The organism is Pseudomonas sp. PAGU 2196, from assembly GCF_022179005.1.
GTDB lineage: Bacteria > Pseudomonadota > Gammaproteobacteria > Pseudomonadales > Pseudomonadaceae > Aquipseudomonas > Aquipseudomonas kermanshahensis.
The window spans coordinates 42,874-100,544 of sequence record NZ_BNTL01000008.1; the positions used below are offsets into that span (position 1 = coordinate 42,874).

General features: G+C 64.6%; 39 protein-coding genes (1 of these 39 running past the window's edge). 17 read left to right on the top strand and 22 right to left on the bottom strand.

All coding sequences use genetic code 11. From position 1 onward, the window contains the following. Positions 1–55 precede the first annotated feature (55 nt). Positions 56–1,480 carry a PLP-dependent aminotransferase family protein gene (locus MFF34_RS07680; protein WP_027593793.1) on the bottom strand — a complete coding sequence of 475 codons (1,425 nt, stop codon included), beginning with the start codon at positions 1,478–1,480 and terminating at the stop codon, positions 56–58. A 327-nt stretch (positions 1,481–1,807) separates the two neighbouring features. Between MFF34_RS07680 and MFF34_RS07685 the strand changes: the two genes are divergently transcribed. Next, positions 1,808–3,217: an amino acid permease gene (locus tag MFF34_RS07685; protein ID WP_027593792.1), complete on the top strand. Its 1,410-nt coding sequence runs from the start codon at positions 1,808–1,810 to the stop codon at positions 3,215–3,217. Between the two features lie 3 nt (positions 3,218–3,220). Here the strand turns inward: MFF34_RS07685 and MFF34_RS07690 are convergent, their stop codons facing one another. Beyond that, positions 3,221–3,400: a hypothetical protein gene (locus tag MFF34_RS07690; RefSeq protein ID WP_099429838.1), complete on the bottom strand. Its 180-nt coding sequence runs from the start codon at positions 3,398–3,400 to the stop codon at positions 3,221–3,223. Positions 3,401–3,507: 107 nt separating this feature from the next. Here MFF34_RS07690 and tam point away from each other — a divergent pair, with 107 nt between their 5' ends. Beyond that, complete coding sequence (gene tam / locus MFF34_RS07695; RefSeq protein WP_238211993.1) at positions 3,508–4,284, top strand: trans-aconitate 2-methyltransferase; 777 nt, start codon at positions 3,508–3,510, stop codon at positions 4,282–4,284. Here the strand turns inward: tam and MFF34_RS07700 are convergent. After that, entirely contained in the window at positions 4,274–4,645 is a 372-nt protein-coding gene (locus MFF34_RS07700; RefSeq protein WP_238211995.1) for a DUF2784 domain-containing protein, read from the bottom strand. The genes tam and MFF34_RS07700 overlap by 11 nt on opposite strands. A 160-nt stretch (positions 4,646–4,805) precedes the next feature. Then, positions 4,806–5,675, bottom strand: coding sequence for a LysR substrate-binding domain-containing protein (locus MFF34_RS07705; RefSeq protein WP_238211997.1), 870 nt, complete (start codon positions 5,673–5,675; stop codon positions 4,806–4,808). A gap of 244 nt (positions 5,676–5,919) precedes the next feature. On the opposite strand from MFF34_RS07705, the gene MFF34_RS07710 reads away from it, so the two are divergent. The 5 genes from MFF34_RS07710 to MFF34_RS07730 all read left to right on the top strand — a co-directional run bounded on the left by MFF34_RS07710 (position 5,920) and on the right by MFF34_RS07730 (position 12,024). Continuing rightward, on the top strand, positions 5,920–7,236 hold the full coding sequence (locus MFF34_RS07710; protein WP_238212008.1) for an MFS transporter: 1,317 nt from the start codon (positions 5,920–5,922) through the stop codon (positions 7,234–7,236). Positions 7,237–7,250: 14 nt separating this feature from the next. After that, a complete protein-coding gene (locus tag MFF34_RS07715; protein WP_238212010.1) occupies positions 7,251–8,642 on the top strand; it encodes an FAD-dependent oxidoreductase in 1,392 nt (463 codons plus the stop codon). A gap of 94 nt (positions 8,643–8,736) precedes the next feature. After that, positions 8,737–9,447 (top strand): YebC/PmpR family DNA-binding transcriptional regulator, encoded by a 711-nt coding sequence (locus MFF34_RS07720; RefSeq protein WP_238212013.1) that lies wholly within the window; start codon positions 8,737–8,739, stop codon positions 9,445–9,447. Between the two features lie 141 nt (positions 9,448–9,588). Then, complete coding sequence (locus MFF34_RS07725; protein ID WP_099453582.1) at positions 9,589–10,533, top strand: LysR family transcriptional regulator; 945 nt, start codon at positions 9,589–9,591, stop codon at positions 10,531–10,533. 78 nt (positions 10,534–10,611) lie between these two features. Then, positions 10,612–12,024, top strand: a complete 1,413-nt coding sequence (locus MFF34_RS07730; RefSeq protein ID WP_238212023.1) for a DOPA decarboxylase — start codon at positions 10,612–10,614, stop codon at positions 12,022–12,024. Between the two features lie 121 nt (positions 12,025–12,145). Here the strand turns inward: MFF34_RS07730 and MFF34_RS07735 are convergent, their stop codons facing one another. Then, positions 12,146–13,519 carry an MFS transporter gene (locus MFF34_RS07735; RefSeq protein ID WP_027593782.1) on the bottom strand — a complete coding sequence of 458 codons (1,374 nt, stop codon included), beginning with the start codon at positions 13,517–13,519 and terminating at the stop codon, positions 12,146–12,148. Positions 13,520–13,985: 466 nt separating this feature from the next. On the opposite strand from MFF34_RS07735, the gene quiC reads away from it, so the two are divergent. Continuing rightward, complete coding sequence (gene quiC / locus MFF34_RS07740; protein WP_238212025.1) at positions 13,986–15,893, top strand: 3-dehydroshikimate dehydratase QuiC; 1,908 nt, start codon at positions 13,986–13,988, stop codon at positions 15,891–15,893. Positions 15,894–16,055: 162 nt separating this feature from the next. On the opposite strand, the gene MFF34_RS07745 is transcribed toward quiC, so the two are convergent. Next, positions 16,056–16,724, bottom strand: a complete 669-nt coding sequence (locus MFF34_RS07745; RefSeq protein WP_238212027.1) for a bifunctional 2-polyprenyl-6-hydroxyphenol methylase/3-demethylubiquinol 3-O-methyltransferase UbiG — start codon at positions 16,722–16,724, stop codon at positions 16,056–16,058. A gap of 148 nt (positions 16,725–16,872) precedes the next feature. On the opposite strand from MFF34_RS07745, the gene MFF34_RS07750 reads away from it, so the two are divergent. The 3 genes from MFF34_RS07750 to MFF34_RS07760 all read left to right on the top strand — a co-directional run bounded on the left by MFF34_RS07750 (position 16,873) and on the right by MFF34_RS07760 (position 20,882). Continuing rightward, positions 16,873–17,385, top strand: coding sequence for a sigma-70 family RNA polymerase sigma factor (locus MFF34_RS07750; protein WP_238212029.1), 513 nt, complete (start codon positions 16,873–16,875; stop codon positions 17,383–17,385). Beyond that, positions 17,386–18,363 carry a FecR domain-containing protein gene (locus MFF34_RS07755; RefSeq protein ID WP_238212031.1) on the top strand — a complete coding sequence of 326 codons (978 nt, stop codon included), beginning with the start codon at positions 17,386–17,388 and terminating at the stop codon, positions 18,361–18,363. A gap of 101 nt (positions 18,364–18,464) precedes the next feature. After that, positions 18,465–20,882 (top strand): TonB-dependent receptor, encoded by a 2,418-nt coding sequence (locus tag MFF34_RS07760; RefSeq protein WP_238212033.1) that lies wholly within the window; start codon positions 18,465–18,467, stop codon positions 20,880–20,882. Between the two features lie 22 nt (positions 20,883–20,904). On the opposite strand, the gene MFF34_RS07765 is transcribed toward MFF34_RS07760, so the two are convergent. Further along, a complete protein-coding gene (locus MFF34_RS07765) occupies positions 20,905–21,717 on the bottom strand; it encodes a helix-turn-helix domain-containing protein (protein ID WP_238212036.1) in 813 nt (270 codons plus the stop codon). A gap of 109 nt (positions 21,718–21,826) precedes the next feature. On the opposite strand from MFF34_RS07765, the gene MFF34_RS07770 reads away from it, so the two are divergent. Together MFF34_RS07770 and MFF34_RS07775 are read left to right on the top strand one after the other, a co-directional pair. Continuing rightward, positions 21,827–22,159: a DUF2834 domain-containing protein gene (locus MFF34_RS07770; protein WP_238212039.1), complete on the top strand. Its 333-nt coding sequence runs from the start codon at positions 21,827–21,829 to the stop codon at positions 22,157–22,159. Continuing rightward, positions 22,159–22,584, top strand: coding sequence for an MAPEG family protein (locus MFF34_RS07775; protein WP_238212060.1), 426 nt, complete (start codon positions 22,159–22,161; stop codon positions 22,582–22,584). Before MFF34_RS07770 ends, MFF34_RS07775 begins: the two co-directional genes overlap by 1 nt. 67 nt (positions 22,585–22,651) lie before the next feature. On the opposite strand, the gene MFF34_RS07780 is transcribed toward MFF34_RS07775, so the two are convergent. Genes MFF34_RS07780 through MFF34_RS07790 form a run of 3 tightly spaced genes read right to left on the bottom strand, consistent with a single transcriptional unit; the run spans position 22,652 to position 27,065 of the window. Continuing rightward, the gene (locus MFF34_RS07780; RefSeq protein WP_027593774.1) at positions 22,652–23,980 is read right to left on the bottom strand and encodes a TolC family outer membrane protein; all 1,329 of its coding nucleotides are present in this window, start codon (positions 23,978–23,980) and stop codon (positions 22,652–22,654) included. A 1-nt stretch (position 23,981) separates the two neighbouring features. Continuing rightward, positions 23,982–25,322: an HlyD family type I secretion periplasmic adaptor subunit gene (locus MFF34_RS07785; RefSeq protein ID WP_238212062.1), complete on the bottom strand. Its 1,341-nt coding sequence runs from the start codon at positions 25,320–25,322 to the stop codon at positions 23,982–23,984. Positions 25,323–25,328: 6 nt separating this feature from the next. Beyond that, a complete protein-coding gene (locus MFF34_RS07790; RefSeq protein ID WP_238212064.1) occupies positions 25,329–27,065 on the bottom strand; it encodes a type I secretion system permease/ATPase in 1,737 nt (578 codons plus the stop codon). A 455-nt stretch (positions 27,066–27,520) separates the two neighbouring features. Between MFF34_RS07790 and MFF34_RS07795 the strand changes: the two genes are divergently transcribed. Further along, on the top strand, positions 27,521–38,347 hold the full coding sequence (locus MFF34_RS07795) for a peroxidase family protein (protein WP_238212067.1): 10,827 nt from the start codon (positions 27,521–27,523) through the stop codon (positions 38,345–38,347). A 171-nt stretch (positions 38,348–38,518) separates the two neighbouring features. Here MFF34_RS07795 and MFF34_RS07800 read toward each other — a convergent pair whose 3' ends face one another. The 12 genes from MFF34_RS07800 to MFF34_RS07855 form a co-directional block, all read right to left on the bottom strand. Continuing rightward, positions 38,519–38,815: a chorismate mutase gene (locus MFF34_RS07800; protein WP_027593770.1), complete on the bottom strand. Its 297-nt coding sequence runs from the start codon at positions 38,813–38,815 to the stop codon at positions 38,519–38,521. Positions 38,816–38,872: 57 nt separating this feature from the next. Then, positions 38,873–39,658, bottom strand: a complete 786-nt coding sequence (locus MFF34_RS07805; RefSeq protein WP_238212069.1) for an ABC transporter ATP-binding protein — start codon at positions 39,656–39,658, stop codon at positions 38,873–38,875. An 11-nt stretch (positions 39,659–39,669) separates the two neighbouring features. Then, positions 39,670–40,425, bottom strand: a complete 756-nt coding sequence (locus MFF34_RS07810) for an ABC transporter permease (RefSeq protein ID WP_238212071.1) — start codon at positions 40,423–40,425, stop codon at positions 39,670–39,672. A gap of 10 nt (positions 40,426–40,435) precedes the next feature. Next, entirely contained in the window at positions 40,436–41,188 is a 753-nt protein-coding gene (locus MFF34_RS07815) for an ABC transporter permease (RefSeq protein WP_238212074.1), read from the bottom strand. Positions 41,189–41,374: 186 nt separating this feature from the next. Continuing rightward, entirely contained in the window at positions 41,375–43,822 is a 2,448-nt protein-coding gene (locus MFF34_RS07820) for a TonB-dependent siderophore receptor (protein ID WP_238212076.1), read from the bottom strand. Positions 43,823–43,963: 141 nt separating this feature from the next. Then, complete coding sequence (locus tag MFF34_RS07825; RefSeq protein ID WP_238212078.1) at positions 43,964–46,207, bottom strand: TonB-dependent receptor; 2,244 nt, start codon at positions 46,205–46,207, stop codon at positions 43,964–43,966. 302 nt (positions 46,208–46,509) lie between these two features. Next, positions 46,510–47,568 (bottom strand): ABC transporter substrate-binding protein, encoded by a 1,059-nt coding sequence (locus MFF34_RS07830; RefSeq protein ID WP_027593764.1) that lies wholly within the window; start codon positions 47,566–47,568, stop codon positions 46,510–46,512. After that, positions 47,565–48,629, bottom strand: coding sequence for an ABC transporter substrate-binding protein (locus tag MFF34_RS07835; protein ID WP_238212080.1), 1,065 nt, complete (start codon positions 48,627–48,629; stop codon positions 47,565–47,567). Before MFF34_RS07835 ends, MFF34_RS07830 begins: the two co-directional genes overlap by 4 nt. 18 nt (positions 48,630–48,647) lie before the next feature. Beyond that, a complete protein-coding gene (locus tag MFF34_RS07840) occupies positions 48,648–49,799 on the bottom strand; it encodes an LLM class flavin-dependent oxidoreductase (RefSeq protein ID WP_238212082.1) in 1,152 nt (383 codons plus the stop codon). A 258-nt stretch (positions 49,800–50,057) separates the two neighbouring features. Further along, entirely contained in the window at positions 50,058–51,908 is a 1,851-nt protein-coding gene (locus MFF34_RS07845; protein WP_238212084.1) for an ABC transporter ATP-binding protein, read from the bottom strand. Next, a complete protein-coding gene (locus tag MFF34_RS07850) occupies positions 51,901–53,676 on the bottom strand; it encodes an ABC transporter ATP-binding protein (RefSeq protein WP_238212086.1) in 1,776 nt (591 codons plus the stop codon). The genes MFF34_RS07845 and MFF34_RS07850 overlap by 8 nt, the downstream gene beginning before the upstream one ends. A gap of 133 nt (positions 53,677–53,809) precedes the next feature. After that, positions 53,810–55,042, bottom strand: coding sequence for an acyl-CoA dehydrogenase family protein (locus MFF34_RS07855; RefSeq protein WP_186678643.1), 1,233 nt, complete (start codon positions 55,040–55,042; stop codon positions 53,810–53,812). Positions 55,043–55,420: 378 nt separating this feature from the next. On the opposite strand from MFF34_RS07855, the gene MFF34_RS07860 reads away from it, so the two are divergent. From MFF34_RS07860 to MFF34_RS07870, 3 genes are all read left to right on the top strand, one after another. After that, on the top strand, positions 55,421–56,476 hold the full coding sequence (locus MFF34_RS07860; protein WP_238212088.1) for an ABC transporter substrate-binding protein: 1,056 nt from the start codon (positions 55,421–55,423) through the stop codon (positions 56,474–56,476). Between the two features lie 27 nt (positions 56,477–56,503). Beyond that, the gene (locus MFF34_RS07865) at positions 56,504–57,235 is read left to right on the top strand and encodes a class II aldolase/adducin family protein (RefSeq protein WP_027593757.1); all 732 of its coding nucleotides are present in this window, start codon (positions 56,504–56,506) and stop codon (positions 57,233–57,235) included. A gap of 174 nt (positions 57,236–57,409) precedes the next feature. After that, a protein-coding gene (locus MFF34_RS07870) for an LLM class flavin-dependent oxidoreductase (RefSeq protein ID WP_238212090.1) crosses the window boundary here: on the top strand, positions 57,410–57,671 show its beginning. Its footprint extends 926 nt past the window's final position; only the first 262 of its 1,188 coding nucleotides appear in the window; its start codon is at positions 57,410–57,412; the stop codon falls past the right edge of the window.

The window sequence follows — 57,671 nt, forward strand, 5'->3', positions numbered from 1 at the left end:
TCGATCTCACAGGCGCAGAAGATGTCAAGGTGAACACCCCGCCACACCACCGTCCCTACACCCCACCCCGCCGCACATGCTTCACCAGCACCTTCTCCAACAACTCCCACATCGCCGGGTCCGTACTGAACGCCACATTGAAGCGCATCCACCCGGTCGGCTTGGCATCGACCATGAACAGCTGCCCAGGCCCAAGCATGATGCCTTTCTCCAACGCATCATCCAGCAGCTCCGCGCTGTCGGGGATGGCGGGGTGGCGGGTCCAGATGTACATGCCTTCATCCGACTCGGTGAACAACTCGAAGCCCAGCCGGTGCAGGTGCCGGCCCACTTCCTGGTGCGCCTCGGCCAGGCGCTGGCGCAGGCGTTTGAGGTGTTTGCGCCAGCGGCCGTCGATGATCGCGGCGTACACCACGCGCTCCATCACCTGCGAGGTGGTGAGGCCTGAGCGCATTTTCAGGTGCACCAGTTTCTGCATCAGCTCCGGGTTGGCCATCATGTAGCCAACCCGTACGTTGGGCGAGATGCTCTTCGAATAGCTGCCGACGTACACCACCTGCTGCAGGTGGTCGAGGCTGGCCAGGCACGGTTGCGGTTCGGCGACCATGTCGGCGTACAGGTTGTTCTCGACCAAGCGGAAGCCATGCTGGCTGGCCAGTTGCAACAGCCGATGCAACTGCGGCAGCGGGGTGCGCGAGCAGGTCGGGCTGTGCAGGTGCGGCTGGGTGAAGAACGCGGTCGGGCGGTGATGCGCCAGCAACTGCTCCAGCTGGTTCAGGTCGTAACCGGCAGGGGTGCGGGGTACGCCGACCAACGTCGCGCCCTGGGTGCGCAGGATGCTCATCAGGTTGGGGTAGCCGGGGTCGTCGACCAGCACCACGTCACCTGGGCGCACCAAGGTGCGCGCGGCCAGGTCCAGGGCCTGGCTGGCGCCATGGGTGAGCATCAGCTGCGCCGGGTTGGCGACGATCGACAGCTCCTGCTGCAGGTTTTGTGCGGTCAGCGTGCGCAGTTCGGCGAGGCCCATGGGGTCGCCGTAGCCGGACAGCTCCAGCGGGCTGCCAGCGACCTGACGCAAGCCGCGGCGTAGGCCTTCCTCGTACATCCAGTCATTGGGCAGCCAGCCGCAGCCGGGCTTGAAGGGCAGCTGGCGGATCTCGAAGATCTGCTGCAGGTACCACTCGGAGTTGAACGTTGGTCGACTGGTGTCGGCCTCGACATTGTGTTTGTCCAGCAACTCGCCAGCCGCGCGGTTGATGAAAAACCCGGCATTGCCGCGGCTGACCAGCAGGCCCTGGGCGACCAGGCGGTCGTAGGCCTCGACCACGGTGAAGGTACTCACCGAGTAGGTCGCGGCAAAGGCGCGGATAGACGGGACCTTGGCCCCAGGCTTGAGCGTCTGGTTGTCGATCAGCTCGCGCAAGCCGTCGATGATCTGGTTGACCAACGGGGTGGGGGCGTCTGGGTGTAATTCGAACATTCGAGGGCCTTTCAGGGTGCGTAGCGTCAGGTGCCTGCAGGGTGTACTGCATTGGCGACCTGTACAGTGCAGTGCGAGATTCATGCCACTGTGCATGGCTCTCTGCGTCGGACATTTTTACATTAGGTGTCGGATATCGCCACATAAAGCATGTTCAGTTCGCTCGAAGGGCAAACCTTCGGGCGCGTCAGCAGGCCGCCATGGATGGCCTGCGTGTGTTTGCTCACACCATCCTGCCCGCATTAGCACTGATGTACAGGTGAGGCCGCTAGCCATCGGGGTCTCACAGTTTTCCTTGGATAAAAAGAAGCACGGGGTACACAACTGATGGACGCAACATCCACAACCACCACCGCGAAAGGCGGGCACGAGAGCAAGCTCAGTGCCTCCCTCAAGTCGCGCCACCTGACGATGATGTCGATCGCCGGGGTTATCGGCGGCGCCTTGTTCGTCGGTTCCGGCAGCGTGATCCACAGCGCCGGCCCGGCCGCTGTCCTGGCCTACCTGGCAGGCGGCATCCTGGTGGTGCTGATCATGCGCATGCTCGGCGAAATGGCGACGTCCTCGCCTGACACCGGCTCGTTCTCCACCTACGCCGACCGCGCCATTGGCCGTTGGGCAGGTTTCACCATCGGCTGGCTGTACTGGTGGTACTGGGTCATCCTCATGGCGTGGGAAGCCTATGTGGCGGGCAAGATCCTGCATGGCTTCTTCCCTGACGTCAGTGTCAACGTGTTCGTGCTGGCCACGACCCTGCTGCTGATCACCGTCAACTTCTTCAACGTCAAGCATTACGGCGAGTTCGAGTTCTGGTTTGCCTTGATCAAGGTGATCGCCATCGTCTGCTTCCTGGTGGTGTGCACCGCAGCGGTGATGAACGTCTGGCAGTTCGGTGAAGTGCGTGGCATCAGCCACCTGACCGCAGAAGGCTTCATGCCCAACGGCATCACCACGGTGATTGGTGCGTTGCTCGGGGTGATGTTCGCCTTCCTCGGCGCAGAGATCGTGACCATCGCCGCGTCCGAAGCCAAAGACCCGGCCGCGCAGATCGTCAAGGCCACCAACTCGGTGGTGTGGCGTGTGTGCCTGTTCTACGTCGGCTCGATCTTCCTGATCGTCTGCCTGGTACCGTGGAACGACCCGCACCTGGGCGTCTCGGGCTATGGCGCCTACCGCCGTACCCTGGAGCTGCTGGGCGTGCCGTATGCCGAGTTGCTGATGAACTTCGTGGTCCTGACCTCGGTGAGCAGCTGCCTGATCTCCGGTCACTACACCGCTTCGCGCATGCTGTTCTCGCTGTCCCAGCGTGGCGACGCGCCGTCGTTCTTCAAGATCACCCGTGCCGGCACCGGCGTACCAGTTTACGCGATCATGGGTTCGTGCGCCGTGGCGGTGGTGTGTGCGCTGATCAACTTCAGCGAAACCCTGCGCCCGAAAGACGTGCTGGACACCCTGATGAACACCACCGGCATGATCGCGCTGCTGGTGTACCTGGTGATCGCCTTCTCGCAGTTGCGCATGCGCCGCAAGCTGATTGCCGAAGGCAAGGAAGTGCGCCTGAAGATGTGGCTGTTCCCGTGGCTGACCTACCTGGTAATCGCGTTCATCGTGGCTGCCCTGGTGACCATGGCGTTCATGCCTGACTACCAGATCCTGGTGATCTCCACCGGTATTGCTGCCGCAGTCGTGGTAGCCATGGGTGTGGTGCATCAGATCCGTAGCGCCAAACGCCACTAAGCTTCAGTTGTGGTTCGAGACGGCCGGCTCCCTTGGGGACCCGGCCGTTTCGCGTTGTTGGGCCGGATGTTTGTCCGGCGGCATGTGAAAACGCTGGTTCATCCATGGCGAGCCGAGGAGGGCGGCAGCGGCGATCAGGGCCAGTATGGCGAGGGCCAGGAATGTTTTCATGGGCAGGCGCATATAAGGACTGACTTCAAGGATAGACGCTCGGTTCCGGCCCGCAAATAGACCCTAAGTGCCACTACTTGGCTTATGCTGGGCACATTGCCCGCCCAAAGGAGCCGCACATGGCCTGGTCCGCCACCCAGTATTCCCTTTTCGAAAACGAGCGCACCCGCGCCGTACGCGACCTGCTGACCGCCGTGCCGCCGCGCCCGGTCCGCCATGCCACCGACCTGGGCTGCGGCCCGGGCAACTCGACCGAGGTGTTGCTGCAGCGCTACCCCGATGCCCAGGTGACGGCGCTGGACAGCGACCCGGACATGATCGAAAAGGCCCGGGAGCGCAAAAGGCTGTGTGTACCGCGCGTGCGCTGCGCCATTGCCGACATCGCCCAGTGGTCCGCGCCAGAGCCGCAAGACCTGATCCTGGCCAATGCCTCGCTGCAATGGGTGCCGGACCACGCTTCGCTGTATCCGCACCTGGTCAGCCAGCTGAGCGAGGGCGGCAGCCTGGCGGTGCAAACCCCTGACAACCTTGACGAGCCAGCGCACCGGCAACTGCGCGAAATCGCCAGCAAAGGCCCCTGGGCCACCAAATTCGCCGATTTCCAGCTACCGCCCAGGCACAACGCCGCGTTCTATTACGACCTGCTCAGCCCGCGGAGCGCGCGGGTGGATGTGTGGCGTACTACGTACCATCATCCGTTGGAGGGTGGCGCCGAAGCGGTGGTGGAGTGGTTCAAGGGCTCGGCTTTGCGGCCTTACCTGGCCAGGCTGGACGAACAAGAGCAAGCCGCCTTCCTGCAGATGTACCTGCAGGCGATGCAGCACGACTACCCACCGGCCACCGACGGCAAGGTGCTGTTGCCGTTCCCGCGCTTGTTCGTGATCGCTACGCGGTAGGGCGGCGCCAGCGCCCGAGCACGTAGCCATAGATGCCGAGGTTGACCAGCAGGACGATGGCGCCCAGCAGCCATTGGATCTGCGGCGTCAGCCCGGCCGGATAGATCAGCGGCCAGATGTAATGCTCGACGAAACCGCCGTGGTAGCCCGCGTCGCCGGCGGCGAAGCGCATGCGGTTTTCCCAGTCGGTCAGCGGGCATTCCAGGTGCAACCCTTCTACCGCCAGGCCCCAGGCCAGGGCGGGCAGGTGGACGAGCAGGGCGGGGCGCCACTTGAGTACCATCAGCCCACCGAACAGCACCCACAAGATGAAGGCCAGGTGCAACAGCACCAGAGCGTCGGCGGCAAATCGAAAGAGCATGGGGTGTGATCCTCGCGACGCCCGTGATCCTCGCGATCCTTGTAAGGAGCAGCCTTGTGCTGCGAAGAGGCCGGTACAGGCACCATACATCAATGCTGCCTGCACCGGCCTCTTCGCAGCACAAGGCTGCTCCTACCAAGCAAACATTGGGGATGCAGCTTTACAGCCCTTCCTCAACCATTTGCAAGAACGTCGCCACCACCCGCCGCGTACGCTGCTCGCTGAGGCACACCAACGTCTCGGTCAAATGCCGCTGACAGTCGACAATCGGCAACGCACACACCCGCGCGTCCGCGCCAAACTCCGCCGCCGACACAACCCCCACGCCAATCCCCACCACCACTGCTTCGCGCGCCGCCTCCCGGCCTTCTACCTGGATCGCAGGCCGAATCCGCAGCCCGGCGCGCTGCATTTCTTCTTCCAGCGTCTGCCGCGTCACCGACCCAGGCTCCCTCAGCACCAGCGGGGTGTCATCCAGGTCCGCCAGGCTGATCGAGCCCCGGCTGGCCCAAGGGTGTTGGTGGCTGACGAAGGCAACCATCGGGTCGCGGCGCAGCGGCAGGCAGTGCAGGCGCTCATCGTCGACGTCCCGTCCCAGCAGTGCCAGGTCCGCCTGGTAGCTGAACAGCCGGGCCAACGATTCATCGGTGTTGCCGGTCTCGATCTTCACCTGGATGCCCGGGTAGCGCTGGCAGAACCGCGCTATCTGCGGCAGCACGTGCACCGGCGCGTCCACCGCCAACACCAGGCTGCCGGTGTGCAGGGCGCGTGAGTCCTGCAGCAGCTCGTGGGCTTCGGCTTCGCAGGCGAACAGGCGTTGGCTGATGCCCAGCAGGCGCTCGCCCAGGTCGGTCAGTTGCACTGAACGCTTGTTGCGGTGGAACAGCAGCACGCCGAAGCGCTCTTCCAACTTTCGCACCTGGTCGGAGACAGCCGGCTGGGTCAGAAACAGTTTTTGCGCGGCACGGGTGAAGCTGCCGTGCACCGCCACCGCGTGGAAGGCCTTGAGTTGAGCGTGGGACACCGACATGACGACTCCAGTAACAAGCTGGGCTTATGAGTGAAATACGATAAATCGATTTTATTTATCAGTCACCAGCTGTTTCCATACCTCCTAGCCCCGCCGCAGCCACAAGCGCCGGTCGGGGCCATGGCGCTGATACAGCGCCATCTGACCCGATGACGGGCCCCCGCCATCGCTGTGCGTAACACAAGAACAAGACAGGCGTTTCTTCACATTCTGCCGGCACACTTGAGCAAGAGGTCAGACTCACATGAACCATTCCCTAGCCACGTTCAAACGCTGGCGTATGCAGATTTTCGCAATCACCTGGCTGGCCTACGCCGCCTTCTACTTCACCCGCAAGGCATTCTCGGTCGCCAAGCTGGGCATCGCCGAAGACCCAGGCTTCATGCTCGACAAGGCCGCCATGGCCAACCTTGACGCGATCTACCTGGCCGCCTATGCCGTGGGCCAGTTCACCTGGGGCATGCTTGCCGACCGCTTCGGCCCCCGTGTGGTGGTGCTTGGCGGCTTGCTGATCTCGGCGGCGGCGGCGGTGGTGATGGGCAGCTACGCCACCTTCCCAATCTTCGCCACCTGCATGTTGATCCAAGGCCTGGCGCAGTCCACAGGCTGGGCCGGTTTGTGCAAGAACATCGGCAGTTTCTTCCCAGCCGCGCAGCGCGGGCGGGTACTGGGGTTGTGGAGCTCGTGCTATGCCTTTGGCGGCCTGGTGGCTTCGCCGTTTGCCGGCTGGTGGGCTTACACCCTGGTCGGCACCTGGCACGCCGCGTTTTTCTCCAGTGCCGTGGTGGTCGCCCTGGTGGCTGTGCTGTTTTTCTTCCTGCAGCGCAACAGGCCAGAAGACGTCGGCTTGCCTGCCGTAGAGCCCGAGCCGCAGAGCATGGCACCGGGCGCGAACCTGTGCAGCGTCTGGGCGCCATTGCGCGAGATCCTGCGTAACCGCAAGGTGTTGACCCTGGGCCTGGCCTACTTCCTGCTCAAGCCGGCGCGCTACGCCATTCTGCTGTGGGGGCCAGTGATCGTCTTCGAGCAAATGCCGTCGGTGGGCAAGGTCGGCGCGGCGATTATCCCCACGGCCTTCGAACTGGCCGGGCTGCTGGGGCCGATCATGATCGGCCTGGCCTCCGACAAACTGTTCGGCGCGCGGCGCATGCCGGCCTGCGTGATCAGCCTGGTGCTGTTGACGGTGACGCTAGCCGCGTTCATGGCAGCCATGCACACCGGCAGCGTGATGCTGGTAGTGGGCCTGCTGTTCGTCATGGGTCTGACCCTGTATGGCCCTGACTCGATGATCAGCGGCGCTGCAGCCATCGACTTCGGCACTGCCAAGGCAGGTGCCACCGCAGCAGGCTTCGTCAACGGCTGCGGCTCGGTGGGGGCCGTGCTTGGCGGGCTGCTGCCGGGTTATTTCGACGGCGTCACGGTATTCATCGTGTTCGCCGGTTGCGCACTGTTCTCGGCGCTGGTGCTGCTGCCGCACTGGAACAGCCGACCGGCCACCGCGGTGCAGCGCCACGACGTGGCACCGAACACCAGCATGGCAATCAAGCCACTGCGTACCTAAAGGAAAGCGAGCGAATGAGACCCTTCTGGCTGCAACAGGCCCTGGATTCGGCGCAGGAAGCGGCGTGCCCGCCGCTGCACGGCGACAGCCGTTGTGATGTGTGCATTGTCGGCGGCGGCTACACCGGCCTGTGGACCGCGTTGATGCTCAAGGAGGCGGTGCCGGCGCTGGATGTTGTGCTGATCGAGGCCGACATCTGCGGCGCTGGCGCCAGTGGTCGCAATGGCGGTTGTGCGCTGTCGTGGTCGGCCAAGTACTTCACCCTCGAGCGCCTGTTCGGGGCGGCCGAAGCGGTGCGCCTGGTGCGCGAATCGGAACGCAGCATCGGTGCCATCGGCGCGTTTTGCGCGGCCAATGGCATTGACTGTGACTACCGCCTGGACGGCACGCTGTACACCGCCACCAACTCGGCCCAGGTCGGTGCCACCGATGCGGTGATCGCCGCGCTGGAGCAGCAGGGGGTGAATTCGTTCCAGCGGCTGCCGCTGGACCAGCTGCAACGCCTGGCGGGGTCGGCGCGGCACCTGGAAGGCTGGTTTTCGCCGGCCGCCGCCACCGTGCAGCCCGGGCAGTTGGTGCGCGGCCTGCGGCGGGTGGCGTTGCAGCGTGGCGTGCGCATTCACGAAGGCACGGCCATGACCGGCCTGGTGCACGGTACGCCGGTACAGGTGCGCACGGCCCACGGCACGGTGCACGCCGACCGTGTAGTGTTGGGCCTCAATGCCTGGATGGCGCGGGCGTTTGCGCAGTTCGAGCGCAGTGTGGCGATTGTGTCCAGCGACATGGTGATCACCGAGCCGTGTCCTGAGCTGTTGCGCGAAATCGGCCTGGACAGTGGCGTCAGCGTGCTCGATTCGCGTATTTTCGTGCATTACTACCACAACACCTCCGATGGCCGACTGATGCTCGGCAAGGGCGGCAATACCTTCGCCTATGGCGGGCGCATGCTGCCGGTATTCGACCAGCCCTCACCCTACCGGCCGCTGCTGCGTGAAAGCCTGGGCGAGTTTTTCCCGGCGTTGGCGGGCGTGCCCTTGGCGGCCAGTTGGAATGGGCCGTCGGACCGCTCCGTCACGGGCTTGCCGTTCTTCGGCCGGTTAGACGGGGAGGGCAATGTGTTCTATGGCTTTGGCTATTCCGGCAGCGGCGTCGGGCCGTGCCACATGGGTGGGCAAATCCTGTCGTCGCTGGCGCTGGGGTTGGACAACCCCTGGACCCGCTCGCCATTGGTCAAGGGGCCGCTGGGGCTGTTTCCGCCAGAGCCGATTCGCTACCTGGGGTCGCTGATGGTGCGCAATGCCATTCGCCGCAAGGAGCGCGCCGAGGACCGCGGGCTGCGGCCACGGCACCTCGATGTACGCCTGGCACGTTTTGCGGCGGCGGCGGGGAAGGCCGACAAAGCATGAGATTTCTTGTCGATCACATGCCCGAGGGCGTATAAACTGCACCCACTTTTGGCCGGTCGCTTCCTGAACTGGCCGTTGAAACAAGAGAGTCGACATGGGCGCACAGTGGAAAGCCAAACATAGAGAAACAGCGGCCAATGCCAAAGGCAAGATCATGGGCAAGCTGTCCAAAGAGATCCAGATAGCTGCCAAATCGGGCGCCGATCCCGACATGAACCCGCGCCTGCGCCTGGCGATCGTGCAGGCCAAAAAGGCCTCGATGACCCGCGAGACCCTGGACCGGGCAATCCGCAAGGGTGCCGGCCTGGACGGTGATGCGGTGCAGTACCACGCGGTCAGCTACGAAGGTTTTGCGCCGCACCAGGTGCCGCTGATCGTCGAGTGCCTGACGGACAACATCAACCGTACCGTCGCGCAGATTCGCGTGCTGTTCCGCAAGGGCCAGTTGGGTGCGAGCGGTTCGGTAGCCTGGGACTTCAACCACGTCGGCCTGATCGAAGCCACCCCGAGCGAAGGTGCAGACCCAGAAATGGCCGCCATCGAAGCCGGTGCCCAGGACTTCGAGGATGGGGAAGAAGAGGGTTCGACCCTGTTCATCACCGACACCACCGACCTGGACGCGGTGCAAAAGGCCCTGCCGGAGCATGGCTTTACCGTGACCTCGGCAAAGATCGGCTACACCCCGAAAAACCCGGTAAGTGCTGCCAGCTTGAGCGCTGAGGCATTGGCCGAGGTCGAGGCGTTCCTCGAGGCGATCGATGAGAACGATGACGTGCAGAACGTCTATGTCGGCCTGACCGACTAAAAGCCGGGGCCGCTTTGCGGCCCATTCGCGGGGCAAGCCCGCTCCCACAGGCCTCCGCTAATAACCTCAAACACAGCGGAGCTCTGTGGGAGCGGGCTTGTCCCGCGAATGGGCCGGTGAATTTGATAAAGGGGAGCCTGCATGAACCCAACTTTCGCCTCCCTGAGCCTCGCCCATCTACGCACCCTCGACTGCCTCCTACAGCTCAAGAACCTCAGCCACGCCGCCGAGCGCCTGGGTGTCAGCCAATCTGCCCTGAGCCGTCAACTGGCCCACCTGCGCGAAGCCTTCGACGACCCGTTGCTGGTGCGCCAAGGCCGTGGCTACGTGCTCAGCGAGCATGCCGAAGCCCTGGTCGAGCCACTGCGCCAGGTCTTAGAAGAGCTGCACGCCCTGCGCCAACCGGCCGTGTTCGACCCCGCCCGCTGCGAGCGCCGTTTCTGCCTGGCGGCCTCAGACTACGTCGCCGAGCATATGCTGCCGCTGCTGGTGGCCGCGCTGGAACACGAAGCGCCCGGCGTGTCCCTCGAATACCGCACCTGGCAGGCTGGCCAGTACGCGTTGTTGGCCAGTGGCGAGATCGACCTGGCCACCACCTTGTTCGACGAGTCGCCGCCCAACCTGCATGGTCGTCTGCTCGGCGAGGACCGCGCGGTGTGCCTGATGCGCCGCGACCACCCGTTGACCGCCCATGACACGCTCAGCCAGGCAGCCTATCTGGCGCACAAGCATGTGCGCATTTCCGGGGGGGGCGACAAGGACAGCTTTATCGATCGCCACCTGCGCGCCCAGGGCCTGCAGCGGCGGGTCAGCCTGGAAGTGCCGTTTTTTTCGGCCACCGTGCAGGTGATCGGCAACAGCCAGGCGGTGGCCACGGTCCCGGAGCACATCGCCCGGCAACTGTGCCGTTTGCATGACCTGGCCTGGCGACCGTTGGGCTTCATCGATCACAGCCAGCGTTACTGGGTGGTCTGGCACCAGCGCCTGCAGGCCTCGGCCGAGCACCGCTGGTTGCGCAATCGGGTGTTCGAGCTGTGGCGCCAGTCCCAGTTCGGCGTGCAAGGGGGGCATGCGCCAACGCCATAGGTGGTATGCACGAAGCGGGGTTCTTTGCAGGGCGGGTGGCACCTAGACTGGCAGCAAACTGCCCAATGGAGACCGCCCGTGACCCCAGAACAATTCCGCCAGTACGGCCACCAATTGATCGACCTGATCGCCGACTACCGCCAAACCGTGGGCGAACGCCCGGTCATGGCCCAAGTCGAACCGGGTTACCTGAAAGCGGCCCTGCCTGAGTGCGCCCCGCAGCAGGGCGAACCCTTCGAGGCGATTCTCGACGACGTCAACAACCTGGTCATGCCGGGCCTGTCGCACTGGCAGCACCCGGATTTCTACGGTTACTTCCCGTCCAACGGCACGTTGTCATCGGTGCTGGGCGACTTTCTCAGTACCGGTCTGGGTGTATTGGGCCTGTCCTGGCAGTCCAGCCCAGCCTTGAGCGAGCTGGAAGAAACTACCCTCGACTGGCTGCGCCAGTTGCTCGGCCTTTCAGGGCAATGGAGCGGGGTGATCCAGGACACCGCCTCGACCAGCACCCTGGTGGCGCTGATCTGCGCCCGCGAACGGGCCAGCGATTACGCGTTGGTCCGCGGTGGCTTGCAGGCCCAGGCCAAGCCGCTGATCGTCTACGTCAGCGCCCACGCCCACAGCTCGGTGGACAAGGCCGCACTGCTGGCCGGTTTTGGCCGTGACAACATTCGCCTGATCCCCACCGACGCGCAGTTCGCCCTGCAGCCAGACGCGCTGCGGGCGGCGATTGAGAAGGACCTGGCGGCAGGTAATCAGCCTTGTGCAGTAGTCGCGACCACCGGCACCACCGCCACCACGGCACTCGACCCACTGCGCCCAATTGGTGAAATCACCCAGGCCCATGGCCTGTGGCTGCACGTTGACTCGGCCATGGCGGGGTCGGCGATGATTCTGCCCGAGTGCCGCTGGATGTGGGACGGCATCGAGCTGGCCGACTCGGTGGTGGTCAACGCGCACAAGTGGCTGGGTGTGGCCTTTGATTGTTCGATCTACTACGTGCGCGACCCGCAGCACCTGATCCGGGTGATGAGCACCAACCCCAGCTACCTGCAGTCGGCGGTGGATGGTGAGGTCAAGAACCTGCGTGATTGGGGTATTCCACTGGGCCGGCGGTTCCGCGCTTTGAAACTGTGGTTCATGTTGCGCAGCGAGGGCGTCGAAGCGCTGCAGGCGCGCTTGCGCCGTGATTTGGATAACGCTCAGTGGCTTGCTGGGCAGGTCGAGGCGACGCCGGGTTGGACGCTATTGGCACCTGTGCAGTTGCAGACGCTGTGCATCCAGCATCGGCCGGCGGGGCTGGAAGGGGAGGCGCTGGATGCGCATACCAAGGCCTGGGCCGAGCGGCTCAATGGTTCTGGGGAGGCGTATGTGACGCCGGCCACCCTTGATGGGCGGTGGATGGTGCGGGTGTCGATTGGCGCATTGCCGACCGAGCGGGAGCATGTTGAACAACTGTGGCAACGGCTGCAGGAAGTGATCAAGGGCTGAAAACGCTGGGGCCGCTTTGCGGCCCATTCGCGGCGCAAGGCCGCTCCTACAGGGATTTGCGCACACCTGTAGGAGCGGCCTTGCGCCGCGAATGGGCTGCGCAGCAGCCCCCTGCGATCTATCAGTGGCTTGCAGTCTGCAAGCTGCCTTTACGGCTGGCTTCGTACGCGGCCTTTTCCATTGGCTTGGCTTGCGGGTTGCCGAGGTCTTCCATCGACAGGCGATGGGTTTCCGGTGCGATGTACGCCGCCAGTGCGCAGATGCAGGTGATGAAGAACGCCATGCCACCCACGACCAGCGGAATGTTGTCCGAGCCCGGTGGTGCCACCAGGGCGAACAGCGCCGGCAGCATGGCCGTCAGCATGGTGCCGATGTTCTGCGCAATGGCCATGGCCGAAACACGGTAGCGGGTCTGGAACAGCTCAGGGTAGAAGCTTGGGAACACCGCGTTGTAGCCCTGGTAGACCATGCCCCACATCACGATCGAGGCAGCGAAGGCCAGCGGTACGTTCTGGATGCTGATCGCATACAGGTAGACGAAGGCCAGCAGGCCCGAACCCAGGCACCCGGCGATCATGGTCGGGCGACGGCCGATCTTGTCGGAAAGGTTACCGACGAATGGAATCACCAGCACCGCGACGATGTTGCCGACCACCGGAATCCACAAGTACACGCTCTTGTCGAAGCCGATGCCATAGGCCGGCTGCACCGCGTAGGCCGCACCGAAAATGGTCGCGACGACCGGGATCACGTTCATCAGGGCCATGAACATCACCAGCACCATGTGTTTCCAGCTGTGGCGGAATGCCTCGCTGACCGGCGACTTGGCGACTTTATCCTGCTTCTCTTCCTTCACGAAGGCAGGCGTTTCGTGCACTTCTTTACGGATAATGAAGCCGGCGATCAGCACCACGGCGCTCATCAGGAACGGAATCCTCCAGCCCCAGTCGTTGAAGGCTTCACTCGGCATGAAGTAGGCCAGTGGCAGGAACACCGCCGCCGCCAATACCTGGCCGGCTTGTACGCCCTGCAGGGTGAAGCTCGCGTAATAACCTCGTCGGCCGAACGGCGCGTGCTCCATGATCATCGAACTGGCACCGGAGATCTCGCCGGCTACCGCGAAGCCCTGGACCAGGCGCAGCAGCACCAGCAAGGCGGGGGCGAGGATGCCGATGTCGTGGTACGTCGGCAGCAGGCCGACGGCCATGGTCGACACACCCATCAGGAACATGCACAGCAGCAGTACGTTCTTGCGTCCGCGGGTATCACCCCAGTGGCCGAGCACGATGGCGCCGACCGGGCGAGCCAGGTAGCCGACACCGTAAGTGGCCAGCGAGGCGATGATCGCCATTTTCGGGTCGGTGTTAGGGAAGAAGATTTGCGGGAAAATCAGGGCCGCAGCCTGTGCATAGATGAAAAAGTCGTAGTACTCGAGTGCCGAGCCTATCCATCCACTGGCGGTCGCTTTCTTGGCTTGAGAGCTGGAGTGAGCCATCGGTGTCTCCGTTGTTCTTGTTGGTTCCCGCACGGCGCAAGGCGAGCGTGGGGTTATCTCGGGAGTGGGGTCAAACGTGAAGTGCGGGCGTATTCCGCGCCAAGGCCGTGACAGGCAGCCAGGAGACAGGTGCGGATCGCAAGGCGAGAGCAGTGTTCATAGGTCGGTACCCGGTTTTATTGAACTTATTATGTTGTGGCGTTGGGCTTGTTAGCGCAGGTTCTGCCGAACGACCGTCTGGCAAGAAGGCGGCGGTCGGTGTGCCTGCGTCTGGTTTCATGTTGACCACGGGGTGGCGGTCTAGCAATTCGCGAAATCCGGTTTTGTTCGGTAATCGAACACAAAACTAACCATTCCGTACAAAGAGATTGATGAGGCGACTTTACCTGCGAATAATCCATCATGCCAGGCACCGTTACCGTGGTTTTCCTGCGCCGTCGTCCCCTAACAACAAGGAACTCCCGCCATGCAGCGTTCGATTGCCACCGTGTCCTTGAGCGGCACCCTGCCGGAAAAGCTCGAAGCCATCGCCGCCGCCGGTTTCGACGGCGTCGAGATTTTCGAAAACGACTTGCTCTATTATGCCGGCAGCCCGCGTCAGGTTCGCCAGATGTGCGCGGACCTGGGCATCGCCATCACCCTGTTCCAGCCGTTCCGCGACTTTGAAGGCTGCCGCCGCGACCGGCTGCAGCGCAACGTCGACCGCGCCGAGCGCAAGTTCGACTTGATGCAAGAGCTGGGCACTGACCTGGTGCTGGTGTGCAGCAACGTCCAGGCCGATGCCCTGGGCGACGAGCAACTGCTGGTGGATGACCTGCGCCTGCTGGCCGAGCATGCCGGCAAGCGTGGCCTGCGCATCGGTTACGAAGCGTTGGCCTGGGGCCGACACGTCAATACCTACCAGCAGGTCTGGAACCTGGTGCGCCAGGCCGACCATCCGTCGCTTGGGGTGATCCTCGACAGTTTCCATACCTTGTCGCTCAAGGGCGACCCGAGCGCGATCCGTGACATCCCGGGCGACAAGATTTTCTTCGTGCAGATGGCCGACGCACCGATCCTGGCCATGGACGTGCTGGAGTGGAGCCGGCATTTCCGTTGCTTCCCGGGGCAGGGCGAAATGGACCTGGCCGGCTTCCTCGCGCCGATCCTCGCCACCGGCTACCGCGGCCCGCTGTCCCTGGAAATCTTCAACGACGGCTTCCGCGCCGCGCCACCTCGGCAGAATGCTGCCGACGGCTTGCGCTCGCTGCTGTACCTCGAAGAGCAGACCCGCCTGCGCCTGGAGCAAGAGGCCGTGGCGGTGGAGCCGGGCGTGCTGTTCAACCCGCCGGCGGCGAGTGCCTATGATGGTGTGGAGTTCCTCGAATTCGCCGTCGACGAGGCGGTGGGTGCGCGCTTGAGCAACTGGCTGAAACGCCTGGGCTTCGCCGACGCCGGCAAGCACCGCAGCAAGGACGTGCAACTGTTGCGTCAGGGCGACATCAACATCGTCCTCAATGCCGAACCCTATTCGTTTGGCCACAACTTCTTCGAGGCGCATGGCCCGTCGTTGTGCGCCACGGCGTTGCGCGTCAAGGACCAACAAGCTGCCTTGAAGCGCGCCACGGCCTTCCGTGGCCAGCCGTTCCGTGGCCTGGTCGGCCCCAACGAGTGCGAAGTACCCGCCGTGCGCGCGCCCGATGGCAGCCTGTTGTACCTGGTAGAACAGGGCACTGCTGGCCAGACCCTGTACGACACCGACTTCAGCCTGGACAAAAGCGCCACTGCCAGCGGTGGCCTGCGCCGTATTGACCACATGGCCCTGGCGCTGCCGGCGGAGTCGCTGGACAGCTGGGTGCTGTTCTACAAGAGCCTGTTCGACTTCGCCGCCGACGATGAAGTGGTGCTGCCCGACCCGTACGGCCTGGTCAAGAGCCGCGCGCTGCGCAGCCAGTGCGGCACCTTGCGCCTGCCGCTGAACATTTCCGAGAACCGCAACACCGCCATTGCCCACGCATTGTCCAGTTACCGCGGCTCGGGTGTGCATCACATCGCCTTCGATTGTGATGACATCTTCCGAGAAGTGGCGCGTGCCAAGTTGGCTGGCGTGCCGCTGCTGGAAATCCCGCTCAACTATTACGACGACCTGGCGGCGCGCTTCGACTTCGACGACGAATTCCTCAGTGAACTGGCGTATTACAACGTGCTGTACGACCGCGATGCCCAAGGCGGCGAACTGTTCCACGTGTACACCGAGCCGTTCGAGGAGCGCTTCTTCTTCGAGATCATCCAGCGCAAGGGCGGCTATGCCGGGTATGGCGCAGCGAACGTCGCCGTGCGCCTGGCAGCAATGGCCAAGGCCCGTAGCGGGGCAGCGCGCAAGCCGGTGCTGTAAGCGTTCAAGTGGTAGTCGCGCTCTGTGATTGTCACAACCCTGTGGGAGCGGGCTTGTCCCGCGAATGGGGCTACGCGGTGCATGGCACCGGCTTTGCCGGTGTTCGCGGGGCAAGCCCGCTCCCACAAGGGTCGGCAACTCGCTTGCAATGCCACACAGGGTTCACCGCCCTTCGGCCACCATCAACAACGCCTGCGGCACCGTACTTTGCGGATGCTGCGGCTCCTGCAGGCTGACCAGGCGCAACCCAGCCATGTCCAATGCATTCAGCCAACTGGCCAAAGTCCGGAAGTACCAAGGCATCGGCCGCCAGTCCCCGGCAAACCCTGCGAACGACTCTTCCCGCCAGCCATCCTGATAATCGCCCGCAGCCACACTCCAGGGGTGCAACGTCTGGATCACCACTGCACCACCCGGAGCCAGCAGCCCATTCATCGTCGCCAACAAGGGGATGACGTCCTGCTGCAACAACGCAAAATTGGCACAAACCAAATCGTAGCCACGGCCAACGCTGACGTCGCCCTCGGCCAGCTGTGCGTAACTGGCAAGGTGCACCTCGGCGGAGCCTGCCGCACGGGCCGCCTCCACTAGGGCCTTGTCGCCATCTACGCCGACCGCCTCGATGCCGCGATCAGCCAGCGCCCGCAGCAACCAGCCTTCACCACACCCAAGGTCGAGTACGCGCTCGGGTTGTCGGCTGAGAATGGCCAGCAAGATAGCCTGGTCGGTCACCTGCCGACGGCTCTCGATGGCGCCACTGCGCACCGCGTCGATCCAGGCCTGGGCGTTGTGCTGCCAGCTGTGTAGCAGGTTGTCTTCGGGGTTGTGCATGAGGGTTTCCGCCGCCTTGGGTCAGTTGAAGCATAGGCCGCGAGCGCGCGCCTTCGCGGCTGAATGCTGGCCCATATTGAACTTGCTTTGCGCGCCAGCGCTAACTTACCATTGAAAATAGTTCTCACTTGCGTAGACAAGACCGCCCATGAGCGACGTGCTGCCCAGCCCTGACAATCACATACGCAATGTCGAAGCGCTTTACACCGTCCATCAAGGCTGGTTACACGCGAAGTTGCGCAGGCGCCTGGGCAACGCGGTGGATGCAGCTGACCTGGTTCAGGACACCTTCACCCGCATCCTCGCCTCCAAAGCCGTCGTATTCGATGAACCCCGCGCTTATCTGAGTTGCGTCGCCGGCGGCATTCTCGCCAACTGGTGCAAACGTAAATCGCTGGAGCGTGCGTACTTGGCGGCGCTTGAGCACCTGCCTGCCCCTGAAGTGCCTTCGCCAGAGACGCGCTTGCTGATCCTGGAAACCCTGCACGAGATCGATGCCATGCTCGATACCTTGCCGCCACTGGTCCGGCGGGCGTTTCTGCTGTCGCAGTTGGCTGGCATGAAGTACGAGGCGATTGCCGAGCAGCTCGGTGTATCGCTGATTACCGTCAAACGCTACATGAAGCAGGCATTCGTTCAGTGCTTGAGGCTGGTCGACTAGATGGCCGATGCACAGCGCGCCGAGCCGGGAGACGCCGAAGCGCTCGAAGAAGCCGCCGAGTGGTTGATGTGCATGAGCGCAGGCGACGTGACCGATGCGCAGCAGGCCGACTGGCTGGCCTGGCGCAACAGCAGCCCGGCCCGTGCACACGCCTGGCAGCGCGCGGAGCGGTTGATGGGCAAGTTGGGTGGCCTGCCACCGGCATTGTCGATGCCTGCACTGGACCGCCCGGCCGACCCTGGCCGTCGTGCACTGGTCAGCCGGCTGGCGCTGCTGCTGGCCCTGGCCCCGGCCAGCTGGGCAGGCTGGCGGCTGACCGAGCAACAAGGCTGGGCAGCCGACTACCGCTCCGGCATTGGCGAACGCCGTGACCTTACCCTGGCCGATGGCACGCAGGTTGTGCTCAATACCGACTCCGCCATCGATGTGCGTTTCAATGCCGGCGAGCGGTTCATTTGTTTGCTCCGTGGCGAAATCCTGGTGCAGACGGCCCCCGACATCGTGGTCCCTGCTCGCCCGCTGTGGGTAGGGACGCGGGAGGGGCGCATGCAAGCCTTGGGCACCCGGTTCACCGTGCGGGAGGGCGGCGGGCGCACCTACCTTGCGGTCATCGAAGGTGCGATTCGCATCGAACCTGAAAATGCCGATCACCTTGCCCGCCGCGTTGTGCAAGCCGGCCAACGCGCTGACTTCGACGCCCGAACGATCGCTGCGCCAAGGCCGGTAGACGAGGCTGTCACGGCCTGGACCCAGGGCATGCTGCTGGCGGACAAGATGAGGCTGGACGCTTTCGTTGCCGAGCTCGCACGTTACCAACGGGGGTTCATTCGTTGTGATCCAGGGATTGCCGACCTTCGCGTATCGGGGGCATTCCCCATCAGCGACCCGCGTCGAACGTTGAGCATGCTGGAGTCGACTTATGCCCTGCGGGTGGAGGCGCACATGGGGGGCTACTGGACGATGCTTGCGCCGCGTTGACCGCACCGCAAAAAAAGTCGTGCCCCAGGTGATACTTTTTTCCGCCTCGGCTGGCAATAGGAGTGAACACCTCCATTCCCGGTCAGAAGGACCCTCCTGTCATGCCTGTTGCAAGTCGTCCCCAGCTCGCCATTGCAATCCGTCGCGCCCTGTTCAGCTGTGTGCTGGTAGCAGGTGCCAGCCATTCATGGGCGGCGCTCGCACAACCACTGGAGGCGACGGCTACCAGGCCGTACGACATCGCCCCAGGGCCGCTCGGCCGGGTCATGGCCAGCTTCGCGCTGGCCTCCGGTGTGGCCCTGTCGTTCGAGCCTGCATTGACGGAAGGCCTGTACAGCCCAGGCCTCAACGGTCGCTATTCCCCGCGTGACGGCATGGCGCAACTGCTCGCCGGCAGTGGGCTCGAACTGGTCGAGCTGGGCGACGGCAGCTTCAAACTAATCAGGCAAGTGGCCAGTGGCGACGGCCTGACCCTGGCCGCGACCACCATCGACGCCAACAGCATGCGCTACGAAACCCTGCCAGAGGCTTATGCCGGCGGGCAAGTTGCCCGTGGCGGGCGGCTGGGCATGCTGGGCAACAAGGACGTGATGGACACGCCCTTCAACGTCACCAGCTATACCGCCAAAACCCTGGCGGACCTGCAGACGGTCACCGTCGCCGATGCCCTGGCGCGTGACCCTTCGGTTCGCTCCACGGGGCAGACCGGTGGCATCGTCGATTCGTTTTTCATTCGTGGCTTCCCTGTCGGTGAGGGCAACCTAGGGGAGCTTGCTTTCGACGGCGTGTATGGCGTGGCGCCCAACTACCGCGTGTTTACCGAATATGCCGAGCGCGTCGAGGTACTCAAAGGGCCAGGCGCGCTGATGTATGGGATTTCGCCTAACAGCGGGGTCGGCGGCGTGATTAACATCGTCCCCAAGCGCGCCCTGGCCGAGGACCTGACCCGTTTCACCGCAAGCTACAGCTCCGACACACAGACCGGTGGCCACCTCGACATCAGCCGCCGCTTTGGTGATCAGCGGCAATGGGGCGTGCGTTTCAACGGCAGCCTCGCCCAGGGCGACACGGCCATCGATGACCAGCAACGGGCGTTGGATATCGGTGCTATCGCCCTGGATTACCAAGGTGAGCGCCTGCGCCTGAACCTGGACTTCATCAGCCAGCGGGAGCGCTGGGATGCCGCGTCGCGGCCTTTCACCGTGGCGCCGGGTGTCGACGTGCCTTCGGCCGCCAATGGCCGCACCAACCTGCCACAGGACTGGGGCTGGTCGGACACCCGCGAGCAATCCGCGCTGCTGGGTGGGGAATACGACTTGAGCGATTCGTTGACTGTGTTTGCCCATGCGGGTGGCGGCAGGGCGGATGTCGCGCGGATGTCCGACCAGGTGCCGAAAATCCTCAATGACGCGGGCGACACCAGCAATACTCCGGGCTACTACAAGTTCAATGTCGACCGCTCCACCGCCGACGTGGGCTTACGCGGGCTGTTCGAAACCGGGCCGATCAACCATACCGTCACGCTCATGGCGACCCGTTACCAGGATGAGCTATCGCGGGGCATCAACAATGGCACGGAAATAATCTCGAACATCTATCACCCCATAGCGGTGCCCAAGCAGTACATCAGTGCGCCAAACGTGAATCGGGTGTCTGAAGCCGAGTTGTCCGGCGTAGCCATGACCGACACCTTGGCGGTGCTCGATGACCGCGTGCAACTGACCCTGGGCGTGCGCAGGCAAGCGATCGAGTCGCGTAACTACAGCACCGCAGGCGCGATGACTACCCGCTACAAAGACAGTGCGACGACGCCCGTGGTCGGGGTGGTGGTGAAACCCTGGGAGAATGTCTCGCTGTACTACAACTACGTCGAAGGCCTGAGCAAAGGCGATGTGGCACCGGCCACGGCGGGCAACGCCGGTGAAGCCTTTGCCCCCTATGAAACCAAGCAGCACGAACTGGGGGTGAAGTTTGAACGGGACACCTTCATGACCACCTTGGCGCTGTTCCAGATCGAAAAACCCAGTGGCGAACTGGGCGCTGGCAACCTGTTTTCGGTTCAGGCGCAGCAGCGCAACCGTGGCATCGAGTTGAGCATGTTCGGTGAAGTCGCGCCCGGTACCCGACTGCTGGGCGGCGTGACCCTGCTGGATGGCGAACTGACCGATTCGGCCACGGCGGCCAACAAGGGCAATGAGCCTGTGGGCGTGCCCGATGTGCAGGCCAACCTCTGGGCCGAGTGGGACACGCCTTGGGTCGAAGGTGTCACCTTGACCGGTGGCGCGATCTACACCGGCAGCCAGTACATCAACCAGGCCAACACCCAAGAGCTCGATGCCTGGACACGTTTCGATGTTGGGGCGCGCTACACCACCCACATCGAAGGCCGTCCTACCACCTTCCGGGCCACAGTGCAGAACGTCTTCGACCGTGAGTACTGGTCGGGGGTCGCTTCGTATGGCGCGATATCGCCTGGCTACCCACGCGCCCTGCAGCTGTCGGCCACGGTCGATTTCTGAGGCCGGTTCGGCCTGGGCGCACTCAGGGGGTTGTGGTCACTTGTTCATACGCCAGGGTCATGGTGTGCCAGGTATGCGTGTCTGCAGGTATCAGGTGTTCTATGCGCAGCGAGGCCACGGTCACGTCCAGCGGCATGCCAAAGGTGGTGAAGGTGGACAGGAACTTCAGCTCACCGTGGGCCGAGCGCAGGCGCGTCAACACGACCGGCGAAGGCGATGGGGCAATCGCCAGCGCGGCGGGGCAGGGCAGGTCTTGCAGAAGCTGCGCCAACTCAGGGTTGCCCGCCGCTTCCCGCGAGGCCCTGTGCCACGCGGTGGCGCGGATTTCATCGGCATTGATCAACTGGTCGCCCAGGCCCTCGGGGCACAGCAGCGTTTCCAGCAGGTTGAGCGGCGCATCATCACGGGGCTGTACCCCCGCCATCTGCAACAGCAGCCCGGCGCTGGTGTTGGCGGCGGTGATGTACCACATGCTATCCAGGACGATCGCTGGAGCGGGGTTGTTGGCCTGCAAAATATGCGCAATCGCCTCGTGCACCATTGCCATGGCGGGCGCATTCAGCGGCGACGCGGTGTAGCGGGGCGCATAACCTGCCGCGAGGAAAACCTCGTTGCACTCCTCCAATGGTACGTCCAACGCAGAAAGCAGGGCATGCAACGTGCCTGGGCTTGGTTTGGCGCGACCGGTCTCCACGCAGCTCAGGTGACGCTGGGATACGTTGGCGCGTAGCGCCAGCTCAAGCTGACTCAAACCTGCCTGTTGACGGTGCCGGCGCAAGTGGTTGCCTGCCGGGTTACCGGTTGAGGCGGTCGGGTGGAAAGGGCGGTTACTCATGGGGCAACTCTGACGGGGCGTGAGCGGGGCGTCGATGACCTGTGAGGTCATTGAGCAGTCTGCAACCATAGCACTACCTTGGCGCAGTATTGGTTAAGGAGCGTTGCAGATGAAAAGCACTTGGATCGCGCTGGCTACCCTGATGTCGTTCTCGCTATACACCGGCTGGACGATGTTCATTGCAGAGCAATCATTGCTCGCATTTGGCCTTGAACTGATGGCCCGGCCTGACACTGCGCAGGTTGTAATCGACTTGTACGTGATGGCTGGGCTTGCGTGCGCCTGGATGATCAGGGATGCCCGTTCGAAAGGGCGATCGTGGTTACGGGTTGCCCCTTTTTTGCTGCTCACGGCTGTGTTTGTGTCGGTGGGGCCGCTTCTGTACATCGTGTTTGAAGGCTTTGGCAGGCGCTCGGCACATCCTGCTCAGGAGGGGGCGTGATGCACGGTGCCCTGTCTGTCTATGCGGTCTGTGTGGTCGCGCTGTTCCTGAAGATGCTGGCGATCTCTTGCTACCAAGGCTATTGCCGCCTGCGTTACAAGGCCTTTACCAATGGTGAAGACGCGGCGTTCTTAGGGCGCTTGGCCAATGTTGACGAATTGCCGCAGGTCAGCCGGGCGGGCAGGGCTTGGGCGAATGATCTGGAGAATATTCCGGCGTTTTTTGCCTTGGCCGGCTTGGCTATTGCGCTGAATGCTGCTGCGGTCGTCATTATTTGGCTGAGTGTGGTGTTCACCGTTGCCAGGGTGGCGCATACGGTGTGCTACCTGAGCGGTTTGCAGCCATGGAGGACAGTCAGCTTTGTGGTGGGGCTGGTGTGCTTGCTGGGGCTGGCGCTAACGGTCTTGCAGGCTTGTTGGTTGTAAGTAGGCTTTAGGATCTTGGGGCGCAAAACGCCCCAACAATCTCAAGCTTAAACAAAGCCAGAGCAGGTCAGTTACTCACCATCAACTCCGGCCCAAGGTAATTGTTGACCAGCTCGATATCGTCGTCCCCCAGGCTGCCCACCGATGAGGCCAGGCGCAGGCGTGACATCAGGTAGTTCAACTTGGCCTCGAACAGGTCATGCCGTGCGTCGAACAGCAATTCCTCGGCATTAAGCACATCTGAGTTGGTACTGGTACCGCCCTCCTTGAAGCCCTTGCGTGTCGAGGTCAGCGAACGTTCGTTGGACGCGACGGCCTTTTCCAGCGCATGGATACGCATGGCGCCACTCTGCACGCCTCGGTACTCACGGGTGGTGCCGGAGATGACTTCCTGGCGGGTGGCGTCGAGCTCGTCCAGCGCTTTCGAACTGTTGGCGCTGGCCTGGCGGGTCAGCGCGCTGGTGCTGCCGCCGCTGTACAGCGGGATGTTCAGTTCCAGGCCGATCGAGCTGTACTGGTTGCGCTGGTTCAGCTCTGAAATCGATTGGCTGCTGCCCGCGGTGTAGCCCGCAACGAAGTCCAGGGTCGGCCAGTGCCCGGCCTTGGCCCGGTTCACCTCTTCTTCTGCCAGTTCGTAGCTGTGCCGGCGGGCGTGAATCAGCGGGCTGTCGGTTTGTGCTTTGACCAGCCAGTCCTGCAGGTTGCCCGGCAGCAGCGGCGGGGTGGTGAAGCCTGGCTGCAAGGTGGTCAGCGATGCCGGGGTTTCACCGATGTACTCCTCGAGCTTGCGGCGGGCGTTGACCAGGTTGTCCTGCGCCTCGATCAGGTCGGCCTCAGCCAGGTCGCGGCGAGCGACCGACTCGTCGATATCGGTCACCGTGCCGGCGCCCAGCTCCATGCGCCGTTTCGCTGACGCAAGCTGCTCCTCGAAAGCGTTCAGCTTGGCCCTGGCCAGGGTGATGGTTTCGCTGGCCAACAGCACATCGAAATAACTGTCGGCCAGGCGCACGGCGGCATCCTGGCTCTTGGCATCGAACACCGCGACGCTGTAGTCGGCACGCTGCTGGCCTTGGCGGTATTCGGCCATTTTCTGTTTGTTGAACAGCGGTTGGCGCAGGCGCACGCTGGCGCCTTTGGAGTCATAGTCCAGGTCGTTGTCCTGGCCGCTCTGGCGCTGCGAGCCATTGACCTTGTTGTAATAGGCCGTGGCATTGATCTGCGGCAGCAGGCCGGCCTGGCCGATGGCCCGGTTCTCCAGGCCGGCCTGTTTCTCATGCTCGGCGGCATGGTAGATGGGCCCTTGGTACTGCAGCAGGTCCCAGGCTTGCTTCAGGTCCATGGCACTGGCTGGCAAGGACAACCCTAATAGGCACAACATCAGGCAGTGGCGGTTCATCTCATTGCTCCTTGAAAGCGCTGTCGACGCGTTCGAGCATGGGTTTGAGCAGGTAGCTGAGCAGGTTGCGCTCGCCGGTCTTGATGGTGACGGTGGCCGGCATGCCGGGGCGTATGTGGTTGCTGCCCAGCAAGCTCATGCCGGCGGGTGAAACGTCCACCTGCGCCAGGTAGAACGGCTGCTTGCTCTCCTCATCGAGCAGGCGGTCGGCAGAGATGGTTTTCACACGGCCGGGGATGTTTGGGGTCTGAGCGTGGTTGAAGGCCGGGAAGGCGATGTCCACGGCAAGCCCTGGGACCATTTTGTCGATGGCCTGCACAGGGATCATCGCGTCGACCTGTAACGGCTCGTCGAGCGGGACGATTTCCATCAGCTTGGCGCCAGGCTGGATAACCCCGCCGACCGTGGCGATGCCCAGCGCCTGGACCATGCCATCGATGGGTGAGCGGATCACCGTGTGGGTCACTTCGTAGTCCAATGCACGCAAGCGGTCGGCCAGGGTGGTGTTTTCCTTGGCGGTGTCGGTCAGTTGCGACTCGACCTCTTTCAAGTAATCGTGCTGGCGCTGAAGCATGCGCAGCTTGATCTCGGTGGCCTGGCTGCGCACCCGGGCGATGTTGTTGAGGTTTTCGGCCTGGCCGGCGGAGAGGTCGGCGTTGCTGCGCTCCAGTTCCAGCAGGCGGTTGCGCGGTACATAGCCTTCGGCGGCCAGCACGCGGGTCCCTTGCAGCTCCTGGCCGAGGAAGTTGATCTGCGAGGCGCGGGCGCCGTACACCTGCTGCAGGCCTTTGAGCTGCACGGCCGATGCCGCCAGGTTCTCTTCGAGGATGCTGAGTTCGCCCGCCAGGCCGGCGCGGCGGGTGTCCAGCAAGCGCTGCTGCAAGTCCATGGCAGCCAGCAGGCGTGGGTCTGCGCCGAAGCGCTTGAGCAGCGCGGGGTCGAAGGTTACCGCGTCGCGGTTGTCGCGCTCGGCTTCGAGGCGGTTTTCCACGGTCTTGCTGACAATGTACTGGGCGCTGACTGCGCCCTGTTCGGCCACGGCCCGCAGGGCATCGAGGCGAACCAGTTCCTGGTCCTTTTTCACCACGTCGCCTTCGCGCACCAGGATTGCCTCCACGGTGCCGCCGCTCAGGTGCTGCACGGCCTTGCGATTGCTGGTGACCTTGACCGTGCCGGTGGCGACCACGCCGGCATCCAGCGGCGCCAGCCAGGCCCACAGCAAAAAGCCGCCGAAGCCGGCCAGCACCAGCCACAGGCCCCAGCGCACCGGTTTGCCGGCATCCAGGTCGATCAGGCTCTTCGCCTCGGCAGGGATCAACTCGGTCGGTTGGCTCATGTGCATGATCGGTTACTCCCGTACTTTTACCGAAGCCAGCGGCGCTGCTGCGGCCGCCGGTATCACGCTTGCCTTGCGCAGGGCGGCAAAGACTTCGTCGCGCGTGCCCAGCATCTGCACGTCGCCGTCACGCAGCATCAACACCTTGTCGACGGCGCACAGCACGTTGGGCCGGTGAGAAACCAGCACTACCGTGGCGCCACGGCCTTTGAGTTCGCCCAGGGCATCGACCAGGGCCTTTTCCCCGACATCGTCGAGGTTGGCGTTGGGCTCATCCAGCACCACCAGGTTAGGTTCGCCATACAGCGCACGGGCCAGGGCAATGCGCTGTTTCTGGCCACCGGAAAGCGGGCTGCCATCGGTGCCCAGGCGAGTGTCGTAGCCCTGCGGGAAGCGCAGGATCATCTCGTGCACACCGGTGCTCTTGGCTGCGCGGATGACCGCATCGCTGTCCACCTCGGCAAACCGCGCGATGTTGTCGGCGATGGTCCCTTCGAACAGTTCGACGTCTTGCGGCAGGTAGCCGAGCCACGGGCCCAGTTCGCCTTTGTTCCAAGTGAAGATGTCGGCGCCGTCCAGGCGCACCTTGCCGGCCTGGGTCGGCCAGACGCCAACCAGCAGGCGGGCGAGGGTGGACTTGCCCGAGGCGGAGGGGCCGATGATGCCGAGGCTTTCGCCCGGCGCCAGGCTGAAGCTCACCCCGCGCAGAATGGTGGTGTTGGTGCCGGGGGCGCCAGCAAACACGTTCTCCACGGCGAGCATGCCCAGGGGCCGTTGCAGCGACATGCTCGGTGGGCGGCGCGGGTAGTCCTGCAGCAGCTCGGTCAGCCGTCCCCAGGCTGACCGGCAGCCAAGCAGTTGCTTCCACGAGGCGATGACTTGTTCCACCGGCCCCAGTGCGCGACCGGTGAGGATCGAGCAGGCGATCATCATGCCCGGGGTGATCTTGCCTTCGATCGCCAGCAGCGCACCGGTGCCGAGGATCAGCGATTGCAGGGTGATGCGCACGAAGCGCCCGGTGCTGCTGATCAAGGCCGCACGGTCGGACGCCAGCGTCTGCATCTGCAGGATGCGCAGATGGCTCTGGTACCAACGCTTGCTTATCGACGGCAGCATGCCCATGGCCTCGATGACTTCGGCATTGCGCAGGTTGTTGTTGGCGTAGTTGGCAGACGACAGCGCCGCGTGGTTGGCCTCGGCCAACGGCTTGTGCGTGGCCTTCTCGGTGAGGTACGCCAGGCCGGCGAGGATCATCGAGCCGATCATCGTGACCAGCCCCAGCAGCGGGTGGATCAGGTAGCACACCAGCAGGTAGATGGGCGTCCACGGTGCATCGAAGAAGGCGAACAAGCCATTACCGGTCAAGAACTGGCGGACCTGTGCCAGGTCTTGCAGGGCCTGGGCCGGGTTGCCACCGGCGCGGTTCAGGTTGCGCTCGAAGGCGGCGCTGAAGATGCGCCGGTTGAGGTCCATGTCCAGGCAGTTGCCGACCCGGATCAACACGCGGGTGCGAATCATTTCCAGGGCGGACATCAGCAGGAACAGCCCGACCACCAGCACGGTGAGCATCGTCAATGTGGTGACGTTACGGCTGACCAGGGCGCGGTCGTAGACCTGGAGCATGTAGACAGCTGGCGTCAACATCATGACGTTTATCACGCCGCTGAAGCCTGCCAGTGAGTAGAAGCTGCGGCGCAGGCGAAAGAGCGCCTCGGCCAGCTCGGAACGGGTGCGCGGCTGCTTGTGCATCTTGGGCCTCCCTCTGTACCAAACCGGAGGCCGTTGCGGCGCTCTGGACTGCTCTAGATGTGGCTTCTGGACGGCACGCAGGCGGGTCGCTCTGTAGGCGAATCATCCGAAAACGCTGCGGTGCCCCACAAGCACGAGCGTAGGTTGCAACGAAACATCTTGTAATATCATTTCGCTCTATAAATTCTTTGAACTTTTTATAAGTCACGTAAAAACAGCGAGTTGCAACGCATTATCATCGAGAGTCATTTTTTCGACGGCTTATTGACAAGGTTTGAACCTACGACTTTAGTCTTGATTATTCGGGCCGCTCCTACGGACCGCGCTTGACCAGATGTCATCGCACCACCGATCCCGGAAAACCGAACCACGAACTGCGCACGTCAGTACTGACTGGGCGCGGGATGGACCCTGTTGCCCTGTGTCTTTCTCCCGATAGATCGAGGGCAATCTAAATGGCCAATTTCAGCAAGTCGGACCTGGAGTTCATCCTCAAGCAGATCTTCATCGCCGAAGCCCACGCCAAGGGCGCCAATCTCATCGATCTGCTGCCCAACAGCCAGGTGCCGTTTGGCTTGCGCACCGTGGACGGCAGCTACAACAACCTGGTGGCCGGGCAAAGTGAGTTCGGTGCCGCTGACAATTCCTTCCTGCGTTTGCTTGATGCGTCGTACCGCGCGGCCTATGCCGGCACCGGCACGGTGGTCGACGGGCAGCCGCGCACCATCAGCAACCTGATCGTCGACCAGACGCCGAACAACCCCGCCGCCGTCGAAGCCAATGGCGGCGCGGCGCCGGTGATGAGCCCCGGCCTCGATGGGGTGTTCGGCACGGCTGACGACAAGCCCGTGTTCTTCATCCCCAACCAGTCTGCAGACGCGGGCCTGACGGCCGGTTTCAACGCCTGGATGACCTTCTTCGGCCAGTTCTTCGATCACGGCCTGGACTTGGTGACCAAGAGCACCACCGACATCGTGTTCATTCCGTTGCAGCCGGACGACCCGTTGTACGTGCCCAACAGCCCGACCAACTTCATGGTGCTGCCACGTGCCGTGCGCACGGCCGGCGCGGACGGTGTGCTGGGCACGGCCGACGATGGCCAGCCCAACACCACCTCGCCGTTCGTGGACCAGAGCCAGACCTACAGCTCGCACCCCTCGCACCAGGTGTTCCTGCGCGAGTACATGCTCAACGCCGCGGGCGACCCGATCGCCACCGGGCGGCTGATCACCAACCGCGATCTCGGCGCCGACGGCAAGTTCGGCACGGCTGACGATGGCAATGGCGAAAATGGCGGCATGGCCACCTGGGCCGTGGTCAAGGCCCAGGCCCGCGACCTGCTCGGTATCAACCTGACCGATGCCGACGTGCACAGCGTGCCGCTGCTGGCGACCGATGCCTATGGCAACTTCCTGCGCGGGCCCAATGGCATGCCGCAGGTGGTAATGCGCGTCAGCAATGGCGCCGATGGGGTTGCCGGCACGGCCGATGATGTGACCCAACTGGTCGAGGGCAATCGCGCCGCGCCGATCAGCCTGGCCAATGCTGTCAGCACCGGGCACGGCTTCCTCGACGATATCGCCCACAACGCCGCGCCCGTGGTGGTCGGCGGCGTGCTGCAGGCCGACGGCGACACCGCGGTGGGCAATGCGCAGCTGGTGGGCCCAGGTGGCAACAACCTGACCTACGACAACGAACTGCTCGACGCCCACTACATCGCCGGCGACGGCCGGGTGAACGAGAACATCGGCCTGACCGCCGTGCACCACGTGTTCCACTCCGAGCACAACCGCCTGGTCCAGCAATCCAAGGACACCATCCTCGCCGCAGGCGACCTGGCCTTCCTCAACGAATGGCTGGTGGATGACGTTGCCGCGCTGCCGACCACACCTGCCGCGATCGCCGCGCTGGTGTGGGATGGCGAACGCCTGTTCCAGGCCGCCAAGTTCGGCACCGAGATGCAGTACCAGCACCTGGTGTTCGAGGAGTTCGCCCGCACCATCCAGCCGCAGATCGACGAGTTTCTGGCGCCCAACGGTTATGACACCTCGATCAACCCGGCCATCCTCGCCGAGTTCGCCCACGTGGTGTACCGCTTCGGCCACTCGATGCTGACCGAGACCGTCGACCGCTTCGACCCCGAGTTCAACCCCGTTCTTACCGACCCCAACAACCCCGACCAGCAGCTTGGCCTGATCGCTGCCTTCCTCAACCCGCTGGCATTCGCTGGCAGCGGGGCGACGGCCGATGAAGCGGCAGGGGCAATCATTCGCGGCGTGACGCGCCAGGTCGGCAACGAGATCGATGAGTTCGTTACCGAAGCCCTGCGCAACAACCTGCTGGGCCTGCCGCTCGACCTGCCGGCGCTGAACCTTGCCCGTGGGCGCGACACCGGTATCCCCTCGCTGAACGAGGCGCGCCGTGAGTTCTATGCCGCCACCGGCGACAGCCAGCTCAAGGCCTACATCAGTTGGGTCGATTTTGCCGACCACCTCAAGCACCCGGCATCGCTGGTCAACTTCATCGCCGCCTACGGCACCCATGCGACGATCACCGGGGCGACCACGCTGGCTGACAAACGTGCCGCCGCCATGGCCTTGGTGTTCGGGGGCGATGGCGCGCCGCTCGACCGCCTGGACTTCCTCAACGGCACCGGCACCTGGGCCAACGTGACCCGGGCCGGCAAAGACGGCGTGCTGGGCACTGCGGACGACGTGAGCGGGGTGACCATCACCGGCGTCGACACCATCGACTTCTGGGTCGGTGGCCTGGCCGAGCAGAAGATGCCGTTCGGCGGCATGCTGGGCTCGAGCTTCAACTTCGTCTTCGAAACCCAGCTGGAGGCGCTGCAGAACGGCGACCGCTTCTACTACTTGTCGCGTACAGCGGGCCTGAACTTCGGCACGGAGCTTGAAAACAACTCCTTCGCCAAGCTGATCATGCTTAACTCCGACGTCACCCACCTGTCCAACACGGTGTTCCTGACGCCGACGTTCACCCTTGAAGTGAACCAGGCCAACCAGTTCACCGGGCTGGGTGCCGACGGCAAGGCCGACCCTACCGGCGGCATCATGATCTACGGCCAGGAAATCGTCCCGCTGGTGATCCGCGACAACCCGGATACCGTGGGCCCCGACAGCAACTACCTGCATTACACCGGCCTGGACCATGTGGTTCTGGGGGGCACTGCGGGCAATGACATCATCATCTCCAGCGAGGGTGACGACACGCTCTACGGCGACGGCGGCGATGACCGCCTCGAAGGGGGCGCCGGCAATGATGCGGTGCTGGGTGGCGCGGGCGATGACATCATCACCGATTCGTTCGGCGACAACCGCCTGGAAGGCAACGCCGGCAACGATGTAATCGTCGCCGGCAGCATGGGCGTTGCCGGCAACCTGATCCTGGGCGGCGATGGCCAAGACTTTATCATCACCACCGAAGACATCAGCACCACGTTCGGCGGCCAGGGCGACGACTTCATCCTCGGCGCCAAGACCAACCTGCCGCCCACCGGCAACGAGGGCGATGACTGGATCGAGAAGGGCACCCAGGACGGTGCGCCCGGCGACAACTTCGCGCCGCTGCTGGGTGACGAAGTGATCGGCAACGACATCTTCGTCGGCGGCGGTGGCTTCGACGAGATGATCGGTGAAGGTGGCGATGACATCTTTGTCGGCAGCGATGCCCAGGACAAGATGGACGGCATGTCCGGTTTCGACTGGGTCACCTACAAGAATGACCAGGTCGGCGTCACAGTCGACCTGAGCCTGGCCGCACTGGCGCAGCCCCATGGCAACGCGCCTAACCAGAACGCCGGCGTGTTCAACCCGGTCGGCGCCTCGCCGGCCTCGATCCTCGACCGCTTTGCCGAAGTCGAAGGGTTGTCCGGTTCCAAGTTTGGCGATGTGCTCAAGGGTGACGACGTCGATGCAGTCACCATCCTCAACCACGGCGGTGCCACTGGCAGTGCGCTGACCAATGTGGCGCTGATCCACGGGCTGCAGCAGTTCCTGGCTGACGCTGGTTTGCCCACCACCGGCTTTGCCACCGGCAATATCATCCTCGGTGGCAATGGCAGCGACCTGATCGAGGGCCGCGGCGGCGATGACCTGATCGACGGCGACAAGTGGATCAACGTGCGCATCGCGGTGTATGCCGCCGGCGACGTCAACCATACCGGGCCGGAAATCGCCAGCTTCGACAGCATGGTCGACATGATCCCGTTCATGCTCGACCGCACCTATAACCCAGGCCAGCTCAAGGCCGTGCGGGAAATCCTGCCGGGCACTTCGACGGGTGGCGCGGCGTTCGATACCGCTGTGTTCTCCGGTGTTCAGGCCGACTATGTGGTTACCCAGAACAACCGTGGCACAGCCGATGTGTCGGACGATGTGTGGACGGTGACCGACACCGTTGCCGGCCGTGACGGCGTCGACACCCTGCTGCATATCGAGCGCCTGCAATTTGCCGATGGCCAGCGCGTGCTGGTGACCGGGGTGAATGCGCAGCCAACCGGCAGCCCGACTGTCACCGACAACAACGCTGGCGCGATCACCGTGGGCGACATGCTGACCGTGAGCATGGCCGGGGTGCGCGATGGCGACAATGTATCGCTGACCAATCCGCAAGGCGTGCTCAACAACACCTCGGTGTCCTACTACTGGCAGTTCGAAGCGGACCCAGGCAGCGGTGTGTTCGAGGACATCATCCTGCTGCCGGCCGGCGACCTGGCGTTCCAAAGCGCCGATGGCACGGCGTTCAAGGTCTCGCCAGACCTTGCCGGGCTGTCACTGCGGGTGAAGGCGATCTACCAGGATGCGCACGGCACCACTGAAGTGCTGTTCTCACAACCCACGGCCGTGGTCGAGGCGGGCGCCCCTGTGGTGCCGACCGCGCCGACGCCGGTAGTTGATGCCAGCGAAGGTGGCGCAGGCCTGCACATGGTCCGTTCCGATCTCAATTTCATCCTCGCGCAAATCAAGATCGCCGAGGCTGATGCCGCCGGGCAGGACATCCTCTCGCTGATACCGAACATTCGTGCACCCCTGGGGCTGCGAGCAGTCGACGGTTCGAACAATAACCTGATGAACCTCAACGGCATCAACAACACCCAGTTCGGGGCGGCCGATAATGTCTTCCCACGCCTCACCGACCCGGTGTTCAACCCCGCTGAAGGCGCGCCTGCCGGCTTCTTCGGCCCAGGCTCGCCGGCCATTCCTGGGTCGTCGTACCAACAAACCAGCGGCGCAGTGTTCGACTCGCAGCCGCGCACCATCAGCAACCTGATCGTCGACCAGACCTCGAACAACCCGGCCGCCTATGCCACGGCCTTTGACCCTGGCGCCGACGGCGTGCTCAACTTCGGCACGCCGGGTAACGACGATGTGCTCAAGGATGGCGTGCGGGTCGTCGCCAGCCCCGGCCTGGACGGGCAGTTCGGCACCAATGACGACCACGACGTGTACCTGTTCGAGAACACCACCGCGGATGCCGGGCTGTCTGCGCCGTTCAACGCCTGGATGACTTTCTTTGGCCAGTTCTTCGACCATGGCCTGGACCTGGTCACCAAGGGCGGTTCGGGTACTGTGTACATCCCGCTGCAACCGGATGACCCGCTGTATGTGCCGGGTGGCAACACCAACTTCATGGTGCTGACCCGGGCCACCAACCAGCCAGGGCCGGATGGCATTCTCGGCAACGCCGACGATATCCATGAGCACAGCAACACCACCACGCCGTTCGTGGACCAGAACCAGACCTACAGCTCGCACCCGTCGCACCAGGTGTTCCTGCGCGGCTATCAGATGACGGACCATGGCCCCGTCGCCACGGGCCGGTTGATCACCAACCGCGACCTGGGCGCCGATGGCAAGTTCGGCAGTGCCGACGACAGCGAAATCGGCGGCATGGCGACCTGGAAAGTGGTCAAGGCGCAGGCCAATGACCTGCTCGGCATTCACCTCACCGATGCCGACGTCAACAACGTGCCGCTGCTGGCGACCGATGCCTATGGCAACTTCATCAAAGGGCCCAATGGCTACCCGATGGTGGTCATGAAGGGCGCCGATGGCCTGGGCGGCACGGCGGATGACGTGCTGGTCGAAGGCAACCCGTTGGCGCCTATCGACCTGACCAACGCCGTGCGCACCGGGCACGAGTTCCTCGCCGACATCGCCCACAATGCCGTGCCAGTTTTCAGCGGCGGTGTGTTGGCACCCGATGCAGGTACCCAGGTCGGCAACGCCGTCCCGGTCAACCCGCAGACAGGCGCCAACCTGGCCTACGACAACGAGTTGCTGGATGCGCACTACATCGCAGGCGACGGCCGGGTTAACGAAAACATCGGCCTGACCGCCGTGCATGCGATCTTCCACGCCGAGCACAACCGGCTGGTGGCCCAGACCAAGGACACCGTGCTCGACTCGGGCGACGTGGCCTTCCTCAACGAGTGGCTGCTCAACCCTGTAAACGCACTGCCGGCCAGCCAGGCCGAGATCGATGCACTGGTGTGGAATGGCGAGCGGTTGTTCCAGGCAGCCAAGTTCGGTACCGAGATGCAGTACCAACACTTGGTGTTCGAGGAGTTCGCCCGCACCATCCAACCGCGTGTCGACCTGTTCTTCGCCCCGACCCAGGTGTACGACGTCGACCTCGACGCCTCGATCGTCGCCGAGTTCGCGCACACGGTGTACCGCTTCGGCCACTCGATGCTGACCGAGACCGTCGACCGTTTCGACATCGACTTCAACGTGGTCAAAGACCCCTCCAGCGCCGACCCCGACCAGCAGTTGGGCCTGATCGCCGCGTTCCTCAACCCGCTGGCGTACGCCGCCAGTGGCGTCACCCCCGAGGATGCGACCAGTGCCATCGTGCGCGGGGTTACCCGCCAGGCCGGTAACGAAATCGACGAGTTCGTCACCGAGGCGCTGCGCAACAACCTGCTCGGGCTGCCGCTCGACCTGCCGGCGATCAACATCGCCCGTGGCCGCGATGTCGGTATCCCTTCGCTCAACGCCGTACGCCGCGACATCTATGGGCAAACCGGCGATACCCAACTTAAGCCGTACACCAGTTGGGTCGACCTGGTGCAACACCTCAAGCATCCGGAGTCGTTGATCAACTTCATCGCCGCTTATGGCACGCACACCACCATCACAGGGGCTACAACCTTGGTGGACAAGCGTGCGGCGGCGATGGCGCTGGTGTTCGGTGGCGACGGTTCGCCGCTTGACCGGCTCGACTTCCTCAACGGCACCGGGGCCTGGGCCAACGTGACACGGCCCGGCAAGGACGGCGTGCTGGGCACGGCCGATGACCTGAAGGGCGTCACGGTGACGGGTGTCGATGCCATCGACCTGTGGATCGGCGGCCTGGCCGAAGCGAAAACCCCGTTCGGCGGCATGCTTGGTTCAACGTTCAACTTCGTGTTCGAGAACCAGTTGGAAAAACTCCAGGACGGCGACCGCTTCTACTACCTGGAGCGTACCGCTGGCCTGTCGATGAACGCGGAACTGGAAAGCAACTCGTTCGCCAAGCTGATCATGGCCAACACCTCGGCCACCCACTTGCCAGGCCTGGTGTTCTCCGACCCGGCGTTCTACCTCGAAGTGGACCGCAGCAAGCAGTACAACGATGGCCTGGGCAATGCCGACCCGCTGGGCGAGAACGGCCAGCAGGTGGTGTTCCGCGACAGCCCGCTGACCGCAGGGCCGGACAGCAACTACATCCGCTATGCCGGTGACGAGCACATTGTGCTGGGGGGCACCAACGGCGCCGATGTGCTCGTCTCCGGCGGGGGGGATGACACGGTCTGGGGCGATGCCGGCAATGACCGCATCGAAGGCGGCAACGGCAACGACCAACTGCGCGGCGGTGCCGGCGACGACATCATCAGCGACATGGGCGGTGACGACAATATCCAGGGCGGCGACGGCAACGACGTGCTGCACGGCGGTAATGGCATCAACCTGATCATTGGCGGTTTCGGCAACGACTTCATCGTCACCGGTGAAGACGCCTCCGAGGCCATCGGCGGCCAGGGCAATGACTTCATCCTGGGCAGCAAGGCCAACGAACAGGACATGGGTAACGAAGGGGACGACTGGATCGAGAAGGGCACCTCGGACGGTGCCCCTGGCGACAACTTCGACCCGCTCGGCAACGACCCGATCATCGGCAACGATGTGTTTATCGGTGGTAACGAGAACGACAAGTTCAACGGCGAAGGGGGCGACGACATCATGGTCGGCAGCCTCGGTTTCGGTGACCGCTATATCGGCGGCTCGGGCTACGACTGGGCGACCTTCAAGGGGCTCGCCCAAGGGGTGACCATCGACTACAGCGACCGCTTCTTCGATGTGCCGCCGGTACCGGGTTCGGGGGCGTCGGCGCTGGTGCGTTTCGACATCATGGAGGGCCTGTCAGGCTCGGCGCACGGTGACTTCCTGCGCGGCGACAACGAAGATGCCGCCTCGCTGCCCACCGCCGGTGCCAATGGCAGCGTGCTGACCAACATCAGCCTGATCAACGGCCTGGCCGATCTGCTGGCGGCTGGCGCGACGTTCTACGACGGCGGCAACATCATCCTCGGCGGCAGCGGCAGCGACCTGATCGAAGGCCGCGGCGGTGACGATATCCTCGACGGTGACAAGTGGCTCAACGTGCGCATCAGCGTACGCGCCAACAGCGATGGCACCGGCCCGGAAATCGCCTCGTTCGACAGCATGGAGCCGATGGTGCCGTTCATGCTCAACGGCACCTACAACCCCGGGCAACTGGTGATCGTGCGGGAGATCCTGAAAGGCACTGACAACTTCGACACTGCGTTGTTCTCAGGCGTGGCGACGGACTACAACGTCGTGGTCGACGGCAATACCGTGATTGTCACCGACCTGGTAGCGGGGCGTGACGGGGTCGATCGGCTGACCGGCATCGAGCGGCTGCAGTTCTCCGACCGGGCCATCGCCTCCGGTGTTGGCACGGCCGCCAACGCAGGCCCAACGGGCCACCTGGTGATCCTCGACGATGCCACCGGCGTACGCGATGACACACCGGTGGCTGGCCAGCTGCTGCGGGTCACTGACCTGGCCGTGCACGACGCGGACAACACCAGTGCAAGCAACCCGACCGGCGCGGTCAACGGCCCAGTGGCTTACTACTGGCAGGTCGAGCAATTGCCGGGTTCGGGGGTGTATGAGGACATCACCTTCGTCGCGGCCGGCGAAGTGTCGCGGGCCATCGGCAGCACCTACCGGGTGACCGACGATGTGGCGGGGCTGAGCATTCGGGTGCGGGCGGTGTATCAGGATGCCAAGGGCACCCTGGAAATCGTCGACTCGGCGCCCAACAGCGCGCCGAGCGCCGGGCCGGCCGTGACCGGCTTGCTGATACAGAACCAGACGCTGACCGCCAACCCGGCCACCATTGTCGATGCCGACGGCCTGAGCAACCCGCAGTTCACCTTCCAGTGGCAGTCGAACCGGGGCGTTGGCTGGGTCAACATTGCCGGTGCCATCAACAGCACCTTCGTCCTGACCCAGGCGCAGGTGGGGCAGAACATGCGGGTGGTGGTCAGCTACGTGGATGACTTCGGCGTGCACGAAAGTGTTGCCTCCGACATCCTCGACCCGGTGGCCAACGTCAACGATGCACCGACAGGCGCGGTGCTGATCAGCGACACCACACCCGACCGCGGCCAGGTGCTGACCGCGCTCACCGCTGGCATTGCCGACCTCGACGGGCTGGGTGCGTTCAGCTTCCAGTGGCAGCAAGGCAGCGGCAGCAGCTTCAGCAACATCGTCGGCGCAACGGCGGCCACCTTCACCCCGGGCTTTGCCCAGGGTAACCAGCAACTGCGGGTGATCGTGCGCTACACCGACGGCTTCGGCACGCTGGAGACGCTGACGTCGGCAGCAACCGCGCCCGTGGTGGTGCCGCCCGGTGTGACCCTGGTCGGTACCAACGCGGCCAACACCCTGACCGGTTCGGCGGGTAACGACGTGATCTCGGGCCTGGGCGGTAACGATACCCTCAACGGATTGGGCGGCGCGGACCAGCTGTTCGGCGGCCTGGGTAACGACGTGCTCAACGGCGGTGACGACCCCGACATCCTCAACGGCGACGATGGCAACGACACCCTCAACGGCGGGCTTGGCGCGGACGCCATGAACGGTGGTGCCGGCAACGACACGTTCGTGGTCGACAACGCCGGTGACACGGTGACCGAAGCGCTGAACGGCGGGACCGACCTGGTGCAGACCAGCCTAGCAAGCTACACGCTGACGGCGAATGTCGAGAACCTGACCTACACCGGCAGCAGCAGCTTCACCGGCACCGGCAACGCTTTGGCCAACACCCTCACTGGGGGGGCCGCCAACGATGTGCTCAATGGCGGTGCGGGGGCTGACCGCCTTGTGGGTGGCGTCGGCAATGACACCTACGTGGTCGACAATGCCAACGATGTGGTGGTCGAAGCGTCGGGTGCCGGTACCGACACCGTGCAGACCTCGCTGGGTACCTACACCCTGGCCGGCAACGTCGAGAACCTGACCTTTACCGGGGTGGGCAACTTCACTGCCACGGGCAATGGGCTGGCCAACCTCATCAACGGCGGGGCAGGTAATGACACGCTCAATGGTGACGGCGGCAACGACATCCTCAATGGCAACGCGGGCAACGACACGCTCAACGGTGACGCCGGCAACGACCAGCTGTTTGGTGGGCTGGGCATCGATACCTTGAACGGCGGCGGTGGCGATGACAGCCTCGATGGCGGTGATGGCAATGACTCACTGCAGGGGGGCGCTGGCAACGACACGCTGCTGGGCGGCCTGGGCAACGACACCCTGGACGGTGGCGTCGGCGTCGATTTGCTGCAGGGTGGCGATGGCAACGACACGCTGTTTGGTGACGTCGGCAACGACACCTTGCTGGGCGGTGCCGGCAACGACTTCATCAACGGTGCCGCTGGCAACGATACGGTCACAGGTGGGGCGGGCAACGACACGATGATTGCCACTGACGGCAATGATGTCTTCCAGTTCGCTGCAGGCTTTGGCAACGACCTGATCATCAACTTCGATGCCATCGCGTCGGGCGGCCAGGACCGGCTGGACATCACCGCGCTCAACATCACGGCTGCCACCTTCGCTGCCAGCGTCACCATCGCCGATGTCGGCGCTGATACGCTGGTCAGCATCGGCGCTGCCGACTCGATCCGCCTGGTGGGGGTGGCCGACGCCACGACGGTGACGGCGGCAGACTTCATTCTGGCGGGGTAAGTGGCTGAGCGTTCGTCCTCTCAGGATTGACGCGTCCTCGTGTAGGAGCAGCCTTGTGCTGCGAAGGGGCCGGTGACAGCACAGCGTATTTTTGCTGCTGTCACCGGCCTCTTCGCAGCACAAGGCTGCTCCTACCGGGTTCGCATAGGGCAGTGTTGAAGCGACCGCGGTTCACTCACGGCTCAATGCGGCATGCAGTTTCAGTTCTTCATCGATAAAGGCCGCAATCATCGCCCGGTAAACCCGTTCCACCACGTCGGGCGACGCCCCGGTATCGCTGGCAATTGCACGCACCTTGGCAATCACCTGCTCGACCCGCGCCGGTGCGCGCACATCGTCGGTGGTCTTCTTGAAGGTGGCTGCCTGGGCGACCAGTTGGCCGCGTTGGGCGAGCAGCGCGACCAGGTTCTGGTCGATGTGGTCGATGCGCGAGCGAACGTCCTCGATCGATGTGCAACGTACGTCCATGTAGGGGGCTCCATGTTGATGGGCAAGCAAGTCGACCGACATTAGCACAGGCGCAGCTCAATGCCCCACCAGCTCACCCAGCAACCGCTGTTTGTACGCGTGCAGCACCGCACTGTCGCGCTCACGCGGGTGCGGCAGGTCGATGTGCAGGTCCTCGCGGATTCTGCCTGGGTGGGCATCCATCACGATCACCCGGTCACCCAGGTACAGCGCCTCCTCGATGTCATGGGTGACCATGATCACGGTGCACCGCTCCTGCACCCAGATGCGCTGCAGCTCTTGCTGCAGCCTCACCCGGGTCAGGGCATCGAGGGCGCCGAGCGGCTCGTCGAGCAGCAGCACCTTGGGTTTGTTCACCAGCGCCCGGGCAATGGCCGCGCGCTGGGCCATGCCGCCGGAGAGCTGGTGCGGGTAGGCGTGTTCGTAACCGCTCAGGCCCACCAGCTCGATGTGCTCAGCCACCAGGCGGTCTTTGTGCGTGGCTGGCATGGTGTGGTTCTTGAGGGCCAGGGCGATGTTCTGCTGCAAGGTCATCCATGGGAACAGGCGGTGGTCCTGGAACACGATGCCGCGTTCCAGGCCCGGCCCGCGCACGGGTTGCTGGTCGAGCAGGATCTGCCCGTGATAGTCCTGGTCGAGGCCGACGATCAGCCGCAGCAGCGTGGACTTGCCACAGCCGCTGGCGCCGACAATGCTGACGAATTCGCCAGGTTGGATGTTCAGCTCGATGTCCTTGAGCACTTGCATCGGCTTGCCCTTGAGGGCGTAGGCCTTGCTCAGGCCACGAAGGGTCAGTGCGCCGTGGGTGGCGGTGGTGGGTAGAGCGTGGGCGATGGCGTTCATGGTCGGGCCTTTCAACGGGTCGGGCGCCAGCGCAGCAGGCGGCGGGAGAGGAGGGTGCAGAGCCAGGACATCAGGTAGCCGCACAGGCCGATGCACAGCACGCAGACCACGATGATCTCCATGCGCGCGCCGGCCTCGGCGGTCATCATCAGGCTGCCAAGGCCGGCACCGGAAGACAGGAACAGCTCGCTGCCGACCGAGGTTACCCAGGCGAATGCCAGTGCCTGCAGCACGCCAGCGGCGATGCCCGGCAAGGCGGCAGGCAGCAGGATCAGGCGCAGTTGCTGGGTGCGGCTGAGCATCAACACGCGGGCGGCCTCACGGTGCTGGCCCTCGACCTGGCGCAGGCTTTCGAAGGTGTTGAGCACCATGGGGTACAAAGCCGCCAGGCTGACGATCAGCAGCTTGGCGCTTTCGCCGTTGCCAAGCCACAGGGCGATCAACGGGATCCAGCCCAGCATCGGCACCTGGCGCAGGGCATGGAACAGCGGCGCGATCAGGCGGTTGGCAGGGGCGGACAGGGCCATCAGCGCGCCCAGCCCGATACCACCGACAATGCCTACCGCCAGGCCGGTGCAGGTACGCACCAGGCTTGCCCACAGGTTGATCAGCAGCTCGCCGCTGCCCAGCAGTTCGACCCATGCCGACCCCACCTGCGCCAGTGGCACGAAGGCGTAGGCGCCGGCGGCGTCCTGGCGCGAGGCGTATTCCCAGGCGCCGAGCAGCAGCAGCGGCAGCACCAGGCCACGGATATTGTGTAGTTTCATCACGGCCTCCTCAGCGGCTTTGCCAGCCAGACAAGCGCCGCTCCACGCGGCGCAGGGCAAAATCCAGGGTGAAGCCGATCACACCGGTGATCACCACCCCGACCATCACGACATCGATGCGCAGCATCTGCCGGCCCATTTCGATCATCTGCCCCAGCCCGCTGTCGGCGGCCAGCAGTTCGCAGGCCACCAGCACCACCCAGGCGCGGGTCAACGCCACGCGCACGCCGGTGACGATTGCGGGCACGGCAGCGGGCAGGGCAATACGGCCGACCAACGTTGTCCAATGCAGGCGGTACACCGCTGCGACCTCGAAGTGACTGCGCGGGATGGCGCGCACCCCTTCACAGGTGGCCAAGGCCACGGGGAAGAACGCGGTCTTGGCGACGATGACGATCTTGAAGGTTTCATCGACGCCAAACAGCAGCACGAACATCGGGATCAAGGCGATGCTGGGCACCTGGCGAAGCGTGTGAAACAGCGGTGCGCAGTAGGCCTCCACGGTGTTTGACAAGGCCAGCGCCGTGCCGAATGCCAGGCCGCCGAGCGCGCCGCCGACGAAGCCCAGGGCCAGGCGCGAAAGGCTGCCGGAAAGGTGTTCCTGCAGCTCGCCGGTGGCCAGCAGGTCGGTGAAGCTGTGCCAGACCTCCAGCGGTGGTACTAGCAGGTTGGCAGGGAACAGCCCAGCGTTGGCCAGCACGGCCCAGAGTGCGAACAGGGCTGCAGGTGAGATCAACCAGGAGAGGGGCGAGAGCAAGCGCATGGCGGGCCTTGGGGGAGCAGACGATAGAAAGGGCTATCGCAAGAGCTGTGCCAGGCGCTGAAGGCCCGGAAATACGGGGGATGAGAATGTGGTGGTGCTGGAGCAGCACAGGGCTGCTGCTCCAGCAGCAGGTCGTCAGCACTACGTGTGCTGGCTTGCCCGCGAAGAAGCCAGCGCGGTCGCAGATCAGAAATCGTAACTGACGCTGGTGTAGTAGAACGCCCCCTGCGCCCCCTCGGGGCTGGTGATGGAATACTTCGGCACCCCATACAGCTGCGCGCCTTCGAGCTTGTCTGGGTGGCTGTCGAACAGGTTGATCGCGCCCGCCGACAAGGTCAGGCCCAGGTCGAAGCGGTACGACACATCCAGGTCGGTCACCCACTGCGCAGCAAACGTCTGGTCCAGCGCCGGGTTGGCGGCGTTGCGGCTCTGCCATTCGCCATAACGGCGCTGGGCCACGGTGACGCTCCAGCCGTCATACAGCCAGTTGGCGCTCAGGGTCAGTTTGTCCTTGGGCGTACCGTCCTCGATCAGGCCTTGGGTGTTGCGGCCGATGATCTGGTTGCCGGGGATACTGCCCACGTCGTCCAGCCCGGTGATACGGGTGTTGTTGCGCGCATAGCCGCCGTTGAAGTCCAGCCGGCCCCAGCCGCCCAGCTCGAGCTGGTAGTGGCCGGCCAGCTCGAAGCCATCGGTGCGGGTGTCGGCGATGTTGGTGTAGAACGCCGCACTCTGGATATTGGCGTAGGGCGTGCCGGCGAAAATCGGCGTGACCACTGACGACGGCAACTGGTCGGACAAGGTGATGCGGTTGTCGATGTCGATGCGGTAGGCATCCAGCGTCACCGAAGCGTTGGACAGCGGGCGCCAGACCAGGCCCACGGAGAAGTTGGTCGACTCTTCGGGCTTGAGCGACTTGCCACCCAGCAGCGCCGCTTCCGGGCTGTCGGCACGCAGGGTGCGCTGTTGCACCTCGACCCAGTTGCCACTGCCCGGCGGTTGCTCCACCACCTGCACGCTGAACGAGGACAACCCGCTCTGCACCAGTGAAGGCGCGCGGTAGCCGGTGCTGGCGCTGGCCCGGGCGGCGATTTCGGGGGTGAAGTCATAGCGCAGCGACAGTTTGCCGTTGGTAGTGTCGCCAAAGTCCGAGTAGTGCTCGCTACGCACCGCCACGCCGGCCTGGAATTTCTCGGTGAGTTGGGCTTCGACATCCAAGTAGGCGCCGATCACCCGGCGGTCGAGCGACACCGCATCGACCTGGGTGATGCCCGAGTAATAACCGGGAATACGCCGGCCAGAAACCGGGTCGACGGTGTTGAACAGCGGCCCGTTGGACCAGCCGGCGGCGTCACCCTCCGTCAGGTCGAAGTTCTCCTGGCGCCAGGCCAGCCCTGCCGAAACGGTCAGTGGCTTGAACAGCCAGTCGTTGGCGAAGTCGCGTGTCCAGTCCAGGGTCAGGTTGGTCTGGTCGGCTTCGCGCCGGCCGGTGTAAATGGTCGAGGGGCTGGCAGTGCCCCAGCTGGGGTTGATGGCGTCGCGGTCGGTGGAGTCGACGCGGTTGTTGCCGTAGTTCAGCGCCAGGTCGAAATTGCCCAGTGTTTCATTCTCCAGGCGCAGGCCACTGGTGACGGCGAAGTCTTCCAGGCCATAGCGGGTGACTGGCAAGCGGCCGTCGGGGTAGCGCGCCAGCGCCACGCTGCCGTAGTTGTTGCGCAGGGTGGTGGGCGGGTCGAAAAAGTTCTCGGCGTCGGTGTTCTTGTGCGCGTAGGTGGCGAAGCCATAAGCGCTCAGGCCCTCGCTCAGGCCCATCTCGGCGTTGGCGGTGAAGTTGTACTGGTCCGAGACGTTGCCCGAGCCCCAGCGCCAGTTGCGGTAGCGGTTGTTCTGTTCACGTGGGGTGTCGATGCTGGTCGAGCCGGGATAGAACAGGCGGTTGTCGTCGCGCGTGTCGCTGGCCGGGTCCTGGCTGCCTGCGTCGAAGGCCAGGGTAAGGAAGCCGTCGTTGGGCAGGGTAAAGCCTTTCCAGCCGCTGAGCTTGCGTTGCAGGCCATCGCCTTTCTTGTAGCCGCCGAAGCGGTAGCCGGCGTTGCCGCCGTCGTCGCGTTCCTTGAGGACGATGTTGATCACCCCGGCGATGGCGTCCGAACCGTACTGGGCGGCGGCGCCATCGCGCAGGATCTCTACCCGCTCGATGGCCGACAGTGGGATCAGGCTGAGGTCCACCGCCGCCGCGCCACGGGCGTTGACCAAGCCTTGGCGGGTAACGTTGGCGCTGGTGTGGCGGCGCTTGCCGTTGACCAGCACCAGCACCTGGTCGGAAGCCAGGCCGCGCAGCGAGGCGCCCTGGGCGATGGAGCCGGCAAAGGCGCCTTGTGGCGATTGCGGGAAGCTGAACGACGGTGACAAAGCCGTGAGCGCGGCGGACAGGTCGCTGGCGCCGGTTTCCTGCAGTTTTTCGCCACTCAGGACGTCGACGGGCGCAGCGCTTTGCAGGGCGGTGACGTCGCTGCGGTGGGTGCCGACCACGACCACGGTGTCGAGGTTGGTGGCGGGTTCGGCGGCGAATGCGGGCACGGCAAGGCTGCCGATGGCCAGGGCGATGGCGCTGGCCAAGGGGGTGTGGTGGGGCATAGTGGGTTCCTGCTGGAATAGGTGTTGTCAGTGCTGACGTCTTCGCGGGCAAGCCCGCTCCCACAGGAACCCCATTGTGCTCAGGGGAGGTGTTGATCCTGTGGGAGCCGGCTTGCCGGCGATAGGGCCTTGCACGGTGACTTAGAAGCGGCTGGTGACACTCAGCCCGACCGTGCGTGGGTCGCCATAGGTGATCACGTACTGCCCGGCAGTCCCGTTAGGCCGGCCATGCACCTGGTAGCGGCGGTCGGTCAGGTTGTTGACGAAGCCGGTCACGCTCAGCTTGTCGTCGGGGCTGAACCAGGTCAGGCGGCCGTTGGCCAAGGTGTAGTGGGGCTGGCTGAGGGTTTCGTCAGCGCTGCTCTGGCGGTCGGCAAGGAAGTATTCCTTGTCGCGGAAACTCACGTCGCCGCCGGCCACCAGCTTGCCGCCGACCTGCAACGGAAAGGTGTAGTCGGCACCCAGCGACACCACGTTGCGTGGCGAGCGCACGAAGCTGTTGCCGCTGTAGTCGCCGGTCACCGCGCCAGTGGTGGGGTTGGTGTTCTTGAAGTCGGTGTATTCGGTGTCGAGGAACGACACCGCCGCACGCACGTGCAGGCGGTCGGTCGGCTGGCCTTCGATCTCCAGCTCCGCACCTTTGACAGTGCCCTTGGCGCCGTTGGTCAAGGCGGTGGTGAGCACGCCGTTGTTGACCGTCAGCAGGTTCACCTGAATGTCCTTGTAGTCGTAGTAGAAGACGTTGGCGTTAACCGTCAGGCGGCGGTCGAACCACTCGGATTTCAGGCCCAACTCGTAGGCATCCAGCTCTTCCGGGTCCACTGTGGTCAGCTGTGCAAGGCTGGTCGATAGCCCGGTGTTGAAGCCACCAGAGCGGAAGCCATGGGCATAGCGGAAGAACACCCGCAGGTTGTCGTTGATGCGGTACTCGGGGGTCAGGTCGTAAGTCCAGGCTTCCCACGTCTTGTCTTCCTGACGATTGCCGTTGGTGCCCACGCCTGCCAGCGGGATCAGCGGGCCGTTGGCGGTGGCGCGGGTCAACTGGGTCAGGTCCAGGTCGATGTCTTTTTTCTCCTGGGTCCAGCGCAGGCCACCCGTCACGCTGAAGTCATCGGTGAAGTCGTAGGTCAGGTTGCCAAACAGCGCGTAGCTGTCGGTGCGGTGGTCATAGCCCAGGTCGCGGAACGCGGTGGTGCCGACCTGGTTAGAGCCGGTGCCGTTGGGTGTCGGGCCCGGGGTGACGATGCGCTGGGCCGCGCTGTCGAGGTCTTCATGGAAGTAGTGCGCGCCGGCCAGCCAGTGCAGCGGGCGGTCTTCCGGCGATGCCAGGCGCAGCTCCTGCGACCACTGGCGGTAGCTGTTGTCGGTGATCGACGCGCCGTTGACCTCGTACGGGGTGTAGTCGGCGTCGCTGGTCGAGCGGTTGCGGATGTAGTCGTAGGCGCTGATCGAGGTCAGGGTGTAGTCGCCCAAGTACCAGTTGAAGGTCAGCGACGCGCCGTCGTGGTCGAGGCGGTAGTCCTCGTTGACGTTGAGCGAAATGTCGCGGCCATTGGGGCGCTCGTAACCGACGTTGTAGTAGCGCCCCACCGGCAGCGCGCCGTTGCTGCCATCGCCCTTGAACTGGCGGCTGTGCAGCTTCAGCAAGGCGTCCAGGTCGGGGTTGAGCTGGGCGAGGAACTGCAGGCGGATGGCTTTCTTGTTGACGTCGCCATAGGTGTTGCCGTCGAAGTCGTTGTGCTGGAAGCCATCGCGTTCTTCGGAGTACAGCGACACCCGGCCGGCCAGTTTTTCGTCCACCAGCGCGCCGCCGATGGCACCGGTAAGGATCCGTTCGTTCTTGCTGCCGACGCCGACCGTGCCGTAGCCGTCGGTGTCGAAGGTCGGCTTCTTCGAGATCACGTTGACCGCGCCCGCCGTGGTGTTCTTGCCATACAGGGTGCCCTGCGGCCCGCGCAGGATCTCGATGCGTTCGAGGTCGAACAGCGGGCCGCCGCCGGCGATCGGTGCATTGAGGTAGACGTCGTCGGCGTAGATGCCCACTGGGTAGACCGTCGCGGCGCCGGTGTCACCGGTGCCCAGGCCACGGATGTACCAGCGCGGCCGGCCATCGCCGTCGGGGTTCTTGGCCGAGGCGTTAGGCACGAAGGTGGTGATGTCGCCCATCGAGCGCACGCCGTCGGCAGTGATGCTGGTGCCCTTGATCGCCGACACGGCGACCGGGACTTCCTGCAGGGTTTGCTCGCGGTGCTGGGCCGTGACGGTGACGGTTTCCAGGGCGGGCTCGGTCTTGGCGTCTTCGCTGGCGGCGATGGCCTGGCCGCCGGTGCCGGCCAGCAGCAGCGCGAGGCTGATCTGGCGGGCCAGTGGGTGGAGCTGGTGCATGGTGAATCTCCCCGTATGTAAAGCGTTGTTGGGGAGAGCTAGAGCAGGGACTGTGCCATGTTTGTAAGATGTTGAATTATATGAATTTAATTTGATTTTTAGGGGGCTGTTGCCGGTAGGGCAGCAGTGGGGTGCTTGGCGGGTGCTGCTGGGGCAGCAGTGTTTGGTTGAGCGTGTTGGGGCCGCGTTGCGGCCCTATCGCCGGCAAGCCGGCTCCCACAGATACGTCGCAGGCCAGGAAGCTGCGGTGAACCTGTGGGAGCGGGCTTGTCCCGCGAAGGGGGCGCATAGCGCCCCCGGGGTCAGACAGCCAAACGCGAAGTCGAGCCGATCACACGCTCCAGCACGCTGAAGTCGATCCACTCCCGCACATCGAACCGGCGCGGTATGAACCCCCACCTGAACAGGAACTCGGTAAAGTCCTGCAGCGCATCGATCGAGCGGCTGTCCAGGGTCGTGCGTAAGCGCCGGTGGGCATCGTCGCCATAAGCCGCGGCCACCCAGTACTCGCTGGTGTTCAGCTCACGGGCAAGGAAGCGCCGGGTCTCTTCCGGGTTGGCCCACGCCCACTGCTCGGTGCGCAACACCGTGTCGACCAGTGTACGGCTGGCATCGAAGTGCTCTTCCAGCAAATGCCGGTCCACGGTCAAGGTGCGCGGTGTGCCGTTGTTGCTGCGGATCAGCGGGTCGGGGTGGCTGCCGGTATCGACGACTACACGCAGGCCAAACTCGTGGGCCAGGTGTACCGCATGGGCGCCCTTGAGGAAGATCGCGTCGATGTCGCCGCGCAGCAGGCCGATCAGTTCGTTGTTGCGCCGGCTGAAACGGCTGGTGTCCAGGCTCACTTCGGCGCCATACAGGTGCTGCTTGGCGTCGTCGCTGTAGGTACCGCCGTAGGGGTAGTCGACCAGTTCGACATCCGCCACGCTCAAGCCTTCGAGCTTCAGCGCGTTTTCCAGCCCGCGCAGGGCCTGGGCGCGGGTGAAGTCGATCTGCACGTTGGCCCACTTGGGCAAGCCGAAGCGGCGGTTTTTCAGGTCGCGGATACTGCGCACACCGCTTTCTTCGGTGGTCAGGATCAGTTGCACTTCATCGCTCCACGACAACCCCAGCACGCGGGTCTCGACACCACTGGCGTAGGCCCAGATTGCCGGGATGTTGCCGCCGTGGCGCACTGAGTTCTGCAGGTGGTGGTCGTAGTGGGCTTCGCGCACTTCCCGTTCGCTGGATTCGCGCAACGACTGGATGTTGGTGCCGAACGGCGCAAAGGCCTCGGCCAGGCGCCCGGATTGCACGGCAATGCCGAGGCCGGTGGGCACGGGGCTGTGGGTGTACCAGAGCGTTTCCAATGGCTTGGTCATGGGGTAACGGGCTTCCTGTCCAGGGGAGTGGGGGCCAGCAAGTGGTCCAGGGGTTGGCGGGCGATCCAGTCACCTACCTCGAACCGGTTGGGGATGAAGCGCCAGCGTTTGAGAAATTCGACAAAATCCTGCAGGGCGTCGATGGCCTGGTCATCCAGGCGGGTGCTCAGGCGCAGGTGGGCATCGGCGCCGTATGCGACCGTGACCCAGTATTCGCTGCTGTTGGTTTCACGGGCCAGGTAGCGGCGGGTTTCGTCCGGGTGCTGGTGGGCCCAGCGTTCGGCGCGCAGTACGGACGACAGCAGGGTGCGCACCACCTGCGGGTGTTGCGCCAACAGGTGGCTGTCCACGGCGAGGGTGCGCGGCGTGCCGTTGTTGCTGCGGATCAGCGGGTCGGGGTGGCTGCCGGTGTCTATGACGGTGTGCAGGGCAAAGGCGTGGGCCAGTTGCACGGCGCTCGCGCCCTTGAGAAAGATCGCATCGACCTCGCCGCGCAACAGCCCGGCCAACTCCAGGTTGCGGCCTTCGCTTTGCGTGCTGGACACCGGTGTACCCGCCACATTGCGCACTGGGCGGTCGCTGAAGGTGCCGTCGTAGCGGTAGTTGACCAGCGCTAAGTCACCCACTTGCAGGCCTTCGAGTTTCAGGGCGTTTTCCAGCCCGCGCAGGGCTTGCGCGCGGGTGAAGTCGATCTGCGCCGAGGCCCAGTCGGGTAGGCCGAAGCGCCGGCCCTTGAGGTCCTTGACCGTGTGGATGCCGCTGTCCGGGCGGGTCAGGATCAACTGCGCTTCATCTGCCCAAGACAGGCCGATCACACGGGTTTCGCGGCCTTGCGCGCGGGCCCAGATGGCCGGGATGCTGCCGCCGTGGCGGACCGAGTTGAGCAGGCTGTGGTCAAAATGCGATTCGCGCACGGCCTGCTGGTCGGCTTCGCGCAGGGATTGTACCTGGGTGCCAAGGCTGGCCAGGTCATCCTGCAGCCAGCCTTGCTGCACGGCGATGCCCAGGCCAGTGGGGACTGGACAGCGGGTGTACCAAAGGGTGTCGAGGGGTGTGCTCATGTTCGGGCTCCGTCGGGTTCAGGCTCTGGCCTTCAAGGGGCTGGTGGCGGCAGCCTGTTGCACCAGGGGCAGCACTTCCTGGCCGATGCGCAAGGCTTCTTCCAGGTGCGGGTTGCTGGCCAGAATGAACGTGCTGAAACCCGCATCATGGTATTCGGCCAGGCGCTCGGCGATGTTCTGGTGGCTGCCCACCAAGCCCACGGTCGGGCCGGGCTTGGCCTTGGCGAAGCCGGCCCACAGGTTGCGCGCCAGGATCAGTTCGTCGAAGCCTTGCAAGCCCTGGTGATAGGCTGCCTGGCGAGCGCCGCCGACCGAGTCGGAGCCGGTCACGAAGCCCTTGGCCGAGGCGCTGGCCTTGCCTTCCAGGCGCTCGAACTGCTGGCGCAATTCCCGCCAGGCCTGCTCCTCGGTCTCACGGGCGAACAGGTCGACGCGCAGGCCGAAGCGCACGGTGCGCCCTTGTTTGTCGGCCAGTTCCCTGACCCGCTCGATGTGCGGTTTGAGCGTGTCGATCGGCTCGGCCCAGTTGAGGTACACATCGGCGTGGCGCGCCGCCACGTCCAGCGCTGCATCGGAAAACCCGGAGAAGTACACGCCCGGTTTGCGCTCGTGTTGCAGGCCGGGGGGCAGGCTGCCGTTTTCCAGGCGATAGATGTCGCCGTCGTAGGAAAATTTGTCCTGCGCCCACAGGCCCTGGATCACGTCGAGGAACTCACCGGTGCGCTTGTAGCGCAGGTCATGTTCGAGGAAGTCGCCGTTGGCCCGCTGGCTGGCCGGGTTGCCGCCGGTGATGATGTTCCAGTCCAGCCTGCCGCCGCTGAGGTTCTGCAGGATCGCGGCTTGCTGGGCGGCATAGGCGGGCAAGGTCCAGGTGGCCTGGAACGCGATCAGAAAGCGTATGCGGCGGGTTTCGCGGGCCAGCGCTGCGGCAGCGATCCACGGCTCGGGGCCGGTGGGCAGCAAGGCACCCTCGAAACCTGCCAGCTCGGCGGCCTTGGCCACCTGGGCGATGTAGTCGATGTAGGTAAAGCCGTCGCTTTCGCCGTTGGGCAGGCGACCGGGGGCGATGTTGCCGGGGCGGTGCTGCGGGTTGCCACGGTTATGGCGGTCGGTGGACAACTGCGGGCCATCGGTGCCCAAGGGCAGGCGCCAGAAAAATTCGGTGGTCATGGGGGCTCCTGAAGGGGAGGTTGTGCGGATGGGGAGGGTGGTGCAACGGCTGTGCCATGCGTGGCGTTGGGCTTGTGCGGCGGGGGCTTGCGGTGCAGGAGAGGGGCGGGGTGCTGCTGTGGCAGCAACCGGGAAGCAGTGGATGCTGGGAGAGCAGCATGGGCAGGCCTGGCCCTTTCGCGGGCAAGCCCGCTCCCTCAGGGTCGGCACTGGGCTCCGACCCGTGGCAGCGGGCTTGCCGGCGAAGAGGCCGCTGAATCAGGCCGGGGTAACTTCTACCGGAACCTCCCCGGCACTGCGCAGGTAGGCCTCATACAACGCCGCATAAGCCCCACCCCGGTCAATCAGCTCGGCATGCGCCCCTTGCTCCACCACCTGCCCATGGCGGACCACGGCGATGCGGTCGGCATCGCGGATGGTCGCCAGGCGGTGGGCGATGATGATCGCCGTGCGCCCTTGGCACAGCCGCCGCAAGGCCTGCTGGATACGCCGCTCGGTGTGCACATCCACCGCCGAGGTGGCCTCGTCGAGCACCAGTACCGCCGGGTCGGCCAGGTAGGCGCGCACCAAGCACACCAGTTGCCGTTGGCCATGGCTCAGGTGCGCGCCCAGAGGCCCGACTTCGGTATGGTAGCGCTGCGGCAGGCGCTCGAGCACTTCGTCTGCCCCCAGTTCGCGGGCGGCTGCCACCAGGCGTGTATCGTCGGCACCAGGTGCCGCCAGGCGCAGGTTGTCGAGGATGCTACCGCTGAACAGCACGTTGTCCTGCAGCACCACGCCAACGTTGCGCCGCAGGTCATGCTGGGCCAGTTCGCGCAAGTCGATGCCGTCCAGTTTCACGGCGCCGCGTTGCACTTCGTAGAAACGCGTCAGCAACTGCACCAAGGTACTTTTGCCATGCCCGGACGGGCCGACGATGGCCAACACTTCACCGGCGCGGATGTGCAGGTCGAGGCCATCGATCACCGGGCGCGGGCCGTTCGGGATGTAGGCGAAGCCCACCTGCTCGAAGTCCACCTGGCCGCGTGCCCTGGCCAGCGGGCGGGGTGATTGCGGGTCGAGTACCTGTGGGCGGGTGTCGAGCAGCAGGAAGATCCGCTGCGCCGACGCACTGCCTGTGGCATAGCGCTCGAACAGGTCCGACAGCTCTTGCAGTGGCCCCAGGAACAGGAACACGTAGAACAGGCTCTCGGCCACCTGGCCGACAGTGACCTTGCCTTCGGCCAGGCCGTGGGCGCCTACCAGCAGCAATACGGCCATGCCTGCCGTGCTCAACAGTGCCGTGAACGGCGCGAACCAGCCGGCACGTAGGCTGCCGCGGATCAGGGCTTGGTTGAAATCTTCCAGCAGGCGCCGGTAGCGCGCCTGGTTTTTTTGCTCCTGGCCACATTGCTGAATCAAGCGCACGCCGCTGACGCTCTCGACCAGGTGCGCGGTGAAGCGGCTGCGCTGTTCGGCGACCTTGGCCCAGTTGCGTTGCGACACCCGCTTGAAGCGCCAGGTGGCCAACGCCAGCAGTGGCACCGTGGCGGCCAGGCTGTAGAAGAAGCTCGGCTCGATGCGCCACAGCATCACCGCCGCCAGGCCGCAGCGCAGCAGGGCGCCGAGCAGCTCTGGCGGGCCTTGCACCAACAACGGTTCGAGCGCATCGACATCACGGTCAACGCGAGAAATGATGCGCCCGGCGCGGGTCTGGTCGAAGTAGCTCACCGACAGCGCCTGCACGTGGGCAAACACCTTCACCCGCAGGTCGTTGAGCACGCGGATCGCCGCCCGCCCGGCAATGAACTGCGACACGCCTGCCAGCAGGAAACGCCCCAGCCAGCTGGCCGCCAGGCCCAGGCCCAGCCACAGCACCAGGCGTTCGTCCAGCAACCAGTGATCGGCGCTGGCCACCAACCCCTTGTCGAGCAGCTCGCGAACGAACCAGGGCCGCAGGAACACGGTGAACACCAGCAGCAGTTCGATGCCGATCACCGCCAGGATCTGCCGGCGAATGGGCCGCAGCAGCGGCAACAGGCGGTGGAACATGCCACGGTCCAGGGCCTGGCGCGCCAGGTGCTGCTCGATCTCGATATCGCTGGGGGCCTTGTTGGGTGCATTACTCATGGTCGATCCCCAGCAGGTCGCAGTAGTGGGCATTGTTCGCGCTCAGCTCGGCATGGGTGCCACTGGCGCTGATGCGGCCGTTTTCCAGCATCAGTACCCGGTCGGCCAACAGCAGGGTCGAAAGGCGGCTTGTGATCAGCAGCAAAGTCGGCCCCTGGCCCGTGTCGCCGCGCAGGCGGCGGATGTTATGCAGCACCTGGCGCTCACCCAGGGCATCCAGGGCGCTGGTGGCGTCGTCCAGGCACAGGATGTCCGGCGCGCCGAGCAGTGCGCGGGCCAGGCACAGGCGCTGGCGCTGGCCGCCGGAGAGGGTCACGCCACGGTCGCCCAGTGGCGTGTCGAGGCCATGGGGCAAACGTTCGAGTACATCCTCTGCCGCCGCCAGGCGCAGCCCTTCGCGCAATTCAGCGGCGCTGGCATTGGCTGCCGCCAGGCGCAGGTTGGCCGCCAGGCTGTCAGAGAACAGGAAGCTTTCTTGCGGCAACACCTGGACGCGTCGGCGCAGGTCGGCCAGGTCGAGCGCCCGCACATCCTGCCAGCCCACGGCGTCACTGCCGACCAGCACGGCGCCGCCTTGCACGTCGGCCAGGCGCGGCAGCAGGCTGGCCAGCAGGCTCTTGCCGGTGCCCGTGGCGCCGACCAGTGCCACCACCTCGCCGGGCTGCAGGGTCAGCGAGCAGTCCTGCAAAATGGCGCGCTCGCCCGTGGGGGCGCTGACGCGCACCTGGGCCAGTTTCAGGCCCAATGGCCCAGGGGGCAGGGTGGCCTGGCCGCCAAGGATCGCCGGTTGCTCGTCCAGCAGTTGCCAGATGCGCTCCGCACTGGCGCGGGCATCGGCGAAGGTCTGCATAACCCGGCCGATGCCTTCGATACGGAACACCAGCGTGGTGGCCACCAGCAGCGAAGTGACCAGCTCGCCGATGCCCAGCGCGCCCGCCGCCACGCGGTGGGCACCGTACACCAGGATCCACACATGCCCCAGCGCCACCACCGCCTGTGGCAGCGGGATGCGTGAGCTGGCATAGGCCAGGGCCGCGCGCGCGTGACCGGTGAACACGCCAACCTGGTGGGCAAACCGCTCGATGCGCTGGCCCTCCAGGCCGAACGCCTTGATCACGCGCACGCCACCGATGCCTTCTGCCAGGTCCTGGCTGACCTGGTCGTAGGCAGCGCCCACGGCGCGATCGAGCGTGACCAGGCGATCGGTCTGCACGACGAACAGCCACAGCCCGGCCCCGGTCAGCAGCAGCGGCACCAGGCCGAGCAGTGGGTCATACCAGCTCAGCAGCCCCACGGCGGCCATCACCACCAAGGGCGTTTCGATGATCTGTCGCCAGAAGGTGATCAGTGCATCGCGCACCTTGTCGGCGTCGCGGGTGGTGCGGGTGACCAGTTCACCCATGCCGTGGCGCCAGTGGTAGCCCAGGTGCAGGCGCTGGACCTGCGTGAGGATGCGCTCGCGCAGGCGCGTCAGCAGCGCCTGGCTGAGCACCAGCGACAGCACTGCGGCGGCGTATTGCAGCACGCCACGGCCCAGGGCGATGGCCAGCAGCAGCCACAGCCAGTGCCAGGCCACGGCGGCATCCAGGCTGCCTTCGGGCAGGCGTACCACAGCGCGGCCAGCGCTGACATCGTCGACCGCGTGGCCAATCAGCCATTGCTGCCAGACCAGGCCAAGGTTGCCGGCGATGTACAAGGCGGTCACGAGGGCGAAGCGCCAGGGCATTTCACGGTAGATGGCCAGGGCGCGAAGAAGAGGGTGGTTCATGGAGAGGCTCGGTACTGGGGCTGCTACGCAGCCCATCGCAGGCAACCCAGCTCCCACAGGTACGGTGGCGTGGCTTGGTGTGTGGCCGCTGGCTTGCCTGCGATGGGCCGCGCAGCGGCCCCCAGGGTTAGGTTCAACGGCGCGTTGCGCCCTGGGTTTCCTTGGCATTGAGCACGGCGGTGTACTCCCCCGGGTCGGCGCCATTGAGGTAGTAGTTGCCGACGTTGTGCAGCCGCCAGCGAATGGGGTCATGGGTGGTGTGCACCCGGGCGTTGCGCCAGAAGCGGTCGAGGTTCCACTTGCTCAACGAGGCACTGGCCCCGAGCAGAGAAAACAGGTCGCTGGAGATCTTCAGTGACGCCGCATCGGAGTGGGCGCGGGCAGTGGCCACCGAGAGGATCAGTTCATCCTGCAGGGCTTTGTCCTCCGGGTCGCGCTCATGCGCGTCGAACACCCGTGCGGCATCGCGCAGTACCGACTCGGCACCGCGCAGCGCCACGGCGTACTCGCCAATCTGGCGAATCACGTGTGGCTCGTCACTGGCGCGGTCCACGCCACTTTCCACCCAAGCCCGGGCATGCTCGCGCAGGTAGTCGACGCCTGCCTGCAGCGCGCCGGCGGCGATACCGGTGTCGATGGCGGCATGAAGAATCTGCGGGAAGGTCAGCCCTGTGCGCTTCATCGGGCCGGTGCGCCGCGACAGGTAACGCTCGTCCAGCACGATCTCGTCGAAGTTGACCGTGCCGCTCACCGAGTTCTGCTGGCCGAAGGCCTGCCAGTCATCGACCAGGGTCAGCCCAGGGGTGTCGCGGTGCAGCAGCACACCGACGCCGCCGTCTTCGCTGGCGGCCGTCAGCGAGATCCAGTCGGCCAGGTAAGAGCCGGTGGAGTAGAACTTGCTGCCATTGAGCACCAGCTTGCCATCGGCGCGGCGCTCGACCCGGGTTTTCAGGGCGAACTTGTTCTTGCCGCCCACCTCGGCCAAGGCATTGCCGAAACGCTTGCCGGCCAGTACGTCGGCGATCAGGCGGTCGCGCACGTCGTCGGCGTAGCTGGTGAAGATGCCGCGCAGCATCACGTTGTGGATCTGCAGCAGTTGGCCGACACCGCCGTCGGCGGTGGAGATCAGGCGCACGGTTTCGACGATGGTTTGCACTGAGGCGCCAAGGCCGCCGAATTCGGCCGGTACGGCGATGGCGGTGAGACCGCTGCTGGACAGCAGGTCGGCCTGGCGGCGCGGCAGCTGGCCGTTGTTGCTGGGGTCGGCGGCGAGCACGGCGATTTGCGCGGCGACCTCGCGGGCGGCGGCGATGGCTTCGGCTTCGCTGGTCAGGCGGTGGATAGGGCTGGGTTCGATGGCGCTCATGGGTCGTCTCGCAAGGGTCTTCAAGGGCCAGTGCGCCTGCTTCGCGGGCAAGCCCGCTCCTACAGGTGAGGTGCCGGTTTCAAGGGCAATGACAATCCTGTGGGAGCGGGCTTGCCCGCGAATGGCTGCACCGCGGTCCCATAGCCTTGAGCAAGTTCTTTGCCATGACTCACCAGGCCCCGTGTTGCTTGGCTTCGGGCCGCGCCTGCTGCCCCAGCAACAGCTCGCCTGCTGATCTGGCAGCACCCCGCCCGCAATCCTGCTCCGTGCCCAGCAGCCAACGCCTGTGAACGACACTCAACTTCCCGTAAATCAAGGCCTCCAGCGGTTGGCACGCACGCTGCAATAGCGCTTTCACGACGCCCAAGGAGCCACCCCATGACACGCGCTACTGCCGCAACGCAATCCGACGACCCCACTGCCCTGGACCGCATCTGGTTTACCCGCTGCCCGGTGCCCACCGCTTCGGGCATCGCCTACAAGCTGGGCTGGCTGGACGAAGAATTCGCCCGCGACGGCCTGCCAGTCTCGACCCTGCAGGAAACCCGTCAGCTTGGCCATCACCACTACGATCACCAGCTGCCGGGGCTGTTTCGCGAAGGCGGCAACGTGCCTGCCTTGGCCGCCCGTGCAGCAGGCTCACCGAGCCGGCTGATCGGCCTGACCTGGATCGAGGAATGGCAGACCATCCTGGTCCGCCCGGACTCAGGCATCCGCAACGCCGCCGACCTGCGCGGCAAGCGCCTGGCGCTGCCGGCCTGGGCTGACAGCCGCCCCGGCAGCATCGCCCGGGCCATGAGCCTGCACGGCTACAAAGGCGCCCTGGCCTCGGCCGGCCTGCACTTGGACGACGTGCAACTGGTGGAAGTGGCGCTGCTCGACCAGGCCAGCGCCGCCACCCCGCAGCTGGGCCTGCAGCGCCTGTGGTCGGGCCTGGATTACCTGGCGCGCGGCGAGGTCGATGCCGTCTACGTCAAGGGCGCGGCCGCTGCCGATGCGGCGCGGCGCCTGGGCCTGGTGGTGGGCGTCGATCTCGACCTGCTAGCCGACCCGCGCCACCGCATCAACAACGGCACGCCAAGGCCAATCACCGTGCACCAGAGCCTGCTCGACAACCACTTCGAGCTGGTTGCGCGCTTCCTGGCCCAGACCCTGCGCGCTGCCGAATGGGCGGCCGGCAACCGCGATGCGCTCAACAGCTTCCTCGAGGACGAGACCCGCGCCGGCATCCAAGGTGTTGCCGAAGCCTATCGCGGCGCGTTCCACACCACCTTGGCGCCGGACCTGTCCGAGCAACGCCTGGCGTTTCTGGGCACGCAAAAGGACTTTCTCTACCTGCATGGCTTCCTCGAAGCCGACTTCAGCATCGCCGACTGGGTCGACCCACGGCCCCTGCAGGCTGCCCATGAACTGCTGGCCCAGCGCCGCGCCTGACCTTGCATCCGCCCCCGGAGAATGAACATGACCGTACTGATCAACGAACGCCCCGTCACTGCCGAACTGCACGCTTTCATCGACCAGGTGGTCGCCGAAGCCGAAGCGGCGTTTACCGTATTCCGCGAGACCAACACCATCACCGCCAATGGCACTGTCGGCTTCATCGAGCGTGTGCCCGGTGAAGACCTGCTGGTGTCCGTCAACTACGGCGGCCCGTGGAACCACCGCAAACCGCTGCAGGCGACCGTGACCGACTTCTCCGGCAACGTGATCGTCGGCAAGGGCAAAGGCGGGCTGGGACGCTACACCAAACTGTTCCAGACCCACGCTGACATCACCACGATCTCGCATGTGCACAGCCCGTACCTCGGCGCCTGGGCCCAGACCCACCGTACCTTGCCGTTCCACTATGTGCCGGTGCAGCGCTATCAGCTGGCGCGGGAGCTACCGGTGTACATCGACCGGCGCCAGGCCGAGGTGGACTTCATCCTCGACAAGATCGCCGAAAACCCGTTCAACCTGGCCATTCTCGAAGCCAATGGCGGCTCCACGGTGTGGGGCAAGCAGGGGCTGCGTGCGACGGCCGAGTTCATCCTGCTGTTGGAAGAAGGCGCCCAGATTCAGCTGTTGGCCGATGCGCTGGGCGGTTCGCGGCCTTACGGGCCAGGGGTGCTGACGCAGCAGTGGAAGATGAGTGGGTTGTACGAGCGCGCTACCGAGCTGGGGCTGGTGCCGGGTATCGATCGGCGCAGCTGATTCGCAGTTTCAAGCCCACCACGCCCTCCTTTGTAGGAGCAGCCTTGTGCTGCGAAGAGGCCAGTCCAGGCGCAGCAACTGTATCTGGCGGGCCGGCCTCTTCGCAGCACAAGGCTGCTCCTACAGGGGGACGAGTGACAGCTCGATATTTCACTCCAAGCAAGGACCATCCCCATGGCAGTAAAAATCCTCTGGTACCTCACCACCCCCGATGGCCCCTATCCCTGGGAGCCCGAAGGCCGCTGGAACACCGACTTCGAGCACCTAAAACAACTGGCCATCGCCGCCGATCGCCTGGGCTTCTACGGCTCGCTGCTCGGCTCCAGCCCCAACGAAAGCCTTACGGTATCGGCCGCGCTGATCGACGCCACGTCACGCCTGCGCTTCCTGGTCGCGCAACATCCAGGCGAGCTGTCGCCTGCGGTGTTGGCCAAGT

What these genes read in the sequence shown, in the direction of transcription:
- MFF34_RS07805 (WP_238212069.1), bottom strand. Translation starts at nt 39,658, where the DNA reads ATGAACGCCATCGCCCACGCTCTACCCACCACCGCCACCCACGGCGCA.
- MFF34_RS07680 (WP_027593793.1), bottom strand. Translation starts at nt 1,480, where the DNA reads ATGTTCGAATTACACCCAGACGCCCCCACCCCGTTGGTCAACCAGATC.
- MFF34_RS07715 (WP_238212010.1), top strand. Translation starts at nt 7,251, where the DNA reads ATGAGACCCTTCTGGCTGCAACAGGCCCTGGATTCGGCGCAGGAAGCG.
- MFF34_RS07685 (WP_027593792.1), top strand. Translation starts at nt 1,808, where the DNA reads ATGGACGCAACATCCACAACCACCACCGCGAAAGGCGGGCACGAGAGC.
- MFF34_RS07795 (WP_238212067.1), top strand. Translation starts at nt 27,521, where the DNA reads ATGGCCAATTTCAGCAAGTCGGACCTGGAGTTCATCCTCAAGCAGATC.
- MFF34_RS07830 (WP_027593764.1), bottom strand. Translation starts at nt 47,568, where the DNA reads ATGACCAAGCCATTGGAAACGCTCTGGTACACCCACAGCCCCGTGCCC.
- quiC (WP_238212025.1), top strand. Translation starts at nt 13,986, where the DNA reads ATGCAGCGTTCGATTGCCACCGTGTCCTTGAGCGGCACCCTGCCGGAA.
- MFF34_RS07725 (WP_099453582.1), top strand. Translation starts at nt 9,589, where the DNA reads ATGAACCCAACTTTCGCCTCCCTGAGCCTCGCCCATCTACGCACCCTC.
- MFF34_RS07785 (WP_238212062.1), bottom strand. Translation starts at nt 25,322, where the DNA reads ATGCACATGAGCCAACCGACCGAGTTGATCCCTGCCGAGGCGAAGAGC.
- MFF34_RS07690 (WP_099429838.1), bottom strand. Translation starts at nt 3,400, where the DNA reads ATGCGCCTGCCCATGAAAACATTCCTGGCCCTCGCCATACTGGCCCTG.
- MFF34_RS07700 (WP_238211995.1), bottom strand. Translation starts at nt 4,645, where the DNA reads ATGCTCTTTCGATTTGCCGCCGACGCTCTGGTGCTGTTGCACCTGGCC.
- MFF34_RS07835 (WP_238212080.1), bottom strand. Translation starts at nt 48,629, where the DNA reads ATGAGCACACCCCTCGACACCCTTTGGTACACCCGCTGTCCAGTCCCC.
- MFF34_RS07765 (WP_238212036.1), bottom strand. Translation starts at nt 21,717, where the DNA reads ATGAGTAACCGCCCTTTCCACCCGACCGCCTCAACCGGTAACCCGGCA.
- tam (WP_238211993.1), top strand. Translation starts at nt 3,508, where the DNA reads ATGGCCTGGTCCGCCACCCAGTATTCCCTTTTCGAAAACGAGCGCACC.
- MFF34_RS07825 (WP_238212078.1), bottom strand. Translation starts at nt 46,207, where the DNA reads ATGCACCAGCTCCACCCACTGGCCCGCCAGATCAGCCTCGCGCTGCTG.
- MFF34_RS07735 (WP_027593782.1), bottom strand. Translation starts at nt 13,519, where the DNA reads ATGGCTCACTCCAGCTCTCAAGCCAAGAAAGCGACCGCCAGTGGATGG.
- MFF34_RS07855 (WP_186678643.1), bottom strand. Translation starts at nt 55,042, where the DNA reads ATGAGCGCCATCGAACCCAGCCCTATCCACCGCCTGACCAGCGAAGCC.
- MFF34_RS07755 (WP_238212031.1), top strand. Translation starts at nt 17,386, where the DNA reads ATGGCCGATGCACAGCGCGCCGAGCCGGGAGACGCCGAAGCGCTCGAA.
- MFF34_RS07800 (WP_027593770.1), bottom strand. Translation starts at nt 38,815, where the DNA reads ATGGACGTACGTTGCACATCGATCGAGGACGTTCGCTCGCGCATCGAC.
- MFF34_RS07840 (WP_238212082.1), bottom strand. Translation starts at nt 49,799, where the DNA reads ATGACCACCGAATTTTTCTGGCGCCTGCCCTTGGGCACCGATGGCCCG.
- MFF34_RS07760 (WP_238212033.1), top strand. Translation starts at nt 18,465, where the DNA reads ATGCCTGTTGCAAGTCGTCCCCAGCTCGCCATTGCAATCCGTCGCGCC.
- MFF34_RS07815 (WP_238212074.1), bottom strand. Translation starts at nt 41,188, where the DNA reads ATGCGCTTGCTCTCGCCCCTCTCCTGGTTGATCTCACCTGCAGCCCTG.
- MFF34_RS07745 (WP_238212027.1), bottom strand. Translation starts at nt 16,724, where the DNA reads ATGCACAACCCCGAAGACAACCTGCTACACAGCTGGCAGCACAACGCC.
- MFF34_RS07790 (WP_238212064.1), bottom strand. Translation starts at nt 27,065, where the DNA reads ATGCACAAGCAGCCGCGCACCCGTTCCGAGCTGGCCGAGGCGCTCTTT.
- MFF34_RS07710 (WP_238212008.1), top strand. Translation starts at nt 5,920, where the DNA reads ATGAACCATTCCCTAGCCACGTTCAAACGCTGGCGTATGCAGATTTTC.
- MFF34_RS07750 (WP_238212029.1), top strand. Translation starts at nt 16,873, where the DNA reads ATGAGCGACGTGCTGCCCAGCCCTGACAATCACATACGCAATGTCGAA.
- MFF34_RS07845 (WP_238212084.1), bottom strand. Translation starts at nt 51,908, where the DNA reads ATGAGTAATGCACCCAACAAGGCCCCCAGCGATATCGAGATCGAGCAG.
- MFF34_RS07865 (WP_027593757.1), top strand. Translation starts at nt 56,504, where the DNA reads ATGACCGTACTGATCAACGAACGCCCCGTCACTGCCGAACTGCACGCT.
- MFF34_RS07775 (WP_238212060.1), top strand. Translation starts at nt 22,159, where the DNA reads ATGCACGGTGCCCTGTCTGTCTATGCGGTCTGTGTGGTCGCGCTGTTC.
- MFF34_RS07705 (WP_238211997.1), bottom strand. Translation starts at nt 5,675, where the DNA reads ATGTCGGTGTCCCACGCTCAACTCAAGGCCTTCCACGCGGTGGCGGTG.
- MFF34_RS07720 (WP_238212013.1), top strand. Translation starts at nt 8,737, where the DNA reads ATGGGCGCACAGTGGAAAGCCAAACATAGAGAAACAGCGGCCAATGCC.
- MFF34_RS07860 (WP_238212088.1), top strand. Translation starts at nt 55,421, where the DNA reads ATGACACGCGCTACTGCCGCAACGCAATCCGACGACCCCACTGCCCTG.
- MFF34_RS07780 (WP_027593774.1), bottom strand. Translation starts at nt 23,980, where the DNA reads ATGAACCGCCACTGCCTGATGTTGTGCCTATTAGGGTTGTCCTTGCCA.
- MFF34_RS07850 (WP_238212086.1), bottom strand. Translation starts at nt 53,676, where the DNA reads ATGAACCACCCTCTTCTTCGCGCCCTGGCCATCTACCGTGAAATGCCC.
- MFF34_RS07820 (WP_238212076.1), bottom strand. Translation starts at nt 43,822, where the DNA reads ATGCCCCACCACACCCCCTTGGCCAGCGCCATCGCCCTGGCCATCGGC.
- MFF34_RS07810 (WP_238212071.1), bottom strand. Translation starts at nt 40,425, where the DNA reads ATGAAACTACACAATATCCGTGGCCTGGTGCTGCCGCTGCTGCTGCTC.
- MFF34_RS07770 (WP_238212039.1), top strand. Translation starts at nt 21,827, where the DNA reads ATGAAAAGCACTTGGATCGCGCTGGCTACCCTGATGTCGTTCTCGCTA.